At 71.8% G+C, this 57,410-nt stretch carries 47 protein-coding genes and 2 pseudogenes; 12 read left to right on the top strand and 37 right to left on the bottom strand.

Annotation, left to right across the window (positions count from 1 at the left end):
- A pseudogene (locus tag K228_RS25670) lies at positions 1-654 on the top strand (SAM hydrolase/SAM-dependent halogenase family protein); the annotation flags it as partial.
- 18 nt (positions 655-672) lie between these two features.
- Here K228_RS25670 and K228_RS25665 read toward each other — a convergent pair.
- Positions 673-1,442, bottom strand: a pseudogene (locus K228_RS25665) (NAD(P)H-dependent oxidoreductase).
- A 135-nt stretch (positions 1,443-1,577) separates the two neighbouring features.
- Between K228_RS25665 and K228_RS0115260 the strand changes: the two are divergent.
- Both K228_RS0115260 and K228_RS0115255 read left to right on the top strand, forming a co-directional pair.
- Positions 1,578-2,438, top strand: a complete 861-nt coding sequence (locus K228_RS0115260) for a helix-turn-helix transcriptional regulator (RefSeq protein ID WP_025619220.1) — start codon at positions 1,578-1,580, stop codon at positions 2,436-2,438.
- A 5-nt stretch (positions 2,439-2,443) separates the two neighbouring features.
- Entirely contained in the window at positions 2,444-6,289 is a 3,846-nt protein-coding gene (locus tag K228_RS0115255) for a hypothetical protein (RefSeq protein ID WP_188116206.1), read from the top strand.
- Between the two features lie 123 nt (positions 6,290-6,412).
- Here K228_RS0115255 and pspM read toward each other — a convergent pair whose 3' ends face one another.
- The 7 genes from pspM to K228_RS0115220 form a co-directional block, all read right to left on the bottom strand.
- Entirely contained in the window at positions 6,413-7,192 is a 780-nt protein-coding gene (gene pspM / locus K228_RS0115250) for a phage shock envelope stress response protein PspM (RefSeq protein ID WP_025619218.1), read from the bottom strand.
- Positions 7,193-7,214: 22 nt separating this feature from the next.
- Positions 7,215-8,090: a PspA/IM30 family protein gene (locus K228_RS0115245; RefSeq protein WP_025619217.1), complete on the bottom strand. Its 876-nt coding sequence runs from the start codon at positions 8,088-8,090 to the stop codon at positions 7,215-7,217.
- 139 nt (positions 8,091-8,229) lie between these two features.
- On the bottom strand, positions 8,230-8,685 hold the full coding sequence (locus K228_RS0115240) for a helix-turn-helix domain-containing protein (RefSeq protein ID WP_025619216.1): 456 nt from the start codon (positions 8,683-8,685) through the stop codon (positions 8,230-8,232).
- A gap of 201 nt (positions 8,686-8,886) precedes the next feature.
- Positions 8,887-9,414, bottom strand: a complete 528-nt coding sequence (locus K228_RS0115235; protein WP_025619215.1) for a CinA family protein — start codon at positions 9,412-9,414, stop codon at positions 8,887-8,889.
- Between the two features lie 27 nt (positions 9,415-9,441).
- Positions 9,442-10,032 carry a CDP-diacylglycerol--glycerol-3-phosphate 3-phosphatidyltransferase gene (gene pgsA, locus K228_RS0115230; protein ID WP_025619214.1) on the bottom strand — a complete coding sequence of 197 codons (591 nt, stop codon included), beginning with the start codon at positions 10,030-10,032 and terminating at the stop codon, positions 9,442-9,444.
- A gap of 62 nt (positions 10,033-10,094) precedes the next feature.
- Positions 10,095-11,618: a 30S ribosomal protein S12 methylthiotransferase RimO gene (gene rimO, locus K228_RS0115225; RefSeq protein ID WP_025619213.1), complete on the bottom strand. Its 1,524-nt coding sequence runs from the start codon at positions 11,616-11,618 to the stop codon at positions 10,095-10,097.
- A gap of 159 nt (positions 11,619-11,777) precedes the next feature.
- On the bottom strand, positions 11,778-12,698 hold the full coding sequence (locus K228_RS0115220; RefSeq protein WP_025619212.1) for an ornithine cyclodeaminase family protein: 921 nt from the start codon (positions 12,696-12,698) through the stop codon (positions 11,778-11,780).
- Between the two features lie 100 nt (positions 12,699-12,798).
- On the opposite strand from K228_RS0115220, the gene K228_RS0115215 reads away from it, so the two are divergent.
- Entirely contained in the window at positions 12,799-13,113 is a 315-nt protein-coding gene (locus tag K228_RS0115215) for a DMT family transporter (RefSeq protein WP_025619211.1), read from the top strand.
- Positions 13,114-13,163: 50 nt separating this feature from the next.
- On the opposite strand, the gene K228_RS0115210 is transcribed toward K228_RS0115215, so the two are convergent.
- Positions 13,164-15,629 (bottom strand): FtsK/SpoIIIE family DNA translocase, encoded by a 2,466-nt coding sequence (locus K228_RS0115210; RefSeq protein ID WP_025619210.1) that lies wholly within the window; start codon positions 15,627-15,629, stop codon positions 13,164-13,166.
- A 112-nt stretch (positions 15,630-15,741) separates the two neighbouring features.
- Here K228_RS0115210 and K228_RS0115205 point away from each other — a divergent pair, with 112 nt between their 5' ends.
- Together K228_RS0115205 and K228_RS0115200 are read left to right on the top strand one after the other, a co-directional pair.
- Entirely contained in the window at positions 15,742-16,218 is a 477-nt protein-coding gene (locus tag K228_RS0115205) for a type III secretion system chaperone family protein (RefSeq protein ID WP_025619209.1), read from the top strand.
- Positions 16,215-17,849, top strand: coding sequence for a type III secretion system chaperone family protein (locus K228_RS0115200; RefSeq protein ID WP_025619208.1), 1,635 nt, complete (start codon positions 16,215-16,217; stop codon positions 17,847-17,849). The genes K228_RS0115205 and K228_RS0115200 overlap by 4 nt, the downstream gene beginning before the upstream one ends.
- A 35-nt stretch (positions 17,850-17,884) precedes the next feature.
- Here the strand turns inward: K228_RS0115200 and K228_RS0115195 are convergent, their stop codons facing one another.
- The 6 genes from K228_RS0115195 to K228_RS25660 all read right to left on the bottom strand — a co-directional run bounded on the left by K228_RS0115195 (position 17,885) and on the right by K228_RS25660 (position 25,168).
- Positions 17,885-19,573, bottom strand: a complete 1,689-nt coding sequence (locus K228_RS0115195; RefSeq protein ID WP_025619207.1) for a ribonuclease J — start codon at positions 19,571-19,573, stop codon at positions 17,885-17,887.
- Positions 19,574-19,625: 52 nt separating this feature from the next.
- Positions 19,626-20,552 (bottom strand): 4-hydroxy-tetrahydrodipicolinate synthase, encoded by a 927-nt coding sequence (dapA, locus tag K228_RS0115190; RefSeq protein WP_025619206.1) that lies wholly within the window; start codon positions 20,550-20,552, stop codon positions 19,626-19,628.
- A gap of 46 nt (positions 20,553-20,598) precedes the next feature.
- Entirely contained in the window at positions 20,599-21,342 is a 744-nt protein-coding gene (gene thyX / locus K228_RS0115185) for an FAD-dependent thymidylate synthase (RefSeq protein ID WP_025619205.1), read from the bottom strand.
- 683 nt (positions 21,343-22,025) lie between these two features.
- Positions 22,026-22,697: a DUF2752 domain-containing protein gene (locus K228_RS0115180; RefSeq protein WP_025619204.1), complete on the bottom strand. Its 672-nt coding sequence runs from the start codon at positions 22,695-22,697 to the stop codon at positions 22,026-22,028.
- Positions 22,694-23,923 (bottom strand): winged helix-turn-helix domain-containing protein, encoded by a 1,230-nt coding sequence (locus K228_RS0115175; protein ID WP_025619203.1) that lies wholly within the window; start codon positions 23,921-23,923, stop codon positions 22,694-22,696. The genes K228_RS0115180 and K228_RS0115175 overlap by 4 nt, the downstream gene beginning before the upstream one ends.
- 15 nt (positions 23,924-23,938) lie before the next feature.
- A complete protein-coding gene (locus K228_RS25660) occupies positions 23,939-25,168 on the bottom strand; it encodes a glycosyltransferase family 87 protein (protein ID WP_245603482.1) in 1,230 nt (409 codons plus the stop codon).
- A gap of 35 nt (positions 25,169-25,203) precedes the next feature.
- On the opposite strand from K228_RS25660, the gene K228_RS0115165 reads away from it, so the two are divergent.
- Positions 25,204-25,797 (top strand): GNAT family N-acetyltransferase, encoded by a 594-nt coding sequence (locus K228_RS0115165; protein WP_025619202.1) that lies wholly within the window; start codon positions 25,204-25,206, stop codon positions 25,795-25,797.
- 124 nt (positions 25,798-25,921) lie between these two features.
- Here K228_RS0115165 and dapB read toward each other — a convergent pair whose 3' ends face one another.
- The 6 genes from dapB to truB form a co-directional block, all read right to left on the bottom strand.
- Positions 25,922-26,695 (bottom strand): 4-hydroxy-tetrahydrodipicolinate reductase, encoded by a 774-nt coding sequence (gene dapB, locus K228_RS0115160; protein ID WP_025619201.1) that lies wholly within the window; start codon positions 26,693-26,695, stop codon positions 25,922-25,924.
- Between the two features lie 146 nt (positions 26,696-26,841).
- Complete coding sequence (locus K228_RS0115155; protein ID WP_425414524.1) at positions 26,842-28,209, bottom strand: M16 family metallopeptidase; 1,368 nt, start codon at positions 28,207-28,209, stop codon at positions 26,842-26,844.
- 93 nt (positions 28,210-28,302) lie between these two features.
- Complete coding sequence (locus tag K228_RS0115150) at positions 28,303-30,666, bottom strand: polyribonucleotide nucleotidyltransferase (RefSeq protein WP_025619199.1); 2,364 nt, start codon at positions 30,664-30,666, stop codon at positions 28,303-28,305.
- 235 nt (positions 30,667-30,901) lie between these two features.
- Positions 30,902-31,171, bottom strand: a complete 270-nt coding sequence (gene rpsO, locus K228_RS0115145; RefSeq protein WP_011905279.1) for a 30S ribosomal protein S15 — start codon at positions 31,169-31,171, stop codon at positions 30,902-30,904.
- A gap of 222 nt (positions 31,172-31,393) precedes the next feature.
- On the bottom strand, positions 31,394-32,323 hold the full coding sequence (locus K228_RS0115140) for a bifunctional riboflavin kinase/FAD synthetase (RefSeq protein ID WP_025619198.1): 930 nt from the start codon (positions 32,321-32,323) through the stop codon (positions 31,394-31,396).
- 38 nt (positions 32,324-32,361) lie between these two features.
- The gene (gene truB, locus K228_RS0115135; RefSeq protein ID WP_050580995.1) at positions 32,362-33,336 is read right to left on the bottom strand and encodes a tRNA pseudouridine(55) synthase TruB; all 975 of its coding nucleotides are present in this window, start codon (positions 33,334-33,336) and stop codon (positions 32,362-32,364) included.
- 49 nt (positions 33,337-33,385) lie between these two features.
- Here truB and K228_RS0115130 point away from each other — a divergent pair, with 49 nt between their 5' ends.
- The gene (locus K228_RS0115130) at positions 33,386-33,706 is read left to right on the top strand and encodes a hypothetical protein (protein WP_025619196.1); all 321 of its coding nucleotides are present in this window, start codon (positions 33,386-33,388) and stop codon (positions 33,704-33,706) included.
- Between the two features lie 73 nt (positions 33,707-33,779).
- On the opposite strand, the gene K228_RS0115125 is transcribed toward K228_RS0115130, so the two are convergent.
- The 10 genes from K228_RS0115125 to rimP form a co-directional block, all read right to left on the bottom strand.
- Positions 33,780-35,108: an MATE family efflux transporter gene (locus K228_RS0115125; protein ID WP_025619195.1), complete on the bottom strand. Its 1,329-nt coding sequence runs from the start codon at positions 35,106-35,108 to the stop codon at positions 33,780-33,782.
- 491 nt (positions 35,109-35,599) lie between these two features.
- On the bottom strand, positions 35,600-35,809 hold the full coding sequence (locus K228_RS0115115; RefSeq protein ID WP_188116207.1) for a DUF6186 family protein: 210 nt from the start codon (positions 35,807-35,809) through the stop codon (positions 35,600-35,602).
- Positions 35,809-36,216 (bottom strand): hypothetical protein, encoded by a 408-nt coding sequence (locus tag K228_RS0115110; RefSeq protein WP_025619193.1) that lies wholly within the window; start codon positions 36,214-36,216, stop codon positions 35,809-35,811. Before K228_RS0115110 ends, K228_RS0115115 begins: the two co-directional genes overlap by 1 nt.
- 175 nt (positions 36,217-36,391) lie before the next feature.
- Complete coding sequence (locus tag K228_RS0115105) at positions 36,392-37,450, bottom strand: DHH family phosphoesterase (protein WP_025619192.1); 1,059 nt, start codon at positions 37,448-37,450, stop codon at positions 36,392-36,394.
- On the bottom strand, positions 37,447-37,917 hold the full coding sequence (gene rbfA / locus K228_RS0115100; RefSeq protein ID WP_025619191.1) for a 30S ribosome-binding factor RbfA: 471 nt from the start codon (positions 37,915-37,917) through the stop codon (positions 37,447-37,449). The genes K228_RS0115105 and rbfA overlap by 4 nt, the downstream gene beginning before the upstream one ends.
- Before the next feature lie 154 nt (positions 37,918-38,071).
- The gene (locus K228_RS0115095; RefSeq protein ID WP_025619190.1) at positions 38,072-38,365 is read right to left on the bottom strand and encodes a DUF503 domain-containing protein; all 294 of its coding nucleotides are present in this window, start codon (positions 38,363-38,365) and stop codon (positions 38,072-38,074) included.
- Between the two features lie 86 nt (positions 38,366-38,451).
- Positions 38,452-41,439: a translation initiation factor IF-2 gene (infB, locus tag K228_RS0115090; RefSeq protein WP_025619189.1), complete on the bottom strand. Its 2,988-nt coding sequence runs from the start codon at positions 41,437-41,439 to the stop codon at positions 38,452-38,454.
- Positions 41,440-41,532: 93 nt separating this feature from the next.
- Complete coding sequence (locus K228_RS27240; protein ID WP_025619188.1) at positions 41,533-41,865, bottom strand: YlxR family protein; 333 nt, start codon at positions 41,863-41,865, stop codon at positions 41,533-41,535.
- 15 nt (positions 41,866-41,880) lie between these two features.
- A complete protein-coding gene (nusA, locus tag K228_RS0115080) occupies positions 41,881-42,924 on the bottom strand; it encodes a transcription termination factor NusA (protein WP_025619187.1) in 1,044 nt (347 codons plus the stop codon).
- Entirely contained in the window at positions 42,921-43,577 is a 657-nt protein-coding gene (gene rimP, locus K228_RS0115075) for a ribosome maturation factor RimP (RefSeq protein WP_025619186.1), read from the bottom strand. Before rimP ends, nusA begins: the two co-directional genes overlap by 4 nt.
- A gap of 217 nt (positions 43,578-43,794) precedes the next feature.
- Here rimP and K228_RS25650 point away from each other — a divergent pair, with 217 nt between their 5' ends.
- The 3 genes from K228_RS25650 to K228_RS0115060 all read left to right on the top strand — a co-directional run bounded on the left by K228_RS25650 (position 43,795) and on the right by K228_RS0115060 (position 45,223).
- Positions 43,795-44,250, top strand: coding sequence for a hypothetical protein (locus tag K228_RS25650; RefSeq protein WP_080671611.1), 456 nt, complete (start codon positions 43,795-43,797; stop codon positions 44,248-44,250).
- Positions 44,247-44,690, top strand: a complete 444-nt coding sequence (locus K228_RS0115065; RefSeq protein ID WP_025619184.1) for a ferritin-like domain-containing protein — start codon at positions 44,247-44,249, stop codon at positions 44,688-44,690. The genes K228_RS25650 and K228_RS0115065 overlap by 4 nt, the downstream gene beginning before the upstream one ends.
- Before the next feature lie 62 nt (positions 44,691-44,752).
- Positions 44,753-45,223 carry a nitroreductase family deazaflavin-dependent oxidoreductase gene (locus K228_RS0115060; protein ID WP_025619183.1) on the top strand — a complete coding sequence of 157 codons (471 nt, stop codon included), beginning with the start codon at positions 44,753-44,755 and terminating at the stop codon, positions 45,221-45,223.
- A 12-nt stretch (positions 45,224-45,235) separates the two neighbouring features.
- Here K228_RS0115060 and K228_RS0115055 read toward each other — a convergent pair whose 3' ends face one another.
- The 5 genes from K228_RS0115055 to pcaF form a co-directional block, all read right to left on the bottom strand.
- Positions 45,236-45,949, bottom strand: a complete 714-nt coding sequence (locus K228_RS0115055) for a VIT1/CCC1 transporter family protein (protein ID WP_025619182.1) — start codon at positions 45,947-45,949, stop codon at positions 45,236-45,238.
- Positions 45,946-46,803 carry a type I methionyl aminopeptidase gene (gene map, locus K228_RS0115050; RefSeq protein WP_025619181.1) on the bottom strand — a complete coding sequence of 286 codons (858 nt, stop codon included), beginning with the start codon at positions 46,801-46,803 and terminating at the stop codon, positions 45,946-45,948. Before map ends, K228_RS0115055 begins: the two co-directional genes overlap by 4 nt.
- A 352-nt stretch (positions 46,804-47,155) precedes the next feature.
- Positions 47,156-49,318, bottom strand: a complete 2,163-nt coding sequence (locus K228_RS0115045; protein WP_025619180.1) for a putative bifunctional diguanylate cyclase/phosphodiesterase — start codon at positions 49,316-49,318, stop codon at positions 47,156-47,158.
- Positions 49,319-49,323: 5 nt separating this feature from the next.
- A complete protein-coding gene (locus K228_RS0115040) occupies positions 49,324-50,142 on the bottom strand; it encodes an SAM-dependent methyltransferase (protein WP_025619179.1) in 819 nt (272 codons plus the stop codon).
- Between the two features lie 161 nt (positions 50,143-50,303).
- The gene (pcaF, locus tag K228_RS0115035) at positions 50,304-51,509 is read right to left on the bottom strand and encodes a 3-oxoadipyl-CoA thiolase (protein WP_025619178.1); all 1,206 of its coding nucleotides are present in this window, start codon (positions 51,507-51,509) and stop codon (positions 50,304-50,306) included.
- A 359-nt stretch (positions 51,510-51,868) separates the two neighbouring features.
- Here pcaF and K228_RS0115025 point away from each other — a divergent pair, with 359 nt between their 5' ends.
- Positions 51,869-53,176, top strand: a complete 1,308-nt coding sequence (locus K228_RS0115025; RefSeq protein WP_025619177.1) for a dicarboxylate/amino acid:cation symporter — start codon at positions 51,869-51,871, stop codon at positions 53,174-53,176.
- 125 nt (positions 53,177-53,301) lie between these two features.
- Here the strand turns inward: K228_RS0115025 and K228_RS0115020 are convergent, their stop codons facing one another.
- Complete coding sequence (locus K228_RS0115020) at positions 53,302-56,931, bottom strand: ABC transporter ATP-binding protein (protein ID WP_025619176.1); 3,630 nt, start codon at positions 56,929-56,931, stop codon at positions 53,302-53,304.
- Between the last annotated feature and the right edge of the window lie 479 nt (positions 56,932-57,410).

Here is a 57,410-nt window from a genome sequence, read left to right as displayed (position 1 = left end):
CGGCGACGTGCGGCGGGGCGCCGCGGTGCTGGCGCAGACCGTGCCGTACCTGCCAGCCGCCGTCCACCTCGCCGTGGTTGACCCGGGAGTGGGCACGGCTCGTCGGGCGGTCGCCCTCGCCGCCGGGGACGGACTGCTGGTCGGCCCGGACAACGGGCTGCTGCTGGATGCAGCGGCGGCGCTCGGCGGGGTCCGCACGGCGGTGGAGCTGACGAACCGGGACTGGCTCGGAGCGCAGCGGTCCGCCACCTTCCACGGTCGGGACGTCTTCGCGCCGGTCGCGGCCCGGCTGGCGCTCGGTGCGCCGCTCGCCGACGCCGGCCCGGCCATCGAGCCCAGTACCCTGGTCCGGCTACCAGTGCCGCTGGTCCAGCCGGAGGCCGACGGGTTCACCGCCGAGATACTGACCGTGGACCACTTCGGCAACGTGCAGCTCGCGGCGTCGGGGGACCTGCTGGAACCACTACCCCGGTCGCTCCGGGGGTCGAACGCCAACCGGCGGTACGCGTCCGCACCTTCGGTGACGTGTCGCCAGGCGAACTCCTGATGCACGTCGACTCGGCTGGCCAGGTCGCGGTCGCAGTCAACGGTGGGCGGGCCGCCGACCTGCTCGGAGTGGCGCCCGGCGACCGACTGCGCCTCACCGCCGGCTGACGCCGGGCGCGACCGGGGTCAGTGCCGCAGGTGCAGCCCAAAGCCGGTGCGGCCGGCGAGCTCCACCCCCTCCTTCAGCCGTAACGAGGGGATCTCGTAGTCGCCGGAGTTCTGCTGTCGGAACGGGATCGGCTCAGTCGAATCCAGGGTGAGCAGGCGTTGCTTCCAGGCTTTGGCGACGTCCGAGTAGTCTTCGCTGGTCAACCGGTCGGCGCCGTAGAGCACGAACGGCGGCAGCACCTCGATGCCTGGGTGGTAGAGGATGCCGTGCTGGATCGGAAACAGGAGGTCCTCGATCGGGCCGTTGATCCCGCGAGCGCAGTAGTGCGACTCCGATCCACCGACGGTCACCGACAGCAGCGCCTTCCTGCCGGCCAGGGTGCCTTCGCCGAAACGGTCACCGAACCTGGTGTCACTGTGCTCGCCGACGCCGTACGCGAAGTGGGCGCTGAACACCCGGTCCACCCAGCCCTTGAGAATCGCGGGCATGGTGTACCACCACAGCGGAAACTGAAAGATGATCACGGCAGTTTCTCCTGCTCGGTGAGGACATCCGGGGTGAGTGTTCCGGCGTCGAAGGCGCGGCCTGAGTCCCGGGCGACCCGGAGCGGATTGGCGGCCTCGGGGCCATAGTCCGTGGCGTCCACAACCGCCTTCCAACTCATCGCGTACAGATCGCTGACCCGCACCCCGTGCCCGGCGGTCCGCAGGGTGGAGATGGCGAGGTCCTTCAGCGAGCCGTTGAGCGACTTCGGCTCCGGGTGGGCGTAGACAATCAGCGAGTTCATGGGGCTCCTTCGGATCATGGGTCTCAATCCTGGGCCCCTCGGCACCCCGACATTCAGGGGCACCGCTTCCTCGGACTGGATGTCCTGGTAACGGCAGGACCACCCATCCGCCAACATTCCAGTGATACTGGGAGGATGGATAGTCTCGCGGGCTTCCTACGGACCCGGCGTTCCCGGGTCGATCCGGCAACTTTCGGCATCCCCACCGACCGGCATCGCCGGGTCCAGGGGCTACGCCGCGAGGAGGTCGCGCACCTGTCCGGAGTCAGCGTCGACTACTACGTACGTTTGGAGCAGGGCCGCGCGACCCAGCCCTCCGACCAGGTCCTCGACGCACTCGCTCGCGTCCTCGGCCTCGATGAGACCGAACGCGGGCACCTGCACCGACTCGCCCGGCAACGCCGCCACCGCGCGCGGATGCCAGGTGGGCGGATCCGGCCGGAGTTACTCCGCGTCGTCGACCTGATGGCCGACTCACCCGTACTGATCATGAATCATCGGCTGGACGTGCTCGCCGGCAACCGTCTCGCCCGGCTCCTCTACGGCCTGCCGATGCCGGGCTCGAACACCGCCCGGCACGTCTTCCTTGAGGAGAGAGAGCGCGGCCTGTACGCCGACTGGGAGGCGTGCACCCTCATCGTGGTCGGGCACCTGCGTCTGGCTGCCGGCAAGTACCCCGAGGAGCCCCGCCTCACCTCGCTCATCGGCGAACTGGCGATGAATAGCGAACGCTTCCGCGGCCTCTGGGCACGTGCCGACGTACGCGCCCGCCCTTACGGGCGGCGGTCCTACCGGCACCCGCTGGTCGGGCTGCTGGAACTGCACCAGGAAAGCCTCGTACCCCCGGACGACTCCGGTGTGGAACTGCTGGTGCTGTCCGCCTCTCCCGGCAGCCCCAGCGAGGATGGGCTACGTCTCCTCGCTGGCCTGGACCGGGACGACGCGGCGGGCTGGCCTAGAAAGGGACGATTGGGCACTTCCAAACCCACCCCTTAGGTCCCATGCTGCAAATAAGTGCTCATACACCGTCTGTTCTGCGCGTCCACCGCCACGCCGAGGTGGCCGGTACCGCGCCCGACGCCGGGAGAGCCATGGACCTGTTCCGCAGACTCCGGATCCCCTGGGCCGAGCGACCCGCCACCGACCCGACGCAAGCCACCGCCAATGGCTCCGACCCGCTGGTGCCGGCAGCCCGGGGTACAGACGGCACCGCGACGGCACCGCCGACATCCGCGACGCCGGCCCCGGCAGCCGGGCCAGCACCAGCGACACCAGCCCCAGCGACACCGGGGCCAGCAGCGACGCTGGACCCGGCGGCGCTGCCCCGCTACTTCGGCCCGGTGCCGAACCACGCCCACAGTCCGCTGCCGATTCTGGACGATGATGGCGGCGTGGTGCCCGGCACCGGAATCCGCAAGTTCGTTGACCCGCTGCCCACGCTCGGCTCAGCCAACGACCCCGGCCGCCTGCCGGTGGCCGTACCCGACACGATCACCTACCCGGGGTGCGACTATTACGAAATCGGTCTGCAGGAACACGCGCAACGGCTGCACCGGGACCTTCCGGCCACCCGACTGCGGGGATACCGGCAGCTGAACCTTGGTACCGACTCGACCGGACACAACACTGTCGCCCCGCCGAATCGCCCGGTCCACCTCGGCCCGGTGATCCTCGCGCGGCGCAGCCGACCAGTACGAGTCAAATTCATCAACCAGCTTCCCACCGGTCGAGCCGGTGAACTGTTCCTACCGGTTGACCCGACCATCGACGGCGCCGGTCACGGGCCATTCCACGGGCCGGCACCGTACCCACAGAATCGGGCGGTGCTGCACCTCGCTGGCGCGCAGACCGGTTGGATCAGCGCCGGCAACCCATGGCACTGGATCACGCCCGCTACGGAGATCACCCCATACCCGACCGGTCCCGGGCTGACCCCCGTGCCGGACATGCCGCCGCCCGGCAGGGGGGCCACCACCTTGTACTACCCGAACGAGCAGAGCGGTCGGCTGCTCGCGTTCCACGACAACACCGTCGGGCTGGCCCGACTCACCAGCTATTCCGGACAAATGGGTATCTACCTCATCACCGATCCGGCTGAGGAGGACCTGGTCGCCGACGGGGTGCTGCCCGCCGACCAGATCCCGCTGGTCGTCGAGGACAAGACCTTCGTGCCCGACGACAGTCAGCTGGCCGCCACCGACCCGACCTGGGACCGCGACCGGTGGGGCGCGCGGGGCAGCCTCTGGCACCCACACATCTACCAGCCCCGGCAGAACCCCTACCGCGACGACGGCATCAATCCGACCGGGCGCTGGGACTACGGGCCGTGGACGCGAACCGCCGAGGAACTCGGGGCAGACAGCGCCGCCAGACCCAACGGCACCGAACCCAACGCCGTCAGGCCCGACGGCACAACCGAACCCAACGGCACCGGACCGAGGCCGGTCCCGAACCCCCACCACGACCCGATCGGCGACGACTCGGATGAACCGCCGCTGGCACCCGGCGTACCCCACCCATCGGCGGTACCAGCCGCGTACGGCGACACCGTACTGATCAACGGCGTCGCGTACCCCTGGCTGGCGGTCGAACCACGCACCTACCGGTTCCGCGTCCTCAACGCGTGCCTGGACCGCAGCCTGAACCTCCAGCTCTACCAGACGCGCTCCGCTGGCCCGATGTGGGACAGCGACGGCGGGCTGGCTGACCCGGACGCCGGCGAGGTTCCGATGGTGGCGGCGATTCCGGTGCCCGGCCGACCTGGCGGGTGGCCGACAGACGGGCGGGAGGGCGGGGTGCCGGACCCGCTCGCCGCCGGCCCCGACCTGGTGCAGATCGGCAACGACGGGGGCCTCCTACCGGCCCCCGCGGTGCTCCCCAACCAGCCGGTGACCTACCGATCCGACCGGCGCGACCCCACCGTGCTCAACGTTGACCGGCACACGCTGCTACTCGCCCCCGGGGAGCAGGCCGACGTGCTGGTGGACTTCGCCACCGTCGCCCCCGGCAGCACCGTGCTCCTCTACAACGACGCCCCGGCCCCGCTACCTGACCTCGACCCCCGCTATGACCACCACACCGAAGCCGCGGACCAGACCGCGGAGGGCGGGACACCACCGAGCCGTCCCGGCTATGGGCCGAACACCCGTACGCTGCTGCAGTTCCGGGTGAACGGCGTCCCGGCGCCCCGCTACGACCTGGCCCGACTCCAGGAGCGGCTACCTCGGGCGTACGCGGCCAGCCAGCGCCCGCCGATCGTGCCGCAGTCCGCCTACGACGCTGCTTTCGGCACCCACACGGCTCGGGAGACCACCGTCCCGGTACATGCCTCCACGGTCGCATTCACGCCGGCCGGAGACGTGACCCCGGTCCTGCTACTGATCGCTGTAAAGATCATCGAGCAGGTCTTCGAGCCCACGTACGGCCGACTCGCCGGCCGCTTCGGTGTCGGCCCGCCGCCCGGAGGGCCACTCACGCCGGCCGTGGTGCCGCTCGGCCCGACCGACCCAGCCACCGAGGTGGTGCCGGTCGTCGAGCCGGCGGCACCGGGAGGCTCGGCCAGCGATGGCGTGCAGCTGTGGCGGCTGCGCGGTACCAACCGGCAGACCCAGCCGGTCCGCCTCGACGGTGTCGACCTGCAACTGGTCAACCGAGCCGGTTGGGACGGCACACTCCGCCCACCGGCACCGAACGAGGTGGGCTGGAAACAGGTGGTCCGGGTCAACCCACATGAGGATGTGGTGGTCGCGCTGCGCCCGGTCGCGCCGCCCCTCCCATTCAAGATCGCGGACAGCGTACGGGCGGCGGAGCCACCCTCGCCGGGCGGCGTCCACCTCGGCGGGGCACCGCGCGACGGCGGGGCGGCGCCGGTGACCCACCAGCCGGTCAACCTGGGCTGGGAGTACCGCTGGCACAGCCAGCTCGCCGGCTATCGCGACCAGGGCCTGAGCCGGCCGCTGGTGCTGCGGGTCGCGCCGCAGGCCCCGACCGGACTGTCTGCGACCCCGGGACCCGGATCGGCCACCGCGCTGCCGGCGATCCTGCTCGCCTGGACCGGCAACAGCAGTCGGCCCGCCGCCACCAGCCACCAGCTCCAACGAGCCGTTGACCCGGCGTTCACCGCTGAGCTCGCCACGATCACGGTGGCTGCCAGCGCCACCCACTACACCGACGCGACCGTCACTCCCGGGGTGACCTACTACTACCGCATCCGGGCGGAGAACACGGTCAGCTGCTCGGCCTGGTCGAACTGCGTGCCCGCCTCGGTGCGGCTCACCGCCCCCACCGGCCTGGCCGCGGCGGTGCCGCCGGCGGCACCGCTACGGGTGGGGCTGCACTGGCGCAACCACTCCTTCGCCACTGGCGTTGACGTGCAGCGCGCCACCAACCCGACCTTCACCAGCGGGCCCGGCACCACGGCCATCAGTGTTGGGGACACCCATCTGGACACCGCTGTGGTGCCGGACACCCGCTACTACTACCGGGTGCGCACCACCTACCTGGGCGCGGCCTCACCGTGGTCCACGGTGGCGCAGGTAACCACACCGCCCCGGCCAGGCGTACCGGATGCGGTGACGGTCACCACCGCCACGTCCGCACCGGACACCGCGACGGTCATCCTCGGCTGGGCGGCGAGCGTACCCGCCGGTTCCGGCGCCGGATTCACCGTGCAGCGGGCCACGGACCCCGCGTTCACCCAGGATGTAGCCACCTTCACCGTGAACGGGCGGGGGTTCACCAACACCGGCCTGGCTCGCCGCGCCACCTACCACTATCGAATCCGCGCGTTCAACGTCGTCGGGATGTCCCCCTTCACCGCCCCGATCACCGTGACGACACCGGGCTAAGCGGCCTGGTTCGCACCGTCGACGACCAGGTCGTCGAGGAGTACGCCCAGGCGGTCGTGCCCCCTGGGTCAACGCCGTGCCGCACGGCACAGGCAGCCCGCCGGTGCGGGCAGCCCGGTCGATTCAGGAGGTACGGAAGGTGGGGTCGGTGGCGCGCAGCTCCGCCAATGCCGAAGCCACCCCGTGCAGCAGGTCGGTCGCCTCGGTGAGCCGGACCACCGCCGGTTCTTGGACGTCGGACCGTACGTTCTCGGCCACGTAACCAGCGGCGGCCGCCACCAGCCGTTCGTATGCCGCGACGCCGCTGTGTAGCTGGCCGGCGAGGGCCGTCCGGGCCTGCTCAAGCGGGGGCCGGGTCTCGGGCGGCGCGAACCGAATGGCCCGTTCGACGTCCGCGACCCGGAGGGCGAGGTCCCGCAGGGAGCGGTCGGCCGCGGCGGCCTCGGCGACCGCGGGTGCCGCCAGGCCGGTCAGCCGGTCCCGCAGGCCGGCGAAGGTCGAGCCGGCCCGATCCAGCCGGCCCCACTGCTCGGCGGCGCTGGTGCCGCGCAGCGCGACCCGGGACCGCACCCGGCGGACCTCGGCGAGTAGGCCGGAGCCGGCCGGGAGGCGCTGCACCGCCGCGACCAGCCGGGCCCGCGAATGGGCCGCCGCCTCAGCCGGGTCCAACGCCGGCGGCGCCGGCTGGGCGGCGAGCGCCCGCAGGTCGGCCCAGCGCCAGGCGGCGAGCACGATCGCCCCGCCCGCACCGGCGGCCCAGGCCGCGTCGGGCAAGCCCAGACCGGCGTACGGCGTCAGCACCGCCGCCGCGCCACCGAGCCCACCGGCGATGACACTCCACCGGCGGGCAGACCGCCGGCGGCGCCTCAGCCGCCGGAAGTACCGCGTCCGCTCGTCTGCCACGTCGCCTCCCCACCCGCGCCGCTCAGCCGGCGGCAGTGCTGTCCCCGGTGCCGCGTTCGCGGCCCAGAGTGGAGCGAATCTCGTCGAGCCGGGCCGCGGCGGCCGGGTCGGCGACCGGAGCGCCCTGCTGCTCGGGTCGGGTGACGGCGGGCCGCTCGGTGGTGCCGCGGAGCTGCTCCCCGGCCATGCCGGCACGGATCTGATCGAGTCGGGCGGAACCCGCCGCGTCGAGGGCGGCCTGCTGGATGTCGAGCATCTGTCCCTCGACCGAGTTGCCGGCGAGCTCGGCTCGGCCCATCGCGTTGGCGTAGCGCCGCTCGATGCGCTCGCGCACCTCGTCCAGGGTGGGGGTGGTACCTGGGGCGGTGATCGCGGACATCGACTCCAGCGACGCGGCGACGTTCTCCTGCATCTTGGCCTGCTCGAGCTGGCTGAGCAGCTTCGCCCGCTCGGCGAGCTTCTGCTGGAGAATCATCGAGTTGTTCTCGACCGCCTTACGTGCCTGCGCCGCCGCGCCGAGCGCCTGGTCGTGCAGGGTCTTGAGGTCTTCGGTGGCCTGCTCGGCGGTGACCAGCTGGGTGGCGAGCGCCTGGGCGGACTGCTCATAGCGGGTGGCTTCGGCGACGCTGCCCCGAGCGCGGGCCTGATCGGCCAGGACCAGGGCCTGGCGGGCGTTGCCCTGCAACCGCTCGACCTCGGACATCTGCCGGGACAGCTTCATCTCCAGCTGCCGCTGGTTGCCGATCACCGCGGCGGCCTGCTGGACGAGCAGCTGGTGCTGCCGCTGAGACTCCTCGATCGCCTGCTGGACCTGCACCTTCGGGTCGGCACGCTCGTCGAGTTTGGTGCCGAACAGCGCCATCAGATATTTCCAACCCTTGACGAACGGGTTCGCCATCTCCGCGGTATCCCCTCACTAGCGTCGCGGCCAGCCGCGACCTGGCCGGCCGCGACGGCAGTGGTTCCATCGTCGCAGGCGGATGCCAGTTTGGGCAGCCGCCGACAACGCAGCGGGCCACGTTCAACCCTACGCGCGCTCAGGCGGCGCAGACCACATCCCGGTCCGTCTTGCGAACCCGGGTGTGCAGGGTCGCCTTGAGCGGCGACTCCTGGCGGACCTGCACCGACACCGTGCCGTCCGAGGAGACCTGGCGGACCGACCGGCGGCCGGCGGTCTTGCCGTGGCTGGCGGCTGGGACCGGGGCGGGCTGCTGCCCGGTCGGCTCATCCTGGACCGGCACCAGCACCCCCGGCATCTGCTCGGCGAGCGCCACCGTGTCGCTCACCTCACGCAGCAGCTCGGAGAGGCGCGCGCCAAGCGCGTCACAGATGGCGGCCAGCAGCTCACTCGACGGTTCCTTGTGCCCACGCTCGATCTCGGAGAGGTAGCCGAGACTGACATTGGCGGCAGAGGAAACCTCGCGCAGGGTGCGGTGCTGCCCCTGCCGGCGTGTCCGTAGCGCGTCACCGATCAGCCGGCGTAGCAGGACCATCGCACCTCCCCTGGAGGAACACTCCGTGCCTCGACGACCCGGGGAATCCGGGCCCCGACCACCGGAACCTTCCCGCAACCGTACCCGGTGCCGGCCTGACCGACATACCGCCCCACCTGCCGAATCGGGCTGCGGGCCAGCGAGCCCACCAAGCGGCAACGCTGTCGACAAAGAGTGCCGACCGTATCACGGTCGGTGCAGCTATGCACCACCGCCGGCAGCGGGGGGCACCTCGGCCAGCTGCTCACCCAGCAGTCGAAGCGCCTGCACCACGGTGGCGGACCGGATGAGATCACGGCCCCCGCCCAGCTCCAGCCGCCGGACCGCGCTGCCGCTCGGACCGGCCACGGCCACGTAAACCAAGCCGACCGGCTTGCCGCCCTGCGGCCCCGGTCCGGCCACCCCGGTGGTGGCCAGGCCCCAGTCGGCGGCACACCGTCGCTGGCCCCCCAGCGCGAGCGCCACGGCCACGTCCGGGTCAACCGGACCGCGCCCGGCGAGCAGCTCCGCCGACACTCCCACCAGCTGGGACTTCAACTCGGTCGCGTAGGCCACCAGCCCACCGCGGTAGACGCTGCTCACCCCGGCGACCTCCACGATCGTGGCGGCGAGCAGACCACCGGTCAGCGACTCGACGGTGGCGAGCGTCTCCCGCCGCTTCGTCAGGTTGTGCACGACGCTGGCGGCCGGGCCCTCGGCCGGCCGCTCGCCATCCGCTCCCAGCCCCATGGGGGCTCCCCCTTCGGCCGGACCTGGTCAGCCCTCTTTCCGCCGCCGCAGACGCAGCGCCTGCGCCACGTAGTCGAGGCCACTGACCACCGTAACCGCCACCGCGGCACCCATGACCCATGGTCCGACCAGGTCGAGGGGCGCCGGCATGGGCCAGAGATACCAGACGATCGCGAGGGTCTGCAGGGCCGTCTTGATCTTCCCGCCCCGGCTGGCGGCGATGACGCCGTGCCGGATCACCCAGAACCGCAGCGCGGTGATGCCCAGTTCCCGAAAGAGGATCGTTCCGGTCACCCACCACGGAAGCTGGTCGTAGAAGGAGAACAGCAGCAGCGCGACTCCGGTGAGCGCCTTGTCCGCGATCGGATCGGCCACCTTCCCCACCGAGGTGACCAGGCCGAACCGGCGAGCGATCCACCCGTCCACCAGGTCGGTGAAGGCAGCCCCGACGAAGATCAGGCAGGCCACGATCCGCCAGCCGACGTGAGTCATCTCGGAGACGACCACCGAGACGGCGAAGACCGGCACCAACACCAGCCGCAGCAACGTCAGCGCGTTGGCGGCGTTGAGCACCGGCACCCGGGCAACCGCCGGGGCCGGCTCCGCCGCTCCGGTCATCGCCGCATCCCGCCGCCCCGGCCCCGCACCAGGTGCGCCGGCCGAATCCCCTGGACCCACCGTCACCGTGCCACGCCAGGAGCCGCCGAGATCATCGCATCCGGTACGGCGATCAAGTCCACACCCTCGGTAGCGGTGACCGTGCACTCAACCAGGTCACCGGGGCGCAGAGCGGTCAGGTCCACCCCGCCCTCGGGGGGCGCGACCAGGGTAGTCGAGCCGTCCACCTCAGGAGCCTGGTGCGCCGCCCGGCCTTCCACCACACCGCCGTCGACCGAGTCGACCAACACCTGCACCGTCGAGCCGAGCCGCTGCTCGGCCCGCTGCGCGCAGAGCTCGTCGGCGAGCGCGCTGAGCCGGTCGTAGCGGCGCTTGACGGTGGCGGCGGTGACCTTGCCGGGCAGACCGGCGGCCTCGGTGCCGTCCTCGTCGCTGTAGTCGAACACCCCGATCGCGTCCAGCCGCGCCTCCTCCAGGAAGCGGACCAGTTCCGCGACGTCGGCCCGGGTCTCGCCGGGGAACCCAACGATGAAGTTGCTCCGCGCACCGGCTTCCGGGGCCAGCGCCCGGATGCTGCTCAGCAGCTCCAGGAACCGATCGGTGGAGCCGAACCGACGCATTCGCCGCAACACCGTCTCGCTGGAGTGCTGGAACGACAGGTCGAAGTACGGGGCGACGCCCGGCGTGGTGGCGATCGCCTCTACCAGCCCGGGACGGGTCTCGGCCGGCTGGAGGTAGCTCGCCCGCACCCGAACGATGCCGTCCACCGCAGCGAGCTGGGGCAGCAGCTTCTCCAGTGCCCGCGGGTCGCCCAGGTCCTTGCCGTAGGAGCTGGAGTTTTCACTGACCAGCACCAGCTCCCGCACCCCGGTCCGGGCCAGCCACTCCGCCTCGGCGAGCAGCGCCTCCGGCGGACGGGAAACGAACGCACCGCGGAAGGCGGGGATGGCGCAGAAGGCACACCGTCGGTCGCAGCCGCTGGCCAGCTTGAGCGACGCGACCGGTCCGGTGTCGAGCCGACGCCGCAGCACCGGACGCAGATGCGCCGGCGTACGCTCGTCGACCTCGATCGGAGCGGATCGCACCCCGGGCTGCGCCCCGGCGGCCGGGGTGCCATGGCCCGGCAACGACACCGCCGCCTGGGCACGCCGTACCGGGGTGAGCGGTAGCAGCTCCCGCCGGTCCCGCGGGGTGTGCGCGTCAACCGCGGCTCCGGCGAGCACCGCTCCGAGTCGATCGGAGATGTCCGGGTAGTCGTCGAAGCTCAGCACCGCCTGCGCCTCGGGCAGGCTCTCCGCGAGCTCCCGCCCGTACCGCTCGGCCATGCACCCCGCCGCCACCACCTTCGCGCCGGTTTCGGCGGCGGCCAGTAGCGTCTGGATCGAATCTTGCTTGGCCTTCTCGACGAACCCGCAGGTGTTCACGACCACCACGTCGGCGCCTTCACCGTCGGTGGTCACCTGCCAGCCGTCGGAGTGCAACCGGGCAGCCAGTTCCTCGGAGTCGACCTCGTTGCGGGCGCAGCCCAGGGTCAGCAGGGCGACACGGCGGCCGTCGGCGGGTGCGGGAGGGGTGGCAGACACCATCCGAGGGTACCGGGCGTGGGTTGACCTCCCAGCAACCGCCAGCAACCGGCCTCGACGGGCTCCCGTCCGGGATCAGCCCGACACCACCGCGCCGGAGGTCGGCCCGCCACTGCAGCCATTCCGGCGAATCAGCCAGCCCACCGCAGCCACACCGGCGGGTCAGACCGTCGCGGCGACCCGGACCAGACGATCGAGCAGGAAGACCTCGGTACCGCCCAGACCGGTGGAGCAGAAGGCGGAGATCTGGTCCGCGCGGGTCCGGCCGGGCACCACCGCCGCCAGGACCGCACCCAGGTCGCGCAGCCGTCCGGCGTACGGGGGCAGGGCGGCGAGCATCGGTGGGGCGTACCCGGCGGCCTGGGCAGGTGAGTCGGTGACCAGCACCTCGGCCCGGTCCAGCAGATCTGGGCCGAACTCGTGCCGGTCGACCTGCTTGAAGCCCACCGCGTTCACGTGGGTGCCGGGCGCGAGGTCCGCGGCATCCACCACCGGGGTGGTGCTGGAGGTGGCGAGCACCACGATGTCCTGGTCGGCGACGGCCGCCGTCGCGGAGTCGACCGCCCGCGCCGGTACGCCCAGTTCGGCGCGGACCCGGTTGGCGAAGGCGGTACGCCGCGCCGCCGAGCGGCTGTGCACACGCACCTCCCGCAGCGGCCGTACCGCCGCGGCGGCCCAGACCTGCGCCCACGCCTGCCGGCCCGAGCCAACCACCCCGAGCGTGGCCGCGTCCGGGCGGGCCAGCACGTCGATGGCGACCCCGCCCAGCCCACCGCTGCGCCGGGAGCTCAGCTCCGCCCCGACCGCGACCGCCCGGACGCCGCCGGTGCGGGCGTCGTGTAGCACCACCACCGGTTCGCCGCCCGGCAGCCCGAAGGTGTCGTAGGAGCAGAGGCCGTACCACTGACCCACGAGGTGCCCGGCGGCCAGCATCATCCGACCCCCGTCCAGCGGCGCGATGGCTCGGGGCGGGGCGACCAGTCGACCTTCGCGGGCGGCGTGCAGCGCGTCCCGCATGGCGGCGACGGTCGTCGGGGCGTCGAGCGCGGCAGCGACCTCTGAGTCGCTGAGTAGCAGCGGCATGGACCGATACTGCAAGATAAAGTCAGGTTCAGCTCTAGCTACAGTGGCGAAGATCACCTTCGCCGAGCTGCTCCGCTGCGGCAGCTGCTACCGTCCGGCAATGGCCTGGATCGTGCTGGTGATCTCCGGACTCCTCGAAACCGCGTGGGCCATCGCCCTCGACCGCAGCGCCGGCTTCAGCCGGCTCGTCCCCACGATCGTCTTCGCCATCACGGCCGCGCTGAGCATGATTGGCCTCGCCTACGCACTCCGCGAGATCCCGGTCGGCACCGGATACGCGGTCTGGGTCGGCATCGGCGCGGTCGGTACCGCCGTGGTGGGGATGGTGGCGCTGAACGAGTCAACCAGCCTGCCGCGGATCCTCTGCCTCCTGCTGGTGATCGCCGGCGTGGTGGGCCTGAAGATCTACCACTGACGGCCGAACCGAGGCCAGGCCGACCCCGCCGGGCACAACGGCGGTCCCGGTCAGTCGTCGCCGCCGCGCAGGCCAACCAGAACCTCGGTCAACTCGTCCGGCTTCACCAGCACATCCCGGGCCTTGGAACCCTCGGACGGACCAACCACGCCGCGGGTCTCCATCAGATCCATCAGCCGACCCGCCTTTGCGAAACCAACCCGCAGCTTGCGCTGCAGCATCGAGGTGGAGCCGAACTGCGAGGTCACCACCAGCTCAACCGCCTGCACCAGCAGGTCGAGGTCGTCGCCGATATCCTCGTCGATCTTCTTCTTGCCCTCCTGGGCCACGGTGAGCACGTCCGAGCGGAACTCCGGCTCCCGCTGCTCCTTGCAGAACCGGACCACATCGGCGATCTCCCGCTCGGTCACCCACGCGCCCTGGATCCGAATTGGCTTGGCGGCACCCATCGGCAGGAAGAGGCCATCACCGCGACCGAGCAGCTTCTCCGCGCCCGGCTGATCCAGGATGACCCGCGAATCCGCCAACGACGAGGTGGCGAAGGCGAGTCGGGACGGCACATTGGCCTTGATCAGACCGGTCACCACGTCCACCGACGGACGTTGGGTGGCGAGCACCAGGTGGATACCGGCGGCCCGGGCGAGCTGGGTGATCCGGACGATGGAGTCCTCCACGTCCCGCGGGGCGACCATCATCAGGTCGGCCAGCTCGTCAACGATCACCAGCAGGTACGGGTACGGCCGCAGTTCCCGCTCGCTGCCGGGCGGGGCCGTGATCTCACCGTTGCGAACCTTGCGATTGAAGTCGTCGATATGCCGGACGCCGTTGGCGGCCAGGTCGTCGTAACGCATGTCCATCTCGCGCACGACCCACTCCAGCGAGTCGGCGGCCTTCTTGGCGTTCGTCACGATCGGCGTGACCAGGTGCGGAATCCCCTCGTAGCCGGTCATCTCGACCCGCTTCGGGTCGATCAGCAGCAGCCGCACCTCGTCCGGGGTGGCCCGGGTCAGGAGCGAGACCAGCAGGGAGTTCAGGCAGCTCGACTTCCCGGCGCCGGTGGCCCCCGCGATGAGGATGTGCGGCGTCTTCGCGAGGTTGGCCACCACATAGCCGCCCTCGATGTCCTTACCGAGCGCGACCACCATCGGGTGATGGTCGCTGGTGGCCGCCCGGGAGCGCAGCACATCGCCGAGGGCGACATTCTCCGGATCGGTGTTCGGGATCTCCACCCCGATCGCGCTCTTGCCCGGGATCGGGCTGAGGATCCGCACGTCCGGCGACTTCACCGCGTACGCGATGTTGCGGGAGAGCTGGGTGATCCGCTCCACCTTGACACCCGGGCCCAGCTCGACCTCGTACCGGGTCACCGTCGGCCCCCGGGTGAAGCCGGTGACCGCGGCGTCCACGTCGAACTGCTCGAACACCCCGGTCAACGCGGCGATCACCTCGTCATTGGCCCGGCTGCGCTTCTTCGGGGCGGCACCACTGCCCAGCAGGGTCGCCGGGGGCAGCGCGTAGTCGCCCGCCAGCCCGGTCAACGCGAGCTGCTCGGCCCGGGTGGGCAGCGGCGAGTGCTCCGGCGGCTCCGCCGGCTTCCGACTGGCCGGCACCTTCGCCGACGACTTGCGGGGCAGCACGAGAGTCTCCTGCAGATCCGCGCCCGCCAGGTCGTCGGCGAAGTCATCCGGGTCCGGCGTTGGTGGCGGCTTCCGCTTCGTCGTACGTTTGCGAACCGGCTTGCCGGTCTCCGCCGCGGCCTCCTCGGTGGCCTCCGCGCCGGCCGGGGCGCCGACCACCGTGCCGGCCAACAGACCGAGCCGCTCCGGAATCTTGTTGATCGGGGTCGCGGTAACCACCAGCAGCCCGAAGACCAGGAGCAGCAGCAACAGCGGTACGGCAACCCAGGCGGTCACCGCCCGCTCCAGCAGGCTGCCCACCCCCGCACCGATCAGGCCACCCGCGAAGTCCCGCTGCTCCTGCGAGGTCGGCTCCTGCCCGATGTGCAGCAGCGCGGCCGTAGCGACCAGCATGGACCCCCAGCCGACCGGGCCCCGCCCCCGGTGCTTCGCAGCGGTCTGCTCCCGCATCAGCCGCCAGGCGCCAATCATCAGCAGCACCGGCACCACGACGGCGATCGCACCGAGAAACAGCCGTACGGCATCGGCCAGCCGCTCCCCGACCGGTCCGGCCTTGGCAAACCAGATGCTGGCCGCGCTGAGCAGCGCGAGGCCGAGCACCAGCAGCCCGGCGCCGTCGCGCCGGTGCTCGGGGTCGAGGCCACGGGCCGCGGCGGCCTGCCGGCCAGCGGCGCGAACCGACCAGCCCACCCCGTGCGCGAGACCCATCCACAGTGCCCCGAGCGCCCGGCCCACGGAGCCGGCCGGGTTGGTGCGGGCCGGCGGACGACGCTTGGCGGCAGCGCGGGGCTTCTTCGCCGGCTGCCGGGCACGGTTGTTCGTGCTGCCTCGCGGCGACGCGCCGCGCCGCCGACTCGCCTGAGAGGTACGGCCCGCCATAGCATCAACCTAGCGGCGGTACCCGGCGGATCGCCGCTATTCCAGGTCGTGTCTGCGCGTCGGCACGCGAATCCGCCGCCGGTCGTGATATTCGCCTCAGAAGGGATGCCGCATGGCGTCGCCGACCGGGGACATTCCGGACCGCCTCCTGGGCGGCTACCCGGGCGCCCTGAGCCCACTCAGCGATGAGCTGATCGCCACCGTACTCACCCAGCGGGGATACACGGTGGAGACCGACCCGGCCGGGGAGCTGGTCGGCCGGTGGGCCGACAGCCTCATCTGGTTCCTGCGGCCCGGGACCGCCGGCGAGCTACTCCAGGTTCGCACCGTCGTGGCACCCACGTTCGCGATCGAGTACGTTCCCACCCTGCACGCCTTCTGCAACGCCTGGAACCACGACCGGCTCTGGCCCAAGGCGTTCGTACACGTCGAGGATGACGGGCGGGCGCGAATCTGCGGGGAGGTCATCACCGACCTCGAACGCGGCGTGACCCCGCACCAACTCGACCGGCTCCTCGACCGCGGTATCACCACCGGCTGCCAGCTCGCCGCCGAGGTGGCGCGGCTGCCCGGCGGGGTGCGGTCGTGATCGGGCAGCCCGGCGGCCGCGGGCTGGAGGAGTTCGGCTGGGCGGGGTGGCCACCGCGCCGCCAACGACCCGGGCGGGACGGCCGTCCCCTCGCCGAGGAGCTGGCCGACGCCCGGGACTCCCCCGACGGCGAGGCCCGCAGCGCCGAGCTGGAACGGATCGCGGCGCGCGCCGACGCCGCCGGCGACGACCAGTCGGCGCTGGACGCACGGCTCGCGCTAATCGAGACCTACCTGCTCGACGAAGGGCGGTGGCGCCTGGTCGAGCCGGTCCGCCGCTGCCTCGCCGCCGTGGACCGGCGGCCCGACCTGCTGCCGCCCGACGGTCACGAAACCCTGGCCCGCTACCGGCGGTACGCGGTCGAAGCCCTGCTCGGCAGCCCGCGTGGTGGCCTGGACCAGGCCCGGTCTCTCCTCGACGACCTCGGCACCACCGACACCGCGACCGCCGCCGAACTCTACTGCCGGATCGCCGACCACCTCGGCGACGAACCGACCGCCCGGTCCTGGTACGACCGCTGGGTAGCGGCGCCCGCCACCCCGGCCGACGGCTGCCTCAGCTGCGCCGCCGTCCGACGGGCGGAGCTGCTCGCCGGGTGGGAGGAGTGGTCCGCCGCGCTGGACGTCCTGGCCGGTGTGGACCCGGACGACTGCACCGGAGCACCCGAGCGGGGGCTCGCCGCGGGGATGCTGCCGTGGCTCCGCGTCGGCGAGACCGAGTCGGGCGCGGCGGCGCACGTGCGCGCGTACCAGCGGCACCGACGCGAACAGGCCGGCTTCGCGCACCTCGCGGCGCACCTGCGCTTCTGCGCGCTCAGCGGGAACCCGGTCCGCGGGCTGGCCCTGCTCACCGAGCAGCTACCCCGGCTGGATCGGGCTCCCGACGAGTTGTCCGCGATGGAGTTCGCCGCCGCCGGGGCGCTGGTGTGCGGGGTCGCGGTCGCCGCCGAACTCGGTGAGCAGCAGGTCCGCCGCCCCGCGTACGGGCAACGGCCCGCGGCCGACCTGGACGTCGCCGCGCTCGGGGCCACGCTGACCGACCTGGCCACCGGGCTCGCCGGCAGCTTCGACGCGCGCAACGGCACCGGGCACCAGTCCGGGCGGGTCGCGTCCTGGCTGGACGAGCGGGGCGCAGCCGAACGGGCCCTGGCCAACCCGGCGGCGCTGCCGTTCGAGAGCCCGGACGACGACGAACCCGACCGCGAGCCGGACGACCAACCGGCCGACCAGCCCGCCCCGCTCAGCCTGGCAGCGATCACCAACGCCCTGGACCGGCGCGGCGACCAGTACGTCCTGGATGCCACGGACACCGTCGTGGGGCGCTGGGGTGAGGCGCTGATCCAGGTACGGCGGGCCGGTGAGCGCGGCGAGGTCCTGCACGTACGCGCCGTGGCCAGCCGCCGGTTACCGGCCGATCGACGCGCCGAGGCGTACGCGTTCTGCAACGCCTGGAACCAGGACCGGCTGCTACCGACGGCGTACGTGCACGACTCCGGCGCCGAGCTGGTGTTGGCCGGTGATGTCAGCACCGACCTGTCCCACGGGGTCGCGCCCACCCAGCTGGATGTGCTGCTGGCCGCCGCAGTACGCACCGGCTCGGCGTACGCCGACGCGGTCGCGGAGCTGCCCTGACCCGGGCCGGCTCCCCGACCTCGCCACGCCTCGGCTCAGACCTCCACCACGTTCGGCACGATCATGGGCCGACGGCGGTAGGCGTCGTTGACCCACCGCCCCACCGTGCGCCGCACGATCTGCTGCAGTTGGTGCGGGTCGGTGATGCCATCGGAGGCGGCCCGGTTGAGCGCCTCGGTGATCAACGGCACCACCGGGCTGAACGCCTCCGGATCCTCGGAGAAACCCTTGGCGGAGACGGTCGGCCCACCGACCACCTTCCCGGTGACCGAGTCGACCACCACGGTGGCCGCGATGAAGCCGCCGTCGCCGAGGATCCGCCGCTCGGTGAGCAGCGACTCCGACACGTCCCCGACGGCGAGGCCGTCCACGTAGACGTACCGACTCTTGACCTGCCCGACCAGGCTGGCCCGCCCCTCGACCAGGTCGACCACGTCGCCGTCCTCACAGAGCACCACCCGATCGGCGGCGACGCCGGACTCGATGCCCAGCCGGGCGTGGGCGCGCAGGTGTCGCCACTCCCCGTGGACCGGCATCAGGTTGCTCGGCCGAACGATGTTGAGCAGGTAGAGCAGCTCGCCAGCGGGGGCGTGCCCGGAGACGTGCACCTTGGCCACGTCCTTGTGCACGACGACGGCACCGGCCCGGGCAAGACGGTTGATCACCCGGTAGACCGAGGTCTCGTTGCCGGGCACCAGCGAGGAGGCGAGCACCACGGTGTCGCCGGGGGCGATGGTGATGTGCCGGTGATCGCCGCTGGCCATCCGGCCCAGCGCGCTCATCGGCTCACCCTGGCTGCCGGTCGACATCAGCACGATCTGGTCGGGTGGCATGCTGGTGGCCTCGTCGAGCCCGACGACCAGACCGGGTGGGATGTTCAGCAGACCGAGGTCGCGGGCGATGCCCATGTTGCGCACCATCGACCGGCCGATCAGGGCCACCTTGCGACCATGCTCCACCGCGGAGTCGAAGACCTGCTGGACCCGGTGCACGTGGGAGGCGAACGACGCGACGATGATCCGGCCCCGGGCCTTGGCGAAGATCGAGTCGAGCACCGGGCCGATCTCCCGCTCCGGCGTGACGAAGCCGGGAATCTCGGCGTTGGTGGAGTCGGACAGGAGCAGGTCCACCCCCTCGGCGCCGAGCCGCGCGAAGCCGGCCAGGTCGGTGATCCGACCGTCCAGCGGGAGCTGGTCCATCTTGAAGTCACCGGTGTGCAGCACCAGACCGGCCGGGGTACGGATAGCCACGGCGAGTGCGTCCGGGATCGAGTGATTGACCGCGAAGAACTCACACTCGAAGGGGCCCAGCTGCTCCCGACCCCCCTCCCGCACCGTCAGCGTGTACGGCTGGATCCGCCGCTCGGCGAGCTTCGCCTCGACCAGGGCGAGGGTGAACTCCGAACCGACCAGCGGGATGTCCGGCTTGTGGGCGAGCAGATACGGCACCGCACCGATGTGGTCCTCGTGACCGTGCGTGAGCACGATCGCCTGCACGTCATCGAGACGGTCCAGGATCGGGGCGAAGTCGGGCAGAATCAGATCCACACCCGGCTGCTCCACGTCCGGGAAGAGCACGCCGCAGTCAACGACCAGCAGCTTCCCGGCGTACTCGAAGACGGTCATGTTCCGACCGATGGCGCCGAGCCCGCCCAGCGGGATGATCCGCAGCCCGCCCTCGGGCAGCGGCGGTAGCAGTTCTGTCTCGATCCGCGCCTCGGTCACGCGTTCACCTCATTCTGCGACGCCGTCACCGGGCGTCCGTCGTGTCGTTCGTTCATTCAGGGAGGTCCAGGCCCGCCGCCGCGCAGTCGGCGCGGAGCTGGGCAAGCTGGTCGGCGGTAGCGTCCACCAGCGGGGATCGGACCGGACCGGCGGGCAGTCCCTTCGCCGCCAGGCCGGCCTTGACCATAATCGTGCCCGGGGCCCGGAAAATGCCCGTGTACAGCGGCAGCAGCCGCCGGTGCAGGGCGAGCGCGGTGGCGTTGTCCCCCGCGTCGAACGCCCGGATCATCTCCTGGGTCTGCGCCCCGGTGAAGTGGGTCGACGTGCCAACCACCCCGACCGAACCCACCGCCAGCGCGGGCAGCAGGAGCGAATCCTCGCCGCTGTAGAAGGCCATACCGGTCCGGCTGGTCACCCAACTGGTGGCGGTCAGGTCGCTCTTGGCGTCCTTCACCGCGACGATCCGGCCGTGCTCGGCCAGGCGCACCAGCGTCTCGGTCTCGATCGCCACCCCGGCGCGGTGCGGAATGTCGTAGAGCATCACCGGCAGCTCAGTGGCGTCTGCCACCGCGGTGAAGTGTCGCACCAGGCCCGTCTGCGGCGGCTTGCTGTAGTACGGCGTCACCACCAGCAGGCCATGCGCTCCGGCCTTCTCCGCGGCAGCGGCCAGCTCGATGGTGTACCGGGTGTCGTTGGTCCCGACCCCGGCCACCACCTTGGCTCGATCGCCCACGGCCGCGACCACCGTCTGGATCAGGCGTTCCTTCTCCGCGTCGGTCGTGGTCGGCGACTCACCGGTGGTGCCGTTGACCACCAGCGCGTCGTTGCCCTGCTCGTCGACCAGGTGGTTCGCCAACCGGGCCGCACCGTCCAGATCGAGCGCACCGTCGGCGGTAAAGGGCGTCACCATGGCCGTGAGCACCCGCCCGAACGGCCGGGAGGCCGTCCGGGGCGGAGTGTCGGGGAGGTCACTCGTCATGCGTCCAACCTAGCGGACGGCCTCCGAGCCCCCGACGGGGAAGGGCTCAGGACACCTCCGCGTGCGGGCTGGCCGCCACCTCGGTGCCGTCGGGCAGGGAGGAGATCACGAAGTCGTTGAAGACGCTCGGGGCCACCCCCTGCAACTGGCGGAGGCACTCCACCGCCAGCTCGCGGATCTCCACGTCGGCGTGCTCGGTCGCCCGCATGCCGATGAAGTGCCGCCACGCCCGGTAGTTGCCGGTGACCACGATGCGGGTCTCGGTGGCGTTCGGCAGCACCGCCCGCGCCGCCTGCCGGGCACGCTTCCGCCGCAGGGTGGCATTGGGCTCGTCGGTGAAGCGCTGCTCCAGGCCCTCCAGCAGTTCGGTGTACGCCCGCACGCTCGCCTCGGCGGCCTCCACGAACCGCTTGTGCAGCTCCGGGTCGTCGGCGATCACGGCCGGCTCCACCATCGCCGCGTCCCGCTCCGGCACGTACCGCTGGGACAGCTGCGAGTACGAGAAGTGCCGGTGCCGGATCAACTCGTGGGTGAGCGACCGCGACACCCCGGTGAAGTAGAAGCTCACCGAGCTGTGCTCCAGCACGCTCAGGTGGCCCACCTCGAGAATGTGGGCGAGGTAGCCGGCGTTGGTCGCCGTCGCCGGGTTTGGCTTCTTCCAACTCTGGTAGCAGGCCCGGCCAGCGAACTCCGCGAGCGCCTGCCCCCCGTCGGCGTCAGTCGACCACCCAACGTCGTCTGGGGCCGCAAATTGGGTCCACGCAATGAGCTTGACCTGGGGCTGCACCATGTCCGGCATTCCTGCGACTGTAGTGGCGCGACCGGCGCCGACGGAAATCGGACCCCGCAGTCGGCGAAGATCAGGCCCGGCCACAGCACTCCCCATGCCGGCCGAAGGCGCACCGCGCGCACAAGCGCACCGCGCGCACAGGCGCGGCGGGAGTGGTTGCGTCCACGGGGGGGCGCAGGCACGACCGAAGCGCAGGCATGACGGGAGAGATAGCAGCCGTGTGGCGAGCGCCACGCAATGCCGGCCGCCACGGGAGCAGCCGGGGGTGCCGGCACCTTCCTGTCGAGCTGCCCACACAAACGGGCACCCCCCACCACCCAACAGACCACCCCACGACACGCCCCCACCACAGAGCGGAACCGGGGCAGTGACCAGTTCGCGATAAGCCGCCGGTCAGCCGCCCAGAGCGGGCCGACCGTCAGCGGCTGCCCGACCACCTGGACGTGCCGTCCCAACGCGGGCCACCACCCCGCACCTTTCGGCCGGCTACCCACAACGGCAAGGCCTACCACCTGTGCACGGACTCGCCAACGGGGCAGCTCGACAGTGAAGAGAACGGGGTACACCGAAGGGCGGGGCCGAGAGGCAAAACCCCGGTCGGCCGGACGATGTCGTCGGGGGTGTCGCTGACAGCAACAGCAGCAGCAGGCACCAGCGGCAGGCAGCGCGAAGACGAGGAAGAGTCAGACGTAGAGCGCGGTGAACGGCGCCCAGGGCAGGTTACGCACCACTGAGAAAGCCAACCAGGCGGCCAGGAAGACCCCGATCAGCTTGTTGCTGATCCGCAGCTGGGGCAGCCGCCACCCGAAGGCCTGCCGGCCCGCCCACGCCACGAACAGATACGCCAGGAAGGGAAGCGCGAAGACGAGGAGGAGATGGTGCCGGGCAGCGGCCGGCAGATCGGCATGCAACAGGTACCAGAGGGCTCGGGTGCCGCCACAGCCCGGACAGTCGAGCCCGGTCGTCAGCTTGAGCAGGCAGGTGGGGGCCGCATCCGGCGCGGACCGGGTCGGGTCGATCATCAGGGTGTAGCCAATGCCGGCGCCGACACAGCCCAGGGCGGCCAGCGGCGCCGCCCACCGAGGCGAGCGTTCCTGGAGACGAAGTACGAATCGGGTCAGTCGGTCCGGCTGCGGAGCCGGATAGACCGGTACCGCCGCCACGGGCCAGCCATCAGGCGCCGGGGCAGCAGCCACAGTCCGCTGGCCAGCAGCAGCGTCCGACGCCCCGCCAGCACGGTCAAAGGACCCAACAGCACCGTCCGAGGGCCGCACAGCACCGTCGGGAAGAGGCGGGGCGTCGGGCGCCGCGGCGGCCCGGCGCTGCGGCCCGTCAACGCTCGTCACGTCGATCACGGTACACCCGCCACGCTCCTCAGGGCGGCGGCCAACGGCACCGCCAGGTCACCTGCCGTCGGTGGCGCCACGGCGTCCAGGCCCAGCCAGCCGGCGAGCCGGTACAACTCGGCGGCGAGCGCGAGCGCCGTCTCACCCACCTCAACGCCCGGCTCCGGCCAGGCTGCCGGCACGAGGAGCACACCGCTCTTCCGGTCGGCCTTCAGGTCGACCCGGGCGGTGAACCGCTCCCCCTGGAGGAACGGCAACACGTAGTAGCCGTGCACCCGCTTCGGTGCCGGGACGTAGATCTCGATGCGGTAGCTGAAATCGAACAACCGCCGGGTGCGGCCCCGCTCCCAGACCAGCGGGTCGAAGGGGCTGACCAGCCGGTTTCCCCGCACCCAACGGGGCAACCGGGCCTCGGCGTGCAGCCAGGCCGGCTGCCGCCAGCCCGACACGGACACCGGGATCAGCTCACCCGCCTCCGCCAGCTCGGCGATCGCCGCCCGAGCCTGCGCCAGTGGCAACCGGAAGTAGTCCCGCAGCTCCGGCTCCGCCGCCACGCCGAGGCAGCGGGCAGCCACGGCCACCAGCGTCCGGTACGCCTCGGCGTCGCTCGGGGTGGGCGCCGCCAGCACCGCCGCCGGCAGCACCTGCTCCGGCAGGGCATAACGGCGGGCGAAGGACGTCGTACGCTCGGCGGCCGTCACCTCGCCGGACCAGAACAGGTACTCCACCGCCCGCTTCGTCGCGGACCAGTTCCAGCCCCAGCTACCGGTCACCCGGTCAGCATCGTGCTCGATCTCCGCGGCGGTGATCGGCCCACGGGCCGCTACCTCGTCCCGGACCCAGGCCACCAGATCCGGCTGCTCCTCGGCGATCCGGCGCATGCCGCCCCAGGCCTGGCTACGGGCGCGCGCCATCCGCCAGCGCAGTGCCGGCTGCAACGCGACCGGCACCAGCGACGCCTCGTGCCCCCAGTACTCGAAGAGAGCACGGGGTTGGCGGTACGCAGCCGCGTCGAGCAGCGCCGTCGGGTAGGGGCCGAGGCGGCTGTAGAGCGGCAGATAGTGCGCCCGCTGGAGCACGTTGACCGAGTCCAGCTGGATCAGGCCGACCCGGTCCAGCACGCGACGCAGATGCCGGCGAGTGGGAACGCCGGTGGGTGACGGATCGGTGAAACCCTGGGCTGCCAGGGTGATCCGACGGGCTTGGGCGAGCGAGAGCGACTCCGGCACAGTCATCGCGGGGACACTAGGTCACCGGTACGACACCGCTGCGGGCCGGCCCTCCTCCTGCCCGGCCGTCCCACCCGCAGTCCGATGCGCCGCGGTCCGAATCGGCAGAAACGCCAGCAGGGCCAGGCTGATCCAGACATACGTGTTGCTGCCGAGGAAGCCGTCGATCCCGGAGAAGTCCCGCTCCCAGGCCCACACGATCCGGCTGATCAGGAACGCGTACGCGATGCTCACGGCCGCCAGCAGTCGGCGTCGCCGACGGCTGCCGGCGGGCGCGGCCATCGCGTTGTCCAACAGCAGGAGGAGCGCCGGCAGCAGCCAGACCAGATGGTGCACCCAGGTGACCGGGCTGACCAGACACATCAGCACACCGGTCAGCGCCAGCCCGGTCGCCTCGTCGCCGACCGCCACCGCGGACCGGGCTCGCCACGCCCAGAGCGCCAGTACGGCCACCACCAGCACCAGCCAGGCGACGGTGCTCGGATCCTCCGGGTTCAGCCGGGCCACCACCCCGCGGAGTGACTGGTTGGAGACGAAGGAGAGCTGGCCCACGCGGTTGGTGTTCCACAGCGCCTCGGTCCAGTACTCCCGGGAGGCGTCCGGGAAGAGGGCGGCGGCGAGCAGGGTCGCGCCGGCGGCGGTGCCCATCGCGGTTACCGCCGCCCGCCAGCGCCCGGTCACCAGCAGGTAGACGATGAAGATCCCCGGGGTCAGCTTGATCGCGGTGGCCAGGCCGATGGTGGCGCCGGCCCACCGGCTACCCGAAGGCAGTAGCCGCAGCAGATCCACCGCCACCAGGAACAGCAACAGCATGTTGACCTGGCCGAAGTTCACCGTCTCCCGCATCGGCTCGTACGCCGCGACGAGGCATAGCGCTACCGCGATGGCGAACCAGCGAGTCCAGCCGGCGCGGCGGGAGATCGGGTCCAGCAGCCACCAGAACAGCACCAGGGTGACCACCACGCTCGCGGAGACGCTGAGCACGATCGCCACCGTCCAGGAGACGTACGCCATCGGCAGCATGACCAGGGCTGCGAACGGCGGATAGGTGAAGCCGTACTGGGTGAACGGGCGCAGGAAGTCGTAGATCTCGCCGCCGTCGTGCACCCAGTAGCGGATCGCGCCGTAGTAGACCCCGAGGTCGAAAAAGCCGTGCCGCACGGCCGCCACGGACAGGAACAGGGCCACCCCGACCGCGAGTCCGGCCACCCCGACCGCCTGTCTGACCGTCCGCCTGGCACCCTGCGCCATCGTCGCCTCCTCCACCCTGCGTAGGCTTTCGTGCCATGGCTCTCGGCTACGTCCGCCCGGCACGTCCACAGGACGCCGGCGACATCGCACGCATCCAACTCGCAACCTGGCGGGTCGCGTACCGCCGCATCCTGCCCCGACAGGTGCTCGCGAACCTCGACGAGGCGTGGCTGGCCCAGCGGTGGACCGCAGCGGTGCAAGAGCCGCCCTCGGCTGCCCACCGGGTGCTGGTCGCCGTCGAACAGGCCGAGCAATCTTATCTGGTGGGTTTCGCCGCCTCCGGTCCGGCCGACGTCGAGGCCCAGGCGCCCGGCGAGCCCGCCGAAGCGCTGGGTCCGGATGTCGTCGCGGTTACCGACCTACTGGTGGAGCCACGCTGGGGTCGGCGCGGGCACGGCAGCCGACTGCTCGCCGCGGCGATGGACCACTGGCGTGACGACGGGTTCACCCGCGCGGTGGCGTGGGCGTTCGACGGCGACGTGGCGACCCGGGGGTTCCTGACCGGCACCGGGTGGGAGCCGGACGGGGCGACCCGCGCGCTGGACGTGGACGACATGTTGGTCGCCCAGTTGCGACTACATGTCGCGGTCCCCGCGGAGCCGACCCGGCTCCCGGATGCGGCTCCCTGACAGCCCCGACTCCCTAACGGCCCCAGCCCCGGCTCCCTGACAACCCCGACTCCGGCTCCCTGGCGGCCCCGACCCGGCCCCCTCCCGGACAACCCCGGTTCGCTGATGGTGCGGGGCAACCCGCTCAATCGAGCAGGGCGTCCAGACCGACCGTCAGGCCGGGCCGGCTGCGCACCTTGCGGGTAGCCAGCAGCACCCCGGGCATGAAGGAGGCCCGGTCGTAGGAGTCGTGCCGGATGGTCAGCGTCTCGCCAGTGGTGCCGAAGAGCACCTCCTGGTGGGCGACGAGACCGGTGGCGCGGACCGAGTGCACGCGTACGCCGTCGATGTCGCAGCCGCGGGCACCGGCCACCTCGTCCCGGGTGGCGTCCGGTGCTGGACCCTGGCCAGCTGCGGCGCGGGCCCCCGCGATCAGGCGCGCGGTGTGCGTCGCGGTGCCACTCGGCGCGTCCAGCTTGCGCGGGTGATGCTGCTCGATGATCTCGGCCGACTCGAAGTGGCGGGCGGCCCGTTCGGCGAACTGCATCATCAGCACCGCCCCGATGCCGAAGTTGGGGGCCACGACCACCCCCACCCCCGGCTTCCGGGCCAGCCAGCCGCGCATCCGCTCCAGCCGCGCCTCGGTGAAGCCCGTGGTACCGACCACGGCGCTGATGCCCTGGTCGATGCACCAGTGCAGATTGTCCATGACCACGTCAGGGGTGGTGAAGTCGACGACCACCTCGGCTCCGGCGTCGGAGGCGTTGAACAACCAGTCGCCCTGGTCAACCATGGCCACCAACTCCATGTCGGGGGCCGCGTCCACCGCCTTGCACACCTCGATGCCCATCCGGCCCCGGGCGCCCAGCACACCGACCCGGAGCGGCTCGTCCGCGCTCTTGTCCTGCTCGTCAGTCACAGCCGACAACCTATCCCAACCGGGACATGAGTATCGCTGGGTGGGGGCCGTGGTAGCCCCGATGGCCCACCCGCCCGGATTTCGGATACCGGCGCTCCGGCTGGGGTGATTCGGAGGCGGTCCGGCGGAGGCGGTCGGGTGGGCGGCTAGGCGGAGGCGGTCGGGGTCGCTCCGGCGGTGAAGTCGGACTCGCCGAACGGCCCCACCACCGCCAGCGACATCGGGCGTCTCAGCAACTCCGCGGCGAGCGTGTTGACGTCGGCAATGGTGACCGCGTCCACCTGAGCCAGCAGGGTGTCGACCGGCATCAGTTCGCCGTAGAGCAGCTCCCCCTTGGCCAGCCGGCTCATCCGGGAACCGCTGTCCTCCAGGCCCAGCACGAAGGCGCCCTTGCTCATGCCCTTGCCCCGGGCCAACTCGGCCTCCGTGAGCCCGTCGGCGGCCACCCGGGCCAACTCCGCGCGGATCAACTCCAACACCTCGTCGGCTCGACCTGGCGCACAGCCGGCGTAGACGGAGAACAGGCCACTGTCGGCGTGCTGGCTGGCGTAGGAGTAGACCGAGTAGGCGAGCCCCCGCTGCTCGCGGATCTCCTGGAAGAGCCGGCTGGACATGCCGCCGCCAAGGATGTTGTTCAGCACCCCGAGGGCATACCGACGCTCATCCCGCCGATCGATGCCGGTGCAGCCGAGCACGACGTGTGCCTGTTCGGTCTCCTTCGGCGCAACCAGGGTGGTCGCGGGCTGCGTGCGTACCGCCGGGGTGGCGCTCCGGTACGGTGCGGGCGCCGCCGGTTCGGCGTCCAGGGGCGTGCCCCGCAGCGCCTGCCGGACCAGCTTGACCATGCTGGAGTGGTCAAGGTTCCCGGCGGCGGCGATGACGATCCGCGGCGGGGTGTAGTGCCGCCGGTAGAAGCCCTGGATCTGTCGCCGGGTCATCGGGGTGACCGTCTGCTCCGTCCCCGAGATCAGCCGGCCGAGCGGGTGCTCACCGTAGACGGCCCGGGCGAAGAGGTCGTGCACCTCGTCGCCGGGCTCGTCGTCGTGCATGGCGATCTCCTCGAGGATCACGCCCCGCTCGACCTCCACGTCTTCCGGGGTCAGCACCGAGTCGGCCACCAGGTCGCACATCACGTCGATGGCGAGGGGCAGGTCCTCGTCGAGCACCCGCGCGTAGTAGCAGGTGTACTCCTTCGTGGTGAAGGCGTTGGTCTCGCCGCCGACCGCCTCGATCGCCGACGATATCTCCAGCGCGGTCCGCCGGTGCGTCCCCTTGAACAGCAGGTGCTCAAGGAAGTGGGCGGCACCGGACTGGGGGCCGTTCTCGTCCCGGGAGCCAACCGACACCCAGATGCCGAACGAGACGCTGCGCATCGCCGGGATGGCCTCGGTGAGTACCCGCAGCCCGCTGGGGAGCACGGTCCGGCGGACCGTGCCGCCCAACGGGTCGTCGCTGAGCGTACGGGTTACGGCGCGGCTGGCCGCGCCGCCGGGAGCGCCCCGAAACGCGGCCACCCCCCGTCGTTCCGGTATGGACGGTACGGAGACAGTCCGGCTCACGAAGGGCTCCCGGTTCGACGAGGGGTGGATGGTGCGTTGGTCCGACGGTCAGCTGCGCCGGGTACGACGGCGCGGACGCGACTCGCCGCCCTCACCGCCGTCGCCACGGTCGCCGCTGTCACCGCGGTCCGGACCCCGGCCACCGCGCTCGCGGTCACCGCGGTCACGCGGTCCCCGGTCGCCCCGGTCCCGACCCGCCGGCCGCTCGCCAGCGCCCTCTGCCGGGGCCTCGGCGCCCTCCGGGCGCACCTTGTCCAGGTAGATCTTGCCCCGCTGGTCGATGTCGGCGATCTCCACCTCGACCTTGTCACCGACGTTGAGGAAGTCCTCGACCTTCTCGACGCGCTTGCCGTCGCCCACCTTGGAGATGTGCAGCAGACCATCGCGGCCGGGAAGCAGCGAGATGAACGCGCCGAAGGCGGCGGTCTTGACCACCGTGCCGAGGAAGCGGTCGCCCACCTTCGGCAGGGTCGGGTTCGCGATCCCGTTGATCCGCTCGACCGCGGCCTGCGCCGCGGGGCCGTTGGTCGCGCCGACGTAGATGGTGCCGTCGTCCTCGATCGAGATCTCGGCGCCCGTCTCGTCCTGGATCGCGTTGATCGTCTGCCCCTTCGGGCCGATCACCATGCCGATCTTGTCGACCGGGATCTTGACGGTGGTGACCCGAGGCGCGTAGTCACTCATCGTGGCCGGTGCCTCGATCGCCGCCTGCATCACCTGCAGGATCGTCTGCCGGGCCTCGTAGGCCTGCTGGAGCGCCGCGGCGAGCACGTCCGACGGGATGCCGTCGAGCTTGGTGTCGAGCTGAAGCGCGGTGACGAAGTCCGGCGTGCCGGCGACCTTGAAGTCCATGTCACCGAAGGCGTCCTCGGCACCGAGGATGTCGGTCAGCGTCACGTACCGGGTCTTGCCCTCGACCTCGTCGGAGATCAGGCCCATGGCGATGCCCGCGACCGGCGCCTTCAGCGGCACACCGGCGGAGAGCAGGCCGAGGGTCGAGGCGCAGACCGAACCCATCGAGGTCGAGCCGTTGGAGCCGAGCGCCTCGGAGACCTGCCGGATCGCGTACGGGAACTCCTCACGCGAGGGCAGCACCGGGATCAGGGCCCGCTCGGCGAGCGCGCCGTGGCCGATCTCCCGCCGCTTCGGCGAGCCGACCCGGCCGGTCTCCCCGGTCGAGTACGGCGGGAAGTTGTAGTTGTGCATGTAACGCTTGGACTTCTCCGGGGAGAGCGTGTCCAGGGACTGTTCCATCCGGAGCATGTTCAGCGTGGTGACGCCCATGATCTGGGTCTCGCCCCGCTCGAAGATCGCCGAGCCGTGTACCCGGGGCAGGACCCCAACCTCGGCGGTCAGCGGACGGATGTCCCGCGGGCCACGGCCGTCCATGCGGACCTGCTCGCGCAGCACGCGGTTGCGGACCTCGGACTTGGTCAACGACCGCAGCGCGGCGGAGAGCTCCTTCTCCCGGCCCTCGAAACGCGGGCCGAGCTCCTCCACCACCCGGGCCTTGATCCGGTCCAGGGCCTCCTCGCGGTCAGCCTTGCCGGCGATCTTCAGAGCCTCGGCCACGTCCTCCCGGGCCAGCTCCGCGACCGCGTCGTACGCGTCATCGGAGTAGTCGAGGAAGACCGGGAACTCGGCGACCGGCTTCGCCGCCACCTCGGCCAACTCGCTCTGCGCGCGGCACAGCTCACGGATGGCCGGCTTGGCTGCCTCCAGCCCGCTCGCCACGACCTCCTCCGTCGGTGCGGAGGCGCCGTCGGCGACCAACTTCGCGGTGTGCTCGGTGGCCTCCGCCTCAACCATCATGATCGCGACATCGCCGTCGGGCAGGGCCCGACCGGCGACCACCATGTCGAAGGTGGCGCGCTCCAGCTCCTCGTGGGTCGGGAAGGCAACCCAGGAGCCGTCGATGTGGGCCATCCGGGTCGCCCCGATCGGGCCGGAGAACGGCAGGCCGGAGAGCTTCGTCGACATCGAGGCGGCGTTGATGGCCACCACGTCGTACGGGTGGCTGGGGTCGAGCGCCAGGACGGTCTCGACGACCTGGACCTCGTTGCGCAGGCCCTTGACGAACGAGGGGCGCAGCGGCCGGTCGATCAGCCGGCAGGTGAGGATCGCGTCCTCGCTGGGGCGCCCCTCCCGGCGGAAGAACGAGCCGGGGATCCGGCCCGCCGCGTACATCCGCTCCTCGACGTCAACGGTCAGCGGGAAGAAGTCGAACTGCTCCTTCGGCTGCCGGCCAACGGTGGTCGCGGAGAGGACGACCGTCTCGCCGAGCTGGGCGACGACGGAGCCGGCGGCCTGACGGGCCAGCCGGCCGGTGGAGAAGGTGATCACACGGGTGCCGAAGGCCCCGTTGTCGATCGTGGCGGTACGAGACTGGGTACCGAGGTTGCTCTCGGTCATCTGTGGTTGCGCTCCTTCGCGTCTACGGACCGCGACGCGCAGCTGCTCAGACGGCCGGTCTTCGATCGAAGCGCCCGGGCGGGTCGGCGAGGTGCCGGATGCCCGGAGGCCACTACCGGAGACCGGTGCGCTGACCGGCTCCCGGTGGGTCGGGGGGTCGTGCGGCCCTGGTTGTCGGAGTTCCTGGCGGTGAACTGGAGCGGGGGAGCGGCCGGTCGGCCGCTCCCCCGTCACGTCACCGGCGCAGACCGAGCCGCTCGATGAGCGACCGGTAGCGGTTGATGTCCTTCTTCTGCACGTAGTTGAGCAGCCGACGGCGGCGGCCGACCAGCAGCAGCAGCCCACGGCGGCTGTGGTGGTCATGCTTGTGCACCTTCAGGTGCTCGGTCAGGTCCGCGATCCGCTTGGTGAGGACGGCGACCTGCACCTCCGGCGAACCGGTGTCGCCTTCGACGGTCGCGTACTCCGCGCGGATCTTGGCCTTGGCTTGCTGGTCGAGCGCCATGTTCTCCCTGTTTCGGTGAGTTGATCGATGTCGTGTCCGCCAGAGCGGGCTTACCCGGAGGGCCGGGCGGTGCCCGGCGGCGGACGGTCCTCGCACCCGCGGCGTCGTGCAGGCACGCCAGGACCCACGTCGGTGCGCCGACGTCTCCGTCAGGCTACCAGCCCCGGTCCGCACGGGCCGGGCAAGGGGCCACCAGGTGTCGAACCCGATCACTTTCCGTGATCACCCCAGGGCTTGGCGGGTATGCTCAACGTCCTCGGCCATCTGCGCCACCAACGGCTCAATCGAGTCATAGCGGACCTGCCCGCGCAGGTGCGCCACGAAGTCCAGGGCCAGCCGCTCGCCGTACAGGTCCGCGTCAAAGTCGAGCACGTACGCCTCGACCCGCCGCTCCCGGCCGGAGAAGCTCGGGTTCGTGCCGATCGACACCGCCGCCATCAGCGGCTCCCGCTGCCCCCGCCGCACCAGGCGGGCGGCGTAGACCCCGTCGGCCGGGACCGCGGCGTACCGGTGGCAGAGCAGGTTGGCGGTGGGGAAACCCAGCTCGCGACCGCGCCGGTCGCCGCGGACCACCACGCCCTCCAGCCGGTGCGGCCGCCCCAAGGCGCTGGCAGCGGCCACCACGTCCCCGGCGGCGACGCACGACCGGATGTACGTGGAGGAGAAGACCGTCCCCGCCTGGGCCACCAGGGGTGCCCCCTCGACGGCATAGCCGAAGGTCCGACCGAGCTGCTCCAGCAACGCCACGTCCCCCGCGGCCCGGTGCCCGAACCGGAAGTTCTCCCCCACCACCACCAACGCGGCGTGCAGGTGCTCGACCAGGACGTCGTGCACGAACGCCTCCGCCGACAGCCGGGAGAAGTCCGGGGTGAACGGCACCACGCAGAGCACGTCCACACCGAGCGCCTCGATCAGCTCGGCCTTACGGGTCGGCTCGGTGAGCACCGCCGGGTGCGAACCCGGACGTACCACCTCGGCCGGGTGTGGATCGAAGGTGACCACCACCGACTTGACCCCGAGTTCCCGGGCCCGTGCCACCGCGTGCCCGATGATCGCCTGGTGCCCCCGGTGCACGCCGTCGAAGACGCCGATGGTGACGACCGACCGCCCCCAGCCGCCGGGTGCCGCGTCGTACCCCCGCCACCGCTGCATAACGCTCCTCCCCTGTCGCTGTCCCGACCGCCGCGCCGTCAGGCCGGGGCCAGCACAATCTCCGCACGGGCCCGACCGGCCCGCTCGCTGACGATAGCGACCAACCCGCCTGCCGGGCCGAAGACGGCGTACGGGCCGTCGATCCCCGCGGGGTCCAACGGACCGCCATGGGAGAGCACCCGCTCTTCCTCGGCGGTCGCCTCCCGGCGCGGGAAGAACCGGTCAGCCGCCGCCGCGAGGGAGAGCGTGACCACCTCGGGTGCCCGGCGCTCCAGGTCATCGAGGGTAGCGGCCTCGGCGAGGGGAAAACCGCCGACGGCGGTACGCCGCAGCGCGGTGAGATGCCCCCCGACGCCGAGCGCCCGGCCCGTGTCCCGGGCGATCGCCCGCACGTACGTGCCGGAGGAGCAGGTGACGTCCACGTCCACGTCCACCACGTCCGGCTGGTCCCGTCGCAGCGCCCGCACGTCGAGCTGGGAGATGGTGACCCGCCGGGGCGGCAGGTCAACACTGGCCCCTTCCCGAACCCGGCGGTACGCCCGCTGACCGTCGATCTTGATGGCGCTGACCGCGCTGGGCACCTGGTCCACAGCACCGGTCTGCGCTGCCAGCGCGACCCGGACCGCCTCCTCGGTCACCTGACCGGCCGGGGCACTGGAGATGACATCCCCCTCGGCGTCGTCGGTGACCGTCGCCTGCCCCAGTCGAATCGTGGCGGTGTAGCTCTTGCCGGCCCCGATGACGTAGGTCAGCAGCCGGGTGGCTCGACCCACGCCGAGGACCAGGACCCCGGTCGCCATCGGATCGAGCGTGCCACCGTGCCCGACCCGCCGGGTCCGGGCCAACCGGCGCACCCGGGCCACCACGTCGTGCGATGTCATACCGCCGGGCTTGTCGACCACGATCAGTCCGTCTGCGCTCACGACCGCCAAGCCTGCCAGACGGGCTGGCCCCGCCAGCACCGGGACGCCCACCCGGACGGCGCGCCCCGCCTCTGCCGGGACGAGACGCATTGACGCCGACTGCTACCACTGGGCTGATCAACCACGGGAGGGTTAGGCAATGTCACGCCAGCGCCAGGATCAGGACCAGCAGCGGTCCCCCCGACTGCACCAACCGGAGCAGCCGCCCCGCCGCCCCGCCTGGATGCTCGACCCACCGCCCCCACGGCGCACTGCTGGGGACCGGATCGCCGCAGCGCTGCTCGCGCTCCCGGGCGCCGCCGCCCTGCGCCGGCGGTGGCAGGTGTGGCAGGGTCGGCGTCGGCTGTACCAACGCTTCCCGAACACGATGAAGGTGGCCGGCTTCGTCGTCTCCTTCGCCGTGGCCCTGGGGCTGGTGATGGCCGTATACGTCCTGCAATCCAGCTTGGTCTCGTCCTAACTCAGGCACCGCTGGCCGCTCCGGCCGGTGGTGAATCCGTCCGGCGTGGTCCGACCCAGAGCACGCCGGCGACTCAGGACCGGACCGCGCCGACGACCGCCCAGCGACCGCTGCGCAGCCGCAGCAGCAGGGCGGCGAGCCGGAGCACCACGAAGAAGGTGAGCCCCGCCCAGATCCCACCGAGTCCGAGGTCCAGTCCGTACGCCAGCCAGATGGCCGGCAGAAATCCCCCCAACGCCGCCACGATCGTGAGGTTCCGCAGGTAGCGGATGTCCCCCGCGCCGATCAACACTCCGTCCAGGGCGAAGACGACGCCCGCCAGCGGCAGCATCGCGACGAACCAGGGCCAGGCCACCATCGCCTCCTCGCGGACCTGCCCGTCGGCGCTGAACCAGCCCGGGACCACCCCGGCTCCGGCGGCGATGACCAGTGCGAACGCCACGCCGCAGCCGGCGCCGAGCAGCCCGATCCGGCGGGCCAGTCCGCGGGCACCGGCCGCGTCGTCGGCCCCCAGCGCGGCGCCGACGAGGGCCTGCGCGGCGATGGCGAGCGCGTCGAGTACCAGGGCGGTGAAGAACCAGAGTTGCAGGACGATCTGGTGGGCGCCGACCGCCGCCGCGCCGAAGCGGGCGGCCACCGCCGTGGCGGAGAGGAAGCTCGCCTGGAAGGCGACGCCGCGGATGAGCAGGTCCCGACTGAGCACAAGCTGCTGGGCGAGGACCCGGGGCCGGGGGCGCAGGGCCACCCGCTCGGAGACCAGCGCCCCGGCGAAGAGCGCACCGGAGATCGTCTGCGCCACGACGTTGGCCACCGCCGATCCGGGCAGGCCGAGCCCGACGGGGTAGACCAGCACCGGGCAGAGCACCGCGGAGAGCAGGCTCGGGCCGAGCACGAACCACAGCGGCCGGCGGGTGTCCTGGACGCCCCGCAGCCAACCGTTGCCAGCAGCGGCGAGGAGCAGCCCGGGTGCGCCGAGCGCCGCGATCCGCAGCCACTGCGCGGCGGCCTCCGCCACGTCGTTCTCCGCCCCGACGAGGGCACGGGCGAGCACGCCGCCGCCGGCCTGCATGCCGACCGCGACGAAGACCCCTACCGCGAGCGCGAGCCAGGAGGCCTGGACCCCCTCGGCGACGGCGGCGGTGCGGTCACCGGCTCCGTACCGCCGGGCGGAACGCCCGGTGGTGCCGTACGCGACGACCGTGCCCAGCCAGGCGATGAGCGTCAGCACGGTGCCACCGATCGCCAACGCGGCGAGCGGGACCCGGCCGAGGTGTCCCACCACCGCCGTGTCCACCAGCACATACAGCGGTTCGGCGGCGAGCACCACGAGGGCGGGCAGGGCGAGCGCGGCGATCCTGCGGGGCGAGGCGGAGCGGGGTGCGGTGGCGGCCGGCGAGTTCATCGTCGCCGATCCTGACACGGGCTCCGTAAGGACCGCAAACAGGCCCGTCACTTACCATCGGCGGGCGGCGCCGGACGACGGGCGGCCAGCGCCGCCCGCCGGTGGGGCGTCAGCCGATCGGCGACGTCACTGGCGCGTGTCCATCGAGGTCTGCAGCGCACGGCGCAGCTGCTCCCGCGCCTCGTCAGCGGTGTCGGTCTTGGGCGTGTTCGACATGGGAAACCCCTTCCAGGGCGCGAGCCACCAGCGCAGCGGTGGAACTCACGGGCAAGGTCTGCCACCCGCGGGCGTCCGGGGTCGCCGGAGCAGCACGCGGAGCAGCGAGCCCGGGTCGGTCCGACCCTGGAGAGCGGCGACGCCGGGTACGGACCCACCGCTCACGACCGACACCGTCAGCACGGCATCGGTCAATACCCAAGCTATCGTTCAGGTCCACCTACCGCCGGTTGTTCCCACCATCCGGGCGGAGCCACAGCGCGGGCAACGGCACCTCAACGCGCCAGGAAGTGCCAGCCCAGCCACCACCAGAAGCCGAAGACCCCAATCCGGCCGACCGGCACCGAGCCGACCTCGTACCGCATCACATACGCGCAGACCTCACCCAGGGTGGGGATGCGGGACCCCTCCCGACGGGCCGCCAACTCCACGGCGACGAAGAGCGCCACCGCCACCAGGAAGCCGCTGATCGCCAGCGTCCGCATCATCGCCGCACCAGCCCCCAGAACGCGGACAACCAGGCCAGCCAGCTCACTGAGCGGATCACCCCGTCCTCCAGCAGTGGATCCGCCAGTCGGGAGAAGGTCGGGAACTCGTCACCCGCTGCGGCCGCAAAGGTGGCCCCCTCGAAGACCACAAACACCACCACCGGCAACGTCCACCACACCGCACCCTGGTCCAGCCGTACCGGTGCGGGCCGCCGGGGCACCCGGTTACCCAGGCCAAGCCAGATCAGGACACCACCGGTGCCGAGCGTCCACAGATTTGCCTCGACCGAGAAGGACGGAAACCGGCCACCCACCAACGACAGGCAGACGAGCACCGGCACGGTGACAGCGGGACGATCCCAGGCGCGTGGCGCCTCGAGTGTCAGGTCACGGGGCTGTTCCATGCCGCAATTCTGCCGACCGTTCCCAACGGCGGGAAGACCGAACACCCGTAGGCCGACCCTGATCTTTGTCGACAGCTCATCAGCCGAAAGGCCAGTCGACAGGTAGCCGCAAGGCCGACCCAACCCCCGTCACCATAGGGCGACCCTGGCCGTTTCCGCAGGGCAGCGCCAACCGCTATCGCAGGGCCGGCCCGCCCCCGCCCGTCGGGGTGAGCAGCGCCCCGGCCAGCTCCCGTCGGATGGCCTCCACCACCTCGTCGGCACTGCCCCGGCCAGTGAAGCCGGCGGCGAGCCGGTGCCCTCCGCCGCCCAACGCCATCGCCACCCGGCTCACGTCCACCGCGCCCTTGCTGCGCAACGACACCGCCCACTCCCCGTCGGCGGTCTGCTTCACCACGCAGCTCACGTCGGCCTCCGCCGTGCACCGTACCGAATCGATCAGCGCCTCCAGCACGTACGCGGGCTGCCCGTGCCGGGCCAGGTCCTCCTGGGTCGCCCAGGTCCACACCAGGCCATGCCCATCCGCCGCGGTGGGCTCCAGCCGGGCCCGACCGACCACCTCGGCGTAGAGCCGCACGGCACCGAACGGGCGGGTGTCGAAGACGCGACGAGAGATCTCACCGGGACGGATGCCCGTGGCGAGTAGCCGGGCCGCGAACCGGTGTACCGCCGCGGTGGTGGCCGCGAACCGGAACGAGCCGGTGTCGGTGGTCAACGCCACGTAGAGACACTCCGCGATCTCCGCGTCGAGCGGCACCCCCAGCCGGTCAAGCAGCTCGTCCACGAGCACCGAGGTGGCCGCCGCCCGCGGGTCAACCAGATTGATCGCAGCGAAGCCGGGATTCGACGCATGGTGGTCGAGCACCAACGTGCTGCCGGCGGTCGTCAGCCGGTCAGCCAGCTCCCCCAACCGAGACTCGCTCGCCGCGTCGAAGCTGATCAGAAGGTCCGGATCGGCAACCGCCTCCGCCGCCGGGACCAGCAGCTGCTCACCGGGCAGCCCGCGCAACGGCTCCGGGAGCTGCGGCGGGCCGGGAAAGGCAGCCTGCACCTGACCCAGACCGAGCCGACGCAGGCCGAGAGCGAAGCCGAGCATGCTGCCGAGCGCATCGCCGTCCGGATTCACGTGACAGACCAGCAGCACCCGCCCCGCGGCCGGCACCGCGCGGACCGCGGCCACCGCCGCCGCCCAGTCGGCCTCCACCGGCACGGACCCGGCGGCGGATTCGGTCACCGTTGGTCTCCGCCCGGCGGCGGCAGCTCGTCCCCGGCGGCCTCGGGCTCCTCTTCCAGCCGGTACGGCTGGGCCTCGCCCGCATACTCGGCCCGAGTGGCGAGGCGCTGCACCTCGGCATCCGCGTGGCGGGCCTGGGCGAGCAGGTCGTCAATGTGCTTGACCTGGTCCTGCACGTCGTCCAGGACGAAGGTCAGCGTCGGCGAGTGACGCAGCCCCAGCGCCTTCCCGACGGTGCTGCGCAACATGCCCTTGGCGCTCTCCAACGCCGCGGCGGTGCTCGCCTGGGCGGCCGCGTCGCCGAGCACCGTGTAGAAGACCGTGGCGTCGCGGAGGTCGGCGGTGATCCGCGCATCCGTGATGGTGATCATGCCAAGCCGGGGATCCTTGATCTGGCTGCGCACCACCGACGCCACCAGCTCACGCACCCGCTCCGCGTGCCGGCGCACCTTGGCCGGATCCGACATCTCGCCACCTCCAGGCGTACCGCTCCCGACCGCCGGGCACCTGGGGTGCCCAGCCGCCGGCCAACACCACGAAGACTACCCGCGCCGCCGGTCCGCCCGTACGCGGCCGGTCTGGTGACCGCCCGCGGAGCAGCCCCGCGGCGGCGTCGGTGGATCAGTCGTCCGCGCCGTACAGCCGCCGACGCACCGACAAGAGTTCAACCTCGGGACGGGCGGCGACCAGACGCTCACACGAGTCGAGCACCTCACGTACGTGGGCCGCCGTCGCGGACACCACCGCGACGCCGATCTCCGCCCGCCCGTGCAGGTCGAGCGCCCCCACCTCGGCGGCGGAGACCTCGACGCGGCGCAGCGCCGCCACGATCGGCCGAACGTAGGACCTCTTGGCCTTCAGCGACCGGGAGTCGCCCGGCAGCAGAAGGTCGAATACCGCAGTTCCGGTGTACATCGTCCCGGAGACTACGGACGAACCCGGACATGATCAAGGGGTTTACGCAGCATGGCGTAAACCCCTTGATCTGTGTCCCTACCGGATCAGGCGCGCGCCTTCTCCCGCATCTCGAAGGTCTCGATCACGTCGCCGACCTGGACGTTGTTGTAACCGGACAGGGTCAGACCACACTCGAAGCCCTCGCGCACCTCGGTCGCGTCGTCCTTGAACCGCTTGAGCGAGCCGATGGTGAGGTTGTCCGCCACCACCGCGCCGTCGCGCAGCAGCCGAGCCTTGGCGTTACGCCGCAGCAGACCCGACCGGACAATGCAGCCGGAGATATTGCCGACCTTGGACGAACGGAACACCTCGCGGACCTCCGCGGTGCCCAGCTCGACCTCCTCGTACTCCGGCTTGAGCAGGCCCTTGAGCGCCGCCTCGATCTCCTCGATGGCCTGGTAGATGACGGTGTAGTACCGAATCTCCACGCCCTCGCGGTCGGCCATCTCGCGGACCTTGTTCGCGGCCCGCACGTTGAAGCCGATGATCGTGACCGCCTCCGACGAGGCGCTCGCGAGCATGACGTCGCTCTCGGTGATCGACCCGACGCCCCGGTGGATGATCCGTAGCTGGACCTCCTCGGGGATGTCGAGGTTGAACAGGGCGTCCTCGAGCGCTTCCACGGAACCGGAGACGTCGCCCTTGAGCACCAGGTTGAGCGAGGTCTTCTCGCCCGCCTTGAGCTGCTCCATGAGCGTCTCGAGGGTGGCCCGACCGCGGGAGTTGGCGAAGGCCGCCGCCCGCCGCCGCGCCTGCCGCTGCTCGGCGATCTGCCGCACGGTGCGGTCGTCCTCGGCGGCCAGGAACGTGTCGCCCGCCCCGGGCACCGCGGTCAGACCCAGCACCAGCACCGGACGAGACGGACCCGCCTCGGCGACCTGGTTGCCGTTCTCGTCGAGCATCGCCCGAACCCGGCCGTGCGCCCCGCCAGCGACGATCGAGTCGCCCGCCCGCAGGGTGCCCTTCTGCACCAGCACCGTCGCCACCGCGCCCCGGCCCTTGTCCAGGTGCGCCTCGATCGCCACACCCTGCGCCGGGCCGTCCGTCGGAGCGGTCAACTCCAGCGACGCGTCCGCGGTCAGCAGGACCGCCTCGAGCAGGCTGTCGATCCCGGTGCCCGGCTTGGCCGCCACGTTGACGAACATGGTGTCGCCGCCGTACTCCTCGGCGACCAGTCCATACTCGGTCAGCTGCTGGCGGACCTTGTCCGGGTTGGCGTCCGGCTTGTCGACCTTGTTGACCGCCACCACGATCGGCACGTCGGCCGCCTTGGCGTGGTTCAACGCCTCGATCGTCTGCGGCATCACCCCGTCGTCGGCCGCGACAACCAGGATCACGATGTCGGTGACCTGGGCGCCACGGGCACGCATGGCGGTGAACGCCTCGTGACCGGGGGTGTCGATGAAGGTGATCGCCCGGTCCTGGTCCTCGTGTGGAACGTGGACCTGGTAGGCGCCGATGTGCTGGGTGATGCCACCCGCCTCGCCGGCCACCACGTTCGCCTTCCGGATCGCATCCAGAAGCTTCGTCTTACCGTGGTCGACGTGACCCATGACGGTCACCACCGGCGGCCGGCTGACCAGACGGTCCTCCGCCACCTCGGCGTCCAGGTCGATGTTGAACTGCGCGAGCAGCTCGCGGTCCTCGTCCTCCGGGCTGACGATCTGGACGACGAAGCCCAGGTGCTCACCCAACAGCAGCAGGGTGTCGTCGGAGCAGGACTGGGTCGCGGTCACCATCTCGCCCAGGTTGAACATCTCCTGGACCAGCGAACCCGGGTTGGCGTTGATCTTGTCGGCGAAGTCCGACAGCGAGGCGCCTCGGGACAACCGGACGGTCTGGCCCTGCCCCCGGGGAGCACCCGAGGACATGGTCGGGGCCGACAGGTTGTCGAACTCCTGTCTGCGCTGCTTCTTCGACTTGCGACCACGGGTCGGCCGGCCACCGGGACGCCCGAAGGCACCCGCGGCACCGCCACCGCGACCGCGACCACCGGGACGGCCGCCACCGGGACCGCCGCGGAAACCACCGCCGCCACCGCCACCGGGGCCGCCGCGGTAACCACCGCCACCGCCGCCACCGCCACCGGGGCCGCCGCGGTATCCACCGCCGCCGCCACCGCCACCGCGGTAACCGCCGCCGCCACCGCCACCGGGGCGGCCGGCGCCGGCGCCGGGACGACCGGAACCGGGACCGCCGGGGCGGCCGGGACGCTGGCTCGGCATGGAAGCCGGGCTCGGCCGCGGCGGCATGGACGCCGGGCTCGGCCGCGGCGGCATGGAGGCCGGGCTGGGCCGTGGACCACCCGCACCGGCGGCCGGGGGACGCTGCTGACCGCCCTGGATGCCGAACGGGTTGTTACCGGCGCCACGCGCCGGCGGACGACCGCCGGACCGGGGACCGGGGCCCGGGGTGGGCCCGCCGGAACGTCCGGCGGCCGGAGAGCCGGGCCGGGGCGGCATCGTGCCGGGACCAGGGCGGGGACCCGGACGCGGACCACCCTCGGTGGGCGGCTCCCGCCGGACATTGTCCCGCTGCTGCTGCCGGGCAGCCTGCGCGGCCTTGACCGCGGCCTCCTGCTCGGCCTTCAGCGCGGCGGCACGCGCCTCGGCGGCCGCCACCTCGATGTCGTGGGCGCTCGCCGGCTTGGCGGCCGGTGTCGCGGACTGCGGCGGACCCGGAACCGGACCCTTGGGCTTCGGGCCGGGCGTCGGGGCACCCGGCCGCCGCGGCGGCATGGGCTTGGCCGTGACGCGGGGGCCGCCCGGGGGCGGCGCCGGGGTTGGGGTCCGAGAAGGGGTCGGAGTCGGGGTCGGGGTCGGGGTCGGCGGGGTCGCCGCCGGCGGAGCCGCCGGCGCGGGCGAGCCGGCGTTGTTGACGAACGCGTTACGCAGCCGTCGGGCGACCGGCGCCTCGACCGTGCTGGACGCGGACTTCACGAACTCGCCCATCTCCTTGAGCTTGGCGAGAACGGTCTTGCTTTCGACCCCGAGCTCCTTGGCGAGCTCGTGTACGCGGGCCTTTCCTGCCACTGCACTCCTCATTCCGAGGTCGTGCGGGCAGCACCCGCAGCGACCTCACTCGTGCACTTGAAGCCTGGTCATTTCTGCGACTTCATCGTGTGCTCATGTCGGTCGTCCTACCTTGCTAGCGACCCGCGTCCGGTCGGGTTGGCCGGACGTCGTGGTTGGCGCATCGATATGCTTCGCAAGCTCACCATAGTCGGGGACCCCGGTGAGGCGCAGCGCCCGCCCGAAAGCACGACGCCGCACCGCCTGCGCGAAGCAGGCCGGATCTGGGTGCACGTGCGCCCCCCGACCCGGCAACCTGCGGGCCGGGTCGGGACGAAGGCTGTGACCAGCCCCATCACCCACCGCGACAACCCGCAGCAGTTCCTTGGTTGACGCTCGAGACCGGCAACCCACACAGGTGCGCTCCGGCAGCGCGCGTCCTACCACTGGGAAAGTCTACCCCTAGCCTCCGGAGATCGCGCGGCCCGGCTCCGGGACGTGATCGGCGGCGGCGTCGCCCGCCGGGCGAGCCGGCTCGGCGTCGGAGCGAATATCAATCCGCCAACCGGTCAATCGAGCGGCAAGCCGGGCATTCTGCCCTTCTCGCCCAATAGCCAGTGAAAGTTGGAAATCTGGCACAGTCACCCGGGCGGTACGGGAGGCCAGATCAACCACCTCCACCCGGAGGGCCTTGGCTGGTGAGAGTGCGTTACCGACGAAGGCCGCCGGATCCTCGGACCAGTCAATAATGTCGATTTTTTCCCCGTGCAACTCACCCATGACCGCCCGCACCCGCTGCCCCATCGGCCCGATGCAGGCGCCCTTGGCGTTCACCCCCGCCGCGATGGAACGGACAGCGATCTTCGTACGGTGACCCGCCTCACGGGCGATCGCGGTGATCTCCACCGTGCCGTCGGCGATCTCCGGCACCTCGAGGGCGAAGAGCTTCTTCACCAACGCCGGGTGCGAGCGGGACAGGGTCACCTGCGGACCGCGTACACCCTTGGCCACGTGCACCACGACGCAGCGCACCCGCTCGCCGTGTGCGTACTGCTCACCGGGGACCTGCTCGGACTGGGGCAGCACCCCCTCCAACTTGCCCAGGTCCACACTGACGATGCCCTTCTCGGCACGCGCCTCGTGTGCCTGGACCACCCCGGTCACCAGGTCACCATCACGACCCACGTACTCGCCGAAGTGCACCTCGTCGGTGGCCTCCCGCAGCCGCTGAAGAATCACCTGCTTGGCGGTCATCGCGGCGATCCGACCGAAGTCGTGCGGGGTGTCGTCCCACTCCCGCACCACACCGCCGTCGGGCTCCACCTCCTGGGCGAAGACCAAGGCCGCACCCGTCTTACGGTCGATCTCCACCCGTGCGTGCGGCTGCGCACCCTCGGTGTGCCGGTAAGCCGTCAGCAGCGCGGTCTCAATCGCCGCGAGGATCGTGTCGAACGGGATTTCCCGCTCACGCTCCAATGCGCGCAGCGCCGCGAGGTCGATGTTCACCTCTCCTCGCCCTCCACATCATCATCGTCGTCGAAATCGCCGGCCTCGTCGGCACCGTCAGCGCCATCCGCCTCGCCCGGGCGAGTGAACTCGACCTGCACCCGACCTGGGCCCAACTCGGCGTAGCGCCACCCCGCCCGACCGGCGTCGGTCTCCAACACCACCTGCTCGTCGTCCGCCTCGACCACCCGGCCGGTGACCTGGCGGTCACCAGTGTCTGCCCGCACCATGACCCGAACCAGACGGCCGGTGTTGCGCCGCCAGTGCCGGGGGAGGGTGAGCGGGCGGGACACGCCCGGCGAGCTGACCTCGAGCTGGTACTCCCCGGCAACGAGGTCCCCGCGCGCCTCCTCGGCCGCGTCCAGGGCGGCGGAGACAGCCCGGGAGACCTCGGCGACGGCGTCCAGGTCGATTCCGCCGTCGGCGTCGACAATCACCTGCACCACATGGCGCCGGCCGGCCCGGGAGATTGACAGCTCCTCCAGGTCGTATCCGGCCTCGCCGACGACTGGTTCGACGACCTCGTGCAACCGGGCCCGCCGGCTGGCGAGATCACCACCACGGCTGACCCGACCGGCGCTGCGTTGGCCACCCGTACGCCGCGGTCGCCCCGTCGGCCCGGTGGGCCTGGTGGCCCGGCCACGCTGGCTCATCTAGCGCCCCTATCTGCTGTTGGCGGCGCCCGGTCGGTCGCCATAGCTACACGCCACCGGGGCGGACGCGCCGGTGGTTGCGCAGAGCGTAACGCGCCGTCCGCCAGTCGGATGGGCCGGCGCACCGACTCCGGCACGCGCGGGGATAGCCAACATGGTGTTGACTTGGGCGGTGATGGGCAAAACGACACAGCGGGATCCACTTCCGGACGGAAGAATGAGACATTCCCGACGAAAAGCGCTACGAGTAGGCGCCCTCCTGACCCTCGGCGCCGCCGTACCGTCGCTCACCGGCTGTGACCCGTTCAACGAGGAACCGCCCCCACCCGACCCGCTCGCCCCCATGGTGGGCGAAGCGCTCGCGCTCGCCGCGGCCTACCGGGACGCCGCCACGACGCACCCCGCGCTGGCCGGCCGACTGACGCCGATCACCGAAGCGCACGCGGCGCACGCGGCGGAGCTGGCCCGGATCACCAAGGTGGCCCTACCGTCGGCCACCCCGACCGCCAGCACCCCCGCCGACCCTGAAGCGACCCTCACCGGGCTACGCGAACACGAGCGGACGGCCGGCGAGTCGGCCACCCGGGCCTGCCTGGCCGCACCGGCCGAACGGGCCGCGCTGCTCGCCAGCATCGCCGCCGCCCGCGCCAGCCACCTGGAGGCGCTGCAGTGAACACCCCCGCCCCGGGCGCGAGCTCCGCCCACGCCGCAGCCCTGACCGCCGAGTACGCCGCCATCTGGGCCTACGGCCCGATCGGGGTACGCCTGACCGGTCCCGCCCAGGAGGCGGCCCGCGACGCCGAGGCGACGCATCGGCGCCGTCGCGACGACCTAGTGCTGCACCTCACCGACACTGGCGACAGCCTCCCGGCTGACCAGGCCGGCTACGCCCTGCCGTTCCCCGTCACCGACGAGCAAAGCGCCCTCCGGCTCGCCGTTGACGTCGAGGAACGTACGGCGGGATTCTGGCAGGCGGCGGTGGCCGCCACCAGCGGCGCCGAGCGGGAACGTGCACTCGCGGCGCTGGTTGACTGTGCGGTGCGGGCCACCCGCTGGCGGGCAACCGCGGGGATCACCCCGCTGACCACGCCCTTCCCCGGACGGACCGCCTGACCCGTTCGGCGACCGGGGCCGGAGCATCGACGCGGGCCGCAGGTCGCGGCAGAATGCTCTCCATGTCCATTCTGGGTTCCCTCACCCGCCGCGTCGGGCACCACCGCTGGTTCAGCACCGCCGCCCGGCTCCTCGTCCCGGTTGACCGCGCGGTCGGGCGGCTCAGCCGCGGGCGGATAGTCGCCCTCGGGCTGCTCCCGTCGCTGGTCATCACCACGACCGGCCGTCGCTCCGGCAAACCCCGCAGCAACCCCCTGCTGTACGTGCCGGACGGGGACGGCTACGTGGTGGTCGGGTCGAACTGGGGACAGAACCACCAGCCCGCCTGGGCGTTGAACCTGCTCGCCGCCCCCCACGCCGAGGTGGACATCAAGGGGCGCCGGTTTCCGGTCCGCGCCGACACGCCCGAGGACGCCGAACGGGACCGACTCTGGCAGTTGCTGGTGACCGAGTGGCCGGCCTACCAGACCTACGTGCAGCGGGCCGGCGACCGCAAAATCCACATCTTCCGGCTGGCACCCGTCGCCGGGTAGCCGGAACTCCTCCTACAGCCCACCCTGAATACCGATCATGGTGCCGATGCCGTAGGTCGCGGCGGCGGCGAGGCCACCCAGCAGCAGCTGACGCAGGCCCGCCGCCCACCAGCGCCGGCTGGTGAACCGGGCGACGATCGCGCCGGCCAGGAAGAGGCCGAGGCCGCCGACACCGAGCGCCAGCCAGAGACTGGTGCTGCCGAGCAGGTAGGGCAGCAGGGGCATCAGGGCGCCGACGGAGAAGCAGACGAAGGACGAGATCGCCGCCGTCCACGGGCTCGGCTGGTCGTCCGGGTCGACGCCCAACTCCTCCCGGACGTGTACCCGCAGCGCCTCCTCGGGGTTGCGCCGCACCACCTCCGCGACCTGCGTCGCAAGCTCCCGGGGCAGGCCGCGGGCCACCCAGGTGTCCGCCAGTTCACGCGCCTCGACCTCGGGATGCCGTTCCAGCTCCCGCCGCTCCTTGGCCACCTCCGCGGCGACCTGTTCGTTGGCCGACCGGACGCTGGTGTATTCCCCCAGCCCCATGGAGATGGCCCCGGCAACCAGGCCGGCGGTGCCGGTGAGGAGCACGGCACGCGCCGACACCCCGCCACCCCCCACCCCCGCGATCAGGGCGATGTTGGTGACCAGTCCGTCCATCGCTCCGAAGACCGCGGGGCGCAGCCAGCCGCCGGAGACGTCCGCGTGGTGCGCCTCCCGCAGCGCCGCCGGGGTCTCGGTCACGGCAGGGTGAGGATCTCGTATCCGTCGTCGGTCACGAGAATCGTGTGCTCGAACTGGGCGGTCCACTTTCGGTCCTTGGTCACCACGGTCCAGCCGTCATCCCACATGTCGTACTGGTGGGTGCCGAGGGTGATCATCGGCTCGATGGTGAAGGTCATGCCCGGCTCCATCACGTCGGTGGGCCGGGGGCTGTCGTAGTGCGGCACATAGAGCCCGCTGTGGAACGCCGCGCCGATGCCGTGCCCGGTGAAGTCACGCACCACGCCGTAGCCGAAGCGCTTCGCGTACGACTCGATCACCCGACCGATCACGTTGATCTGCCGACCGGGGGCGACCGCCCGAATGCCCCGCATCGTCGCCTTGTGGGTCCGCTCGACCAGCAACCGGACCTCCTCGCTCACCTCCCCCACGCAGAAGGTGGCATCGGTGTCGCCGTGCACCCCGTCGAGGAAGGCGGTGACATCGACGTTGATGATGTCACCGTCCTGAAGCACCGTCGAGTCGGGGATGCCGTGGCAGATCACCTCGTTCAGGCTGGTGCAGCAGGACTTGGGGAACCCCCGATAGCCCAGCGTTGACGGGTAGGCGCCGTGGTCACAGAGGAACTCGTGCACCACCTTGTCGATCTCGTCGGTGGAGACCCCCGGCTTGCAGTGCTCGCCCGCGAGCGCAATGGCCTGCGCCGCCAACCGCCCGGCGGCCCGCATCCGCTCGATGGTCTCCGGAGTCTGCACGTGTGAGCCACGCCATTGTTTGGGCTCTTTCTTGCCCACGTACTCGGGTCGGGGAATGTGGGCGGGCACCTGTCGCCAGGGAGAGAGCGTGCCGGGGGTCAACGGTGCACGGACGGTCATGGCGCAAGCCTAACGCTGCGACCTCGACACCGCGGGGCGCCCATCGTGCCCCGGCCGCCACGGCCGAGCGTGCGCCGCCCGAAATGATTTGCCTCACTGCCGGCCCCGGCCGCATCCTGACTGCGGTGACCAGGCCCGATCCGGACGGGCCAGCGCCGGGCGCTCGGCAACGCCCGGCGGAGCGGTGGCCGGGACCCGACCTCTCTCTCACGTACGGTGACCGCCGTACCCGACGGGTTCCGCGCCGCCGCTCCCTGCCCCACAGCGCCGCTCCCCGCCCACGGCGCACCTCCGATCCAGGGCGCACCTCCGATCCACGGCGGCGAACGCTCGGTTGGGCGGGGAAATGCCCTCAGGTGCGCTGTCCCCGGAGCCGGGCCGTGATCTCACCCGCCGGCCCCGGCACACCGAACCAGTAGCCCTGCCCGGTGTCGCACCGCAGTGCCCGCAGCCGCTCGGCCTGCACCCCGGTCTCCACCGCCTCGGCGGTGACCGACAACCCGAGCGCCCGCGCCAACCGCACCAGGGCGTCCACGATCTGCTCGTCCCGATGGCCGACCGCCCGCTCTGTGCCGTCCTCGCGCAGCCCCTCCACGAACGGGCCCGCCAACTTCAGCGTCCGGATCGGCAACCGGCGCAGATACGCCAGATTCGAGTAGCCGGTGCCGAAGTCGTCGATCGCCAGCCCCACCCCCAGCTCGGCGAGCCGGTGCAACGCCCGCAGCGGCTCCCCCGCGGTACCCATCACGGCGCTCTCGGTCAGCTCCAGCTGCAGGAGCTCGGCGGGGAGCCCACTGTCGGTCAACGCCTCCGCCACCATGTCCACGATGTCGGGGTGTTCCACCTGACGCGCGGCGAGGTTGACGCTGACGACCAGGCGAGCCTCCGGAACCTCACGTCGCCAGGTATCGGCGTCCCGGCACGCCTGGCGCAGCACCCACTCCCCGAGTTGGACGATCAACCCGGTCTCCTCGGCCAGCCCGATGAACCGGGCCGGGCCAAGCCAACCCAGCTGGGGATGCTGCCAGCGGACGAGCGCCTCCACGGCCAGCATCGATCCGTCCTGCAGGGAGACGATCGGCTGGTAGTCCAGCACGAACTCACCCCGCTCCAAGGCCGCCGGCAGCCCGGCGGCCAACGTGGACCGGGCGATCTCACGTGCGCTGCGCTCCCGGTCCCAGACCGCCCACCGGCCACGCCCCTCGGCCTTGGCCCAGTACAGCGTGGTGTCGGCCGCCTTCATCAGCTCCGACGGGTCGGTCGTGTGCACCGGGCACTCGACGATGCCGACGCTCGCCGAGACCATGAGCTGGTGGTCACCGATCCGAATCGGTGCGGCGACGGCCGCGAGTGCGGCCTCCGCGACGCTCACCACGTCGTCGAGGGACTCCCCGTCGTCGACCAGGATGACGAACTCGTCGCCCCCCATCCGGGCCACCAGATGCCCGAACCCGGCGACGCAGTCCGACAACCGATCGGCGATCACCACCAGCAGCTGGTCGCCCAGATCGTGACCGAGGCTGTCGTTGACCGCCTTGAACCCGTCCAGATCCAGGAAGCAGACCCCGACCGGGCGGCCGGCGCCGGCGTTGTCGAAGACCACCCCGAGGGTCTCGAAGAAGAGGGTCCGGTTGGGCAGGCCGGTGAGCGGGTCGTGCAGTGCCTGAAACCGAAGGCGCTGCTGGAGCTCGTAGCGCTCGGTGATGTCCTCGACCACCGCGACGGTGAACCGGGGACGGCCGTCGTCATACCGGACCAACGACACCGCCAGGTCGGTCCAGACGGCCGTGCCGTCCTTGCGGTAGTACCGCTTCTCGACCCGGACGGAGTCCCGCTTGCCCTCAACGACCTCCTGGTACAGCTCCCAGATCCCGGCCGCGTCGTCGGGGTGAAACAGCGACGACACGTTGCGCCGCCGCAGCTCCTCGATCGTGTAGCCGAGCATGTCGGCGAAGACCTGATTGACATCGATGATCTGGCCGTCGACCAAGCCGATCCCGATCCCGATGGCGGCACCGGAGAAGACCGCGCGGAACCGGGCCTCGCTGTCCCGCAGCGCCTGCTCCACCTCGTCCCGCGCCTGCCAGGCCGAGCGCGCGATCCGCTCCTGCTGGGTGAAGGTACGGTCCCGCAACGCGCCGGCGAATCCGGCTGCCATCGCGCCCTGCAACGCCGCGACCCGAGTCGCCGCCTCCGCCGTACCGACCAGGTCGGGCAGCACCCGGGCGAGGAACCGGTCACCGAGCGCCCGGACCGACCAGTCGAGCACCCCCGGCTCGGTCAGGTGCGCCTCGGCCAGTGCCTGGCCGACCTGGGCCGCAGGTTGGGACGAGAAGGGCTCGGCGCGCAGCGCCTGGGCCAGCCGGACGGTGTGCAGGTGCAACAGCCGCTGGGTCTCCTCAGCGCTGAACGGGACGAAACCGAGCCGGCGTACGGCGCGGGCCCACTCGGCCGCATACCCCTGGGCACCGGCCTGGCTGCGGTCACGCCCTCCGGACTCCAGGACGACGGCCACCGCGATCAGCCGACCGATTGGTCGTGGCGGGCAACCCCGCCGAAGGCGCCGAACTGCTCCGGATTGTCATCCACGTCGGAGGCGGAGTCCGGCCGCCACAACGGCATGTGGACCACGCCCGGCTCCAGGAGGGTCCAGTCCCCGAAGAAGCCGGTGATCTCGGCGCGGGAGCGCAGCGTGATCTCGGTGTCGGTACGCGCCGACAACCGCTGGGCATCGAGCATCTCCCGTGGCTGCTCCTCGAATGTGGAGTGCGAGATCACCAGGCAGCTGCCGGGCGCGGCGGCGGCCCGAAGCGTGGCGAGGAGGTCCCCCGGGCGGTCGTCGTCACCGACGAAGTGCACCACCCCGGCGAGCAGGATGCCCAGCGGCCGGTCGAAGTCCAGCAGCTTCAGCTCCCGGGCCTGCGCCAGGATGTACTCGGGATCGCGCAGGTCGGCGTGGATGACTCCGGTCCGGTCGTTACCCACCAGCAGTTCCCGGCTGTGCGCCACCGCGACCGGGTCGATGTCGACGTAGACGATCCGGGCGTTCGGGTTGACCGCCTGGGCCACCTCGTGCACGTTTCCGACGGTCGGGATGCCGGAGCCGATGTCGAGGAACTGGTCGATGCCATCGTGCAGCAGCACCCGGACCGCGCGGCGGAGAAACTCGCGACCGGCGCGCATGGTGCCGGCGAGGTTCGGCGTCATGCTGGCGATCTGCTCGGCGAGCCGCCGATCGATCTCGAAATTGTGGGCCCCGCCGAGAAAGTAGTCATACACCCGGGCCGCGCTCGGGCGAGAAAGGTCGATCTCGGCGGGAAGTCCGTCCTGCTTCTGCACAGTGTTACACCCCAGTTCGCCGCCGCGGTGCGGGAGGGTGCCGGTGTCGAGACGCGTGCGGACACGCGGAGGCCACCGGCCGACCCGCGGATCGTTTGATGCAGACAACTGTAGGCGCGCGTCAATCCGGGCGGGAGGGCCCAGGCGGGGGCCGCCACCGATCACCCCACGGACTCCAACAGCAGCGAAAAGCCCTGGCCCACCCCGACACACATGGTGGCCAGCGCCCGCCGGCCGCCCCGGCGACGCAGCTCCAGGGCAGCGGTCAGCGCCAGCCGGGCCCCACTCGCGCCGAGCGGATGCCCCAACGCGATCGCGCCCCCGTTGGGGTTGACATGCTCGGCGTCCTCCGGCAACCCCAGTTCCCGCAGGACCGCCACCGCCTGCGCGGCGAACGCCTCGTTCAGCTCGACCACGTCCAGGTCGCCCACCCCCAGGCCGAGCCGGTCGAGGAGCCGGCGGGTGGCCGGCACCGGACCGACGCCCATCACCCGCGGTGGCACACCGGCCGCGGCGGAGCCGACGACCCGGGCCAGTGGGGTCAGGTCGTACCGCGTGAGTGCCGCCTCGGAGGCCACCAGCAGCGCCACCGCACCGTCGTTGACACCGGAGGAGTTACCGGCGGTGATCGTGCCCCCCGCCCGGAACGGGGTGGGCAGCGCGGCCAGCTTCGCCAGCGACGTCTCCCGCGGATGTTCGTCGACCTCGACCAGCGTGGTCCCCCGCCGACCGGCGGGAGCCGACACCGGCACGATCTCCTCGGCGAGCCGACCGTCGGCCTGGGCCTTGGCCGCGCGCTGCTGGGAGCGGTACGCGAACTCGTCCTGGGTGGCACGCGCGACGCCGTACTCGGCGGCCACGTTCTCCGCGGTCTCCGGCATCGAGTCGATGCCCCACCCCTGTTCCAGCAACGGGTTCACCAGCCGCCAGCCGATGGTCGTGTCGTAGACCTCCGCGTTACGGGAGAACGCGGTCTCGGCCTTGGGCAACACGAACGGCGCCCGGCTCATGCTCTCCACCCCGCCGGCCAGCACCAGGTCAGCCTCGCCGGCGACGACGGAGCGGGCGGCGAGGGCGAGGGCGTCCAGGCCGGAGCCGCAGAGCCGGTTGACCGTGCTGCCGGGCACCTGCTCGGGCAGCCCACCGAGCAGCGCCGCCATCCGGGCCACGTTGCGGTTGTCCTCACCGGCCTGGTTCGCGCAGCCCAGGAGCACATCGTCGGTCCGGGCCCAGTCCACCGTCGGGTGCCGCGTGACCAGCTCCCGGATCACGTGCGCGGCCAGGTCGTCGGGGCGGACGCCGGCGAGCGCCCCGGCGTACCTCCCGATCGGGGTACGGACACCAGCCACCAGATATGCCACGGTCATCGCGAGTCCTTCGGGGATGGGAAGGGTCGGGGGGTGGAACGGACCCGGATCCCGGGCGACGCTCCGGCGTCAGGATATCGATGCCCGGACCGGCGAGGTCGACGGTGCAGGGATGCCGGCCCACGTCGGCGAGGTCGACGGTGCGGTGCCGGCCCGGACCAGCAGAGTGGGGAGGGTCACCGGTTCATGGCCCCCCAGCCAGCGAAGAGCCGTGTAACGTCGTCCGGCAATGACCAACGTCTGGAATCTCACCGTGCGCTTGTACGTCGATCTTCGACGGCAGGCCAGCGGTGTCTGTCCGGCGCGGCCGCACCTCTGACGCCGCCCGCACCTTTCGCTCTTCCAGACTTGGACCTTTCATGCGCAAGATCCCCTTTTCTGTGCAGATTCTGCTCGGCCTCGCCCTCGGCGTGGCCCTCGGCTACCTCGCCCGGGCCGGTGAACTGAGCTGGCTGGCCAGTGGCCTCGACATCGTCGGTGGCCTCTTCGTCCAGCTACTCAAGCTCGCCGTGCCACCCCTGGTCTTCACCGCCATCGTGATCAGCGTGGTCAGTCTGCGGGGCGTGGCCAACGCCGCCCGGCTGGCGCTGCGCACCCTGCTCTGGTTCGGCGCCACCGCGCTCATCGCGGTCAGCATCGGCATCGGCCTCGGGCTTCTCACCAACCCCGGCCGCGGGGTCGCCCTGGACACGGCCGACGCCACCGCCCCGACCAGGACCGGCTCCTGGACCGACTTCCTCACCGGCATCGTCCCGACCAACCCGGTCGGTGCCTTCGTCGAGGGCAACGTCCTCCAGATCGTCTTCCTCGCCCTTGTGATCGGCGCGGCGGCCCTGCTGGTCGGCCCGCCCGCCGAGCCGTTCGTCGCACTCAACCGGGCCCTACTGGAGATCGTCCAGAAGGCGCTGTGGTGGGTGATCCGGCTCGCCCCGATCGGGACCCTGGGCCTGATCGGCAAGGCCGTCGCCACGTACGGCTGGGACCTGCTGGCCCCGCTGGCCCGCTTCACCACCGCCGTCTACGTCGGCTGCGCGATCGTGCTGTTCGTGGTCTACCCGCTGCTGCTGCTCGGCGCCGGCCGACTCAACCCGCTGCGCTTCTTCGCCGGCGCCGGTCCGGCGATCCAGCTGGCCTTCGTCTCCCGCTCCTCGGTCGGCACCATGCCGGTGACCCAGCGCGCGGTCGAGCGGCTGGGGGTCCCCCGCGAGTACGCCTCGTTCGCGGTCCCGTTCGGCGCCACCACGAAGATGGACGGCTGCGCGGCGATCTACCCGGCCCTGGCCGCCATCTTCGTGGCGCAGGTCTTCGGGGTGGAGCTGGGCGTCACCGACTACCTGCTGATCGCCTTCGTCTCCGTGGTCGGCTCGGCGGCGACCGCCGGGCTCACCGGCGCGATCGTCATGCTGACGCTGACGCTGAGCACGCTCGGCCTGCCGCTGGCCGGCGCGGGCCTGCTGCTGGCCATCGACCCCATCCTGGACATGGTCCGCACCGCGACCAACGTCGCCGGGCAGGCCCTCGTGCCGACGATCGTGGCGGCCCGGGAGGGCACCCTCGACCGGACCGCGTACGACTCGGCCGGCCGGCGGAGCCTGGTTGACGAGGACCCGGTGGAGCGCGATTCCCGGCCCGGCCAGCGCGAAGAGCCGGCCCTGGCTCCCGCCTGAGCGGATCCCCCGCCCGGCCCCGCCCCGGTACTGGGGGCGGGGCCGGCGTCGGTGCTGGGGCGGGGGCCGACGTCGGTCCCGACCGACCCGACCGGCACCCCGCGCCCCAGCACCGGGGCTTCCCGTCAGCCGGCCAGGTGCGACCACTGGGCCGCCAGCTCACACCAGCGGCCCTGGGCGGCCACCCGGCCGTCGTCCAGCACCAGGACGTGGTCGGCGCGGAGCAGCGCCGCCCGTTTCGAGGTCGACCCCAGTACCGTGACCCCGTGCCGTCGCAGCGCCGCCCAGAGCGCCAGCTCCGTGGTGACATCCAACGCGGAGGAGACGTCGTCGGCGACCAGCAGCTCGGTCCGCGGGGCGAGCGCACGGGCCAGCGCGAGCCGCTGCAGCTGCCCGCCCGAGAGCCGGGTGCCCTTGTGCCCGATGACCAGCCCGAGACCGGCCCCGGAGGCCGCCAGGTCCGGCTCGAGCTGGGCGGTGGACGCCGCCGCGGCGGCGTCGGCCGGATAGCCGAGGGTGATGTTGTCGGCGACCGTCCCGGAGAGCACCCGGGGCTGCTGACCGACGTAGCCGACCTGGTGCGGGCGGAGAAACAGCTCCGGCTCGGTCACCGGCACGCCGTTCCACATCAGCCGGCCGGTGTGCGGCACGATCCCGGCGAGGGCCCGCAGCAGCGACGACTTGCCCGAACCGACCGGACCGACCACCAGGACGAGCTGGCCGCGTTCGATCGTCAGGTCGACATCGCGGACCGCCGCCACCCCGTCCGTGTGCCGGACCCCAAACCCGGCCAACTCGAGCCGACGCAGCGGGTGCCGCGCCGGCGCCGGCGGCACCGGAGCGGTACCGGCCGCCGGGTCGACCCCCGGCAGCGCCGCCGAGTACGCCGGCGCCCCGGTCATCGCCACCGTCCGCTGGGTCCATACCCGAGCCGACGGCACCTGGGAGAGCAGCGACGCCGCGGTCCAGGCGATCCAGCGCGCCGCGACGAGCGTGGAGACGGCGACCAGGGTCGCGCCGGCCGACAGAACACCGGCCAGGAACAGCGCCCACGCACCGATCGGTAGCAGCCCGCTGACCAACGACGGCGTGGAGCGGGACCACACCTGGGTGGTGATCTCCCGACGCTGGCGCTCGCTCCGGATGGCATCCAGGTCGGCGAGATGGTCGAGCACCGGCCCGGTCGCGCCGGCCAGCTTCACCGTCCGCGCGGCGGAGAGCCCGGAGACCAACGCGGTCGCGTACGCGGCCCGCGCCGTCACCGTCCCCCGTGCGCTGCGCTCCAGGGCCGGGCCGAACAAGGCGGCCACCAGCGCGGACACCACCATCGTCCCGAGGAAGAAGAGTCCGGGTACGACGCTGCCGGAGATCACGGTCATCGCCACCAGCAGGACCAGGCCGAAGAACTGGTCCACCATGTTGTCGGCGAGCTCCACGACCCGTTCGGTGTCACCGCCCTGGGCGACCACCTCGGCGGGGGTGTAGCCGCTGACCCGCCGGTGCCCGGTCTGCCCATGCACCAGCCGAAGGTTGATCCGCAGCATCTGTCGCACCCACCAGTTCTGGAACCACAGCGCCGAATACCAGTGGATGGGCAGCGTGACCAGCAGCCCGGCCGCGATGCCGAGCGCCGGCAGCAACGGCTCACCGACGCCGTCGACCACATCCGCCCAGAGCCACGGCAGCACCGGGCCGTCCAGGCCGACCAACACCAGCACCACGAAGGGTGCCATGGCCGCCAGCCCGTACCGTGGGTCGTTGCCGAGCAGCCGGAAGACCTCCCGCAGCGTTCGACCAAGGGACGCCACTGGTGGGGGCGAGGTATCCCCAGCCGCCGGCCGGCGTTCCTCGGCCGACGGCGAGACGTCCACGGGGACCGGCGCCGTGGGCGTCGCCGGGGCGGGTTCGGGCCCGGCGTCCGGCTCCGGCCCGTCCAGCAGCCCAACGCCGACGCCGATGCCGACGCCGCTACCGCTGGTGGGGCCGGGACCACCACCGCCGATGCCGACCTGAACGGGCGCGTGGACGCCGGTGCTGACGGGGGTGCCGGCCGGGGTGACAGCGTCGCTGATCACGCCGTCGCTGATCACGCCGTCGCTGATGGCCAGCAGTTCAGCAAAACGACCCGACTCCCGCAGCGGCCCGGCCTCCAGTACCGCGCCGTCGGCCAGCACCACCACCTCGTCGCAGTGCCGGACCGAGGAGAGCCGGTGCGCGATGACGATGCCGATCCGGTCGCGCAGCAGCCGTTCGGTGGCCGCCTGCACCCGCGCCTCGGTGACCGGGTCGAGCCGGGCGGTCGCCTCGTCCAGGATCACCACGTGCGGGTCCCGCACCAGAATCCGGGCGAACGCGACCAGTTGCTCCTGTCCGGCCGAGAGGACGTGCCCACCCTCACCGAGCCGGGTCCGCAGCCCGTCGGGGAGTTCGGTGGCCCAGCCGTCGAGGCCCAGTTCGCGCAGGGCGTCGGCGGCGGCGTCGAGCAGGTCCGGGTCGAAGAGGGCGATGTTCTCGGCGAGGGTGCCGGCCAGGATCTCGGTACGCTGTGGCACCACCGCCACCCATTGGCGCAGCTTCTCGACATCGATGTCGCGCAGATCGCGGCCGCCGAGCAGGACCGTCCCGGCCGGCACATCGACCGCCCGGGTGAGCACCTTCGCCAGCGTGGACTTACCCGAACCGGTCCGGCCGACCAGGGCGTACGAACGGCCACGGGTGAAGGTGAGGTGGATGTCGCGCAGGGCCGGCCCACCGCTGCCCTCGGCCACCGGGTACTGGAAGGTCAGACCCCGCACCGTCAGCTCGCCGTCGACCGGCGTCAGCCCGCCCACCGGCTCCTGCGGAGAACCCGCCAGCAGCCCTACGCGACCCCAGGCACCGAGCATGTACTGGATCTCCGGCACCAGCCGGCTGACGTGCTCGACGGTCACGCCGAAAGCGACGGCGAGCAGCCACACGGCGGTCAGCCGGGCGCTGTCCACCCACCCGTTGGCCAGCGCCCAGGCTCCCGCGAGCACCACCGCGGCGATCCCGACGCTGGTGACGCCGACCGCGGTGGTGGCGACCCGGGTCGACATCCGCCACACCGGCATCGCCCGGGCGAGCACGGCCGCCGCCCGGGTGGCCCAGAGCCGCAACACGTACGGCTGGGCGAGGCTGGTCCGCACGTCATCCTGGCCGTGGACGGCCTCCTCCATCACCGCAGCCAGGTCGGACCAGGCCGCTTCCTCGGCCATCCGGGCCGGAACAATGCGGGCGGTGGTCCGGCGCAGGCCGACGGCGAGGACACCGACGAGCAGCAGCATGGTCAGCCCGGCCGGCCACCAGACACCTAGTGCGACGACCGCGGAGAACAGGCCCGCGGTCAGCATCTGGGCGATGCGGATACCCTGCGATCGGACCCCGGCGGCTACGTCATAGACGTCGCCGTCGATCCGGTCAAGCAGCTCGCCAACCGGTGTCGCCTCCAAGGTGGGCAGGTCCTGCCCGAAGGCGACCCGGCAGAGCCGGCGCCGGACGGCTGCGGACCAGTCGGCGGACACCCCGGCCAGCACCAGATCGACCACGAGAGCACTGATCACGGCGGCGATCAGCGCCACCGCGAGCAGGGCGAAGGCACCCACTGAGCGGTGCACCAGAACCGGCCCGGCCAACGCGGCGGCAGCGGCCTGACCGCTGGCGCCGAGCAGAACCAGGATGCCCACGATCGTCATGCGGCGGGGCGCGGTGGCCCACAGGTCACGGAGCAGGCGCACGGGAAACCCTTACGACGAGCGGCGTTGGAACGCCCAGCCTCGCCCGGCGGGGACCCGTCGCTCAACGCATTTTGGCCCTGCCGACCGGGGGCACCCCGTCGGGACGCCAGCCAAGCTGACTGCGAGTACCGGATTGGCGACAGACCGCGCTGCGCGTTGTCTGGGGCTCTTCAGCGCACAGTTCACTGGTATCCGATTGATGCCCATTTGGTGGTGTGGTCGGGGGCATGGTGGTCGTGGAATCTCGGGGGGCGTGGGGGTGTTACACCCTGCGTACGGCCGAGCAGGCGCCTCGCTCAGGTGGGTGACGCCGGGTGCGGGTCGCCGGGAATGGTGGTGGCTGGTCGGTCGTTACATCTGGACCCGGCGCCGTGCGCGTCCCCCGTGAGACCCGCGGTCGCCGCCCTCTTTTTCTTGTGATCTTTTGAGCGCCGGACGGTGCTTGCACCCCTTTTGCCGCCTGACCCCCTGTGGGCGTG

Source organism: Salinispora cortesiana (assembly GCF_000484695.1).
GTDB lineage: Bacteria > Actinomycetota > Actinomycetes > Mycobacteriales > Micromonosporaceae > Micromonospora > Micromonospora cortesiana.
This window is presented reverse-complemented; position numbering and strand designations above follow the sequence as displayed.

Bases quoted from the DNA above. Each gene is read 5' to 3' on its own strand.
- K228_RS0115255 (WP_188116206.1), top strand. From the start codon at position 2,444: ATGCTGCAAATAAGTGCTCATACACCGTCTGTTCTGCGCGTCCACCGC.
- K228_RS0115210 (WP_025619210.1), bottom strand. From the start codon at position 15,629: ATGGCGGGCCGTACCTCTCAGGCGAGTCGGCGGCGCGGCGCGTCGCCG.
- pcaF (WP_025619178.1), bottom strand. From the start codon at position 51,509: ATGACCGTGGCATATCTGGTGGCTGGTGTCCGTACCCCGATCGGGAGG.
- rimP (WP_025619186.1), bottom strand. From the start codon at position 43,577: ATGAGCCAGCGTGGCCGGGCCACCAGGCCCACCGGGCCGACGGGGCGA.
- K228_RS0115245 (WP_025619217.1), bottom strand. From the start codon at position 8,090: ATGGCGAACCCGTTCGTCAAGGGTTGGAAATATCTGATGGCGCTGTTC.
- K228_RS0115130 (WP_025619196.1), top strand. From the start codon at position 33,386: ATGTCACGCCAGCGCCAGGATCAGGACCAGCAGCGGTCCCCCCGACTG.
- K228_RS0115165 (WP_025619202.1), top strand. From the start codon at position 25,204: ATGGCTCTCGGCTACGTCCGCCCGGCACGTCCACAGGACGCCGGCGAC.
- rpsO (WP_011905279.1), bottom strand. From the start codon at position 31,171: ATGGCGCTCGACCAGCAAGCCAAGGCCAAGATCCGCGCGGAGTACGCG.
- K228_RS0115110 (WP_025619193.1), bottom strand. From the start codon at position 36,216: ATGGAACAGCCCCGTGACCTGACACTCGAGGCGCCACGCGCCTGGGAT.
- K228_RS0115060 (WP_025619183.1), top strand. From the start codon at position 44,753: ATGTCCATTCTGGGTTCCCTCACCCGCCGCGTCGGGCACCACCGCTGG.
- K228_RS0115260 (WP_025619220.1), top strand. From the start codon at position 1,578: ATGGATAGTCTCGCGGGCTTCCTACGGACCCGGCGTTCCCGGGTCGAT.
- K228_RS0115115 (WP_188116207.1), bottom strand. From the start codon at position 35,809: ATGCGGACGCTGGCGATCAGCGGCTTCCTGGTGGCGGTGGCGCTCTTC.
- rimO (WP_025619213.1), bottom strand. From the start codon at position 11,618: ATGGTGTCTGCCACCCCTCCCGCACCCGCCGACGGCCGCCGTGTCGCC.
- map (WP_025619181.1), bottom strand. From the start codon at position 46,803: ATGACCGTCCGTGCACCGTTGACCCCCGGCACGCTCTCTCCCTGGCGA.
- K228_RS0115025 (WP_025619177.1), top strand. From the start codon at position 51,869: ATGCGCAAGATCCCCTTTTCTGTGCAGATTCTGCTCGGCCTCGCCCTC.
- K228_RS0115240 (WP_025619216.1), bottom strand. From the start codon at position 8,685: ATGGTCCTGCTACGCCGGCTGATCGGTGACGCGCTACGGACACGCCGG.
- K228_RS0115095 (WP_025619190.1), bottom strand. From the start codon at position 38,365: ATGTACACCGGAACTGCGGTATTCGACCTTCTGCTGCCGGGCGACTCC.
- K228_RS0115205 (WP_025619209.1), top strand. From the start codon at position 15,742: ATGGCGTCGCCGACCGGGGACATTCCGGACCGCCTCCTGGGCGGCTAC.
- K228_RS0115220 (WP_025619212.1), bottom strand. From the start codon at position 12,698: ATGCCGCTGCTACTCAGCGACTCAGAGGTCGCTGCCGCGCTCGACGCC.
- truB (WP_050580995.1), bottom strand. From the start codon at position 33,336: ATGCGTCTCGTCCCGGCAGAGGCGGGGCGCGCCGTCCGGGTGGGCGTC.
- K228_RS0115235 (WP_025619215.1), bottom strand. From the start codon at position 9,414: ATGGGGCTGGGAGCGGATGGCGAGCGGCCGGCCGAGGGCCCGGCCGCC.
- pgsA (WP_025619214.1), bottom strand. From the start codon at position 10,032: ATGACCGGAGCGGCGGAGCCGGCCCCGGCGGTTGCCCGGGTGCCGGTG.
- thyX (WP_025619205.1), bottom strand. From the start codon at position 21,342: ATGGTGCAGCCCCAGGTCAAGCTCATTGCGTGGACCCAATTTGCGGCC.
- K228_RS0115215 (WP_025619211.1), top strand. From the start codon at position 12,799: ATGGCCTGGATCGTGCTGGTGATCTCCGGACTCCTCGAAACCGCGTGG.
- K228_RS25660 (WP_245603482.1), bottom strand. From the start codon at position 25,168: ATGGCGCAGGGTGCCAGGCGGACGGTCAGACAGGCGGTCGGGGTGGCC.
- K228_RS0115150 (WP_025619199.1), bottom strand. From the start codon at position 30,666: ATGACCGAGAGCAACCTCGGTACCCAGTCTCGTACCGCCACGATCGAC.
- dapA (WP_025619206.1), bottom strand. From the start codon at position 20,552: ATGACGAGTGACCTCCCCGACACTCCGCCCCGGACGGCCTCCCGGCCG.
- K228_RS0115125 (WP_025619195.1), bottom strand. From the start codon at position 35,108: ATGAACTCGCCGGCCGCCACCGCACCCCGCTCCGCCTCGCCCCGCAGG.
- K228_RS0115140 (WP_025619198.1), bottom strand. From the start codon at position 32,323: ATGCAGCGGTGGCGGGGGTACGACGCGGCACCCGGCGGCTGGGGGCGG.
- K228_RS25650 (WP_080671611.1), top strand. From the start codon at position 43,795: ATGAGACATTCCCGACGAAAAGCGCTACGAGTAGGCGCCCTCCTGACC.
- rbfA (WP_025619191.1), bottom strand. From the start codon at position 37,917: ATGTCGGATCCGGCCAAGGTGCGCCGGCACGCGGAGCGGGTGCGTGAG.
- K228_RS0115175 (WP_025619203.1), bottom strand. From the start codon at position 23,923: ATGACTGTGCCGGAGTCGCTCTCGCTCGCCCAAGCCCGTCGGATCACC.